At 67.1% G+C, this 57,168-nt stretch carries 49 protein-coding genes (1 of these 49 only partly in view); 23 read left to right on the top strand and 26 right to left on the bottom strand.

The window, feature by feature from the left end; translation table 11 throughout:
* Nucleotides 1–192 precede the first annotated feature (192 nt).
* Both ACSVDM_RS15910 and ACSVDM_RS15915 read right to left on the bottom strand, forming a co-directional pair.
* Nucleotides 193–492, bottom strand: coding sequence for a hypothetical protein (locus ACSVDM_RS15910; RefSeq protein WP_439265804.1), 300 nt, complete (start codon nt 490–492; stop codon nt 193–195).
* A gap of 104 nt (nt 493–596) precedes the next feature.
* Nucleotides 597–2,480 carry an ABC transporter ATP-binding protein gene (locus tag ACSVDM_RS15915; protein ID WP_439265806.1) on the bottom strand — a complete coding sequence of 628 codons (1,884 nt, stop codon included), beginning with the start codon at nt 2,478–2,480 and terminating at the stop codon, nt 597–599.
* 326 nt (nt 2,481–2,806) lie between these two features.
* On the opposite strand from ACSVDM_RS15915, the gene ACSVDM_RS15920 reads away from it, so the two are divergent.
* The 5 genes from ACSVDM_RS15920 (at nt 2,807) to ACSVDM_RS15940 (ending at nt 8,278) form a co-directional block, all read left to right on the top strand.
* The gene (locus ACSVDM_RS15920; RefSeq protein WP_439265808.1) at nt 2,807–5,728 is read left to right on the top strand and encodes an FAD-binding and (Fe-S)-binding domain-containing protein; all 2,922 of its coding nucleotides are present in this window, start codon (nt 2,807–2,809) and stop codon (nt 5,726–5,728) included.
* Between the two features lie 229 nt (nt 5,729–5,957).
* A complete protein-coding gene (locus ACSVDM_RS15925) occupies nt 5,958–6,893 on the top strand; it encodes a DNA-3-methyladenine glycosylase family protein (RefSeq protein WP_439265810.1) in 936 nt (311 codons plus the stop codon).
* Nucleotides 6,894–6,972: 79 nt separating this feature from the next.
* Nucleotides 6,973–7,872, top strand: a complete 900-nt coding sequence (locus ACSVDM_RS15930) for a helix-turn-helix domain-containing protein (RefSeq protein ID WP_356985431.1) — start codon at nt 6,973–6,975, stop codon at nt 7,870–7,872.
* Complete coding sequence (locus ACSVDM_RS15935; protein ID WP_067497279.1) at nt 7,869–8,069, top strand: DUF397 domain-containing protein; 201 nt, start codon at nt 7,869–7,871, stop codon at nt 8,067–8,069. The genes ACSVDM_RS15930 and ACSVDM_RS15935 overlap by 4 nt, the downstream gene beginning before the upstream one ends.
* Complete coding sequence (locus ACSVDM_RS15940) at nt 8,066–8,278, top strand: DUF397 domain-containing protein (RefSeq protein ID WP_067497277.1); 213 nt, start codon at nt 8,066–8,068, stop codon at nt 8,276–8,278. The genes ACSVDM_RS15935 and ACSVDM_RS15940 overlap by 4 nt, the downstream gene beginning before the upstream one ends.
* Nucleotides 8,279–8,527: 249 nt before the next feature.
* On the opposite strand, the gene ACSVDM_RS15945 is transcribed toward ACSVDM_RS15940, so the two are convergent.
* The 3 genes from ACSVDM_RS15945 to ACSVDM_RS15955 are packed head-to-tail and all read right to left on the bottom strand — an operon-like array spanning nt 8,528 to nt 12,101.
* Nucleotides 8,528–9,271 carry a succinate dehydrogenase/fumarate reductase iron-sulfur subunit gene (locus ACSVDM_RS15945; RefSeq protein WP_439265812.1) on the bottom strand — a complete coding sequence of 248 codons (744 nt, stop codon included), beginning with the start codon at nt 9,269–9,271 and terminating at the stop codon, nt 8,528–8,530.
* 2 nt (nt 9,272–9,273) lie between these two features.
* Nucleotides 9,274–11,199 (bottom strand): fumarate reductase/succinate dehydrogenase flavoprotein subunit, encoded by a 1,926-nt coding sequence (locus ACSVDM_RS15950; protein ID WP_439265814.1) that lies wholly within the window; start codon nt 11,197–11,199, stop codon nt 9,274–9,276.
* A 29-nt stretch (nt 11,200–11,228) separates the two neighbouring features.
* Nucleotides 11,229–12,101, bottom strand: coding sequence for a hypothetical protein (locus tag ACSVDM_RS15955; protein WP_439265815.1), 873 nt, complete (start codon nt 12,099–12,101; stop codon nt 11,229–11,231).
* A 167-nt stretch (nt 12,102–12,268) separates the two neighbouring features.
* Here ACSVDM_RS15955 and ACSVDM_RS15960 point away from each other — a divergent pair, with 167 nt between their 5' ends.
* Complete coding sequence (locus ACSVDM_RS15960; RefSeq protein ID WP_439265817.1) at nt 12,269–13,453, top strand: acetyl-CoA acetyltransferase; 1,185 nt, start codon at nt 12,269–12,271, stop codon at nt 13,451–13,453.
* A 108-nt stretch (nt 13,454–13,561) separates the two neighbouring features.
* Here the strand turns inward: ACSVDM_RS15960 and ACSVDM_RS15965 are convergent, their stop codons facing one another.
* From ACSVDM_RS15965 to ACSVDM_RS15975, 3 genes are all read right to left on the bottom strand, one after another.
* On the bottom strand, nt 13,562–13,852 hold the full coding sequence (locus ACSVDM_RS15965; RefSeq protein WP_067497270.1) for a hypothetical protein: 291 nt from the start codon (nt 13,850–13,852) through the stop codon (nt 13,562–13,564).
* A 193-nt stretch (nt 13,853–14,045) separates the two neighbouring features.
* Nucleotides 14,046–14,969 carry an alpha/beta fold hydrolase gene (locus ACSVDM_RS15970; protein WP_439265818.1) on the bottom strand — a complete coding sequence of 308 codons (924 nt, stop codon included), beginning with the start codon at nt 14,967–14,969 and terminating at the stop codon, nt 14,046–14,048.
* A 253-nt stretch (nt 14,970–15,222) separates the two neighbouring features.
* Complete coding sequence (locus ACSVDM_RS15975; protein ID WP_067497266.1) at nt 15,223–16,404, bottom strand: AAA family ATPase; 1,182 nt, start codon at nt 16,402–16,404, stop codon at nt 15,223–15,225.
* Between the two features lie 95 nt (nt 16,405–16,499).
* Between ACSVDM_RS15975 and ACSVDM_RS15980 the strand changes: the two genes are divergently transcribed.
* The 4 genes from ACSVDM_RS15980 to ACSVDM_RS15995 all read left to right on the top strand — a co-directional run bounded on the left by ACSVDM_RS15980 (nt 16,500) and on the right by ACSVDM_RS15995 (nt 19,109).
* A complete protein-coding gene (locus ACSVDM_RS15980) occupies nt 16,500–16,811 on the top strand; it encodes a hypothetical protein (protein WP_245655507.1) in 312 nt (103 codons plus the stop codon).
* A gap of 315 nt (nt 16,812–17,126) precedes the next feature.
* Nucleotides 17,127–17,690, top strand: coding sequence for a C40 family peptidase (locus ACSVDM_RS15985; RefSeq protein ID WP_067497265.1), 564 nt, complete (start codon nt 17,127–17,129; stop codon nt 17,688–17,690).
* Between the two features lie 3 nt (nt 17,691–17,693).
* Nucleotides 17,694–18,086, top strand: a complete 393-nt coding sequence (locus tag ACSVDM_RS15990; protein ID WP_067497264.1) for an RNA-binding S4 domain-containing protein — start codon at nt 17,694–17,696, stop codon at nt 18,084–18,086.
* A gap of 78 nt (nt 18,087–18,164) precedes the next feature.
* On the top strand, nt 18,165–19,109 hold the full coding sequence (locus ACSVDM_RS15995; RefSeq protein WP_439265820.1) for an MBL fold metallo-hydrolase: 945 nt from the start codon (nt 18,165–18,167) through the stop codon (nt 19,107–19,109).
* 13 nt (nt 19,110–19,122) lie between these two features.
* On the opposite strand, the gene ACSVDM_RS16000 is transcribed toward ACSVDM_RS15995, so the two are convergent.
* A complete protein-coding gene (locus ACSVDM_RS16000) occupies nt 19,123–20,052 on the bottom strand; it encodes an NAD-dependent epimerase/dehydratase family protein (RefSeq protein ID WP_439265821.1) in 930 nt (309 codons plus the stop codon).
* A gap of 157 nt (nt 20,053–20,209) precedes the next feature.
* On the opposite strand from ACSVDM_RS16000, the gene ACSVDM_RS16005 reads away from it, so the two are divergent.
* The gene (locus ACSVDM_RS16005) at nt 20,210–22,582 is read left to right on the top strand and encodes a flippase-like domain-containing protein (RefSeq protein WP_439265823.1); all 2,373 of its coding nucleotides are present in this window, start codon (nt 20,210–20,212) and stop codon (nt 22,580–22,582) included.
* Here the strand turns inward: ACSVDM_RS16005 and ACSVDM_RS16010 are convergent.
* Nucleotides 22,579–23,073 carry a hypothetical protein gene (locus tag ACSVDM_RS16010; RefSeq protein ID WP_439265824.1) on the bottom strand — a complete coding sequence of 165 codons (495 nt, stop codon included), beginning with the start codon at nt 23,071–23,073 and terminating at the stop codon, nt 22,579–22,581. The genes ACSVDM_RS16005 and ACSVDM_RS16010 overlap by 4 nt on opposite strands.
* Nucleotides 23,074–23,347: 274 nt before the next feature.
* Here ACSVDM_RS16010 and ACSVDM_RS16015 point away from each other — a divergent pair, with 274 nt between their 5' ends.
* A complete protein-coding gene (locus ACSVDM_RS16015; RefSeq protein WP_439265826.1) occupies nt 23,348–24,115 on the top strand; it encodes a GntR family transcriptional regulator in 768 nt (255 codons plus the stop codon).
* Here ACSVDM_RS16015 and ACSVDM_RS16020 read toward each other — a convergent pair.
* The 5 genes from ACSVDM_RS16020 to ACSVDM_RS16040 form a co-directional block, all read right to left on the bottom strand.
* Nucleotides 24,107–25,552, bottom strand: coding sequence for a threonine/serine ThrE exporter family protein (locus tag ACSVDM_RS16020; RefSeq protein ID WP_357150734.1), 1,446 nt, complete (start codon nt 25,550–25,552; stop codon nt 24,107–24,109). The genes ACSVDM_RS16015 and ACSVDM_RS16020 overlap by 9 nt on opposite strands.
* Nucleotides 25,553–25,666: 114 nt before the next feature.
* The gene (locus ACSVDM_RS16025) at nt 25,667–26,785 is read right to left on the bottom strand and encodes an NAD(P)H-dependent flavin oxidoreductase (protein ID WP_067497251.1); all 1,119 of its coding nucleotides are present in this window, start codon (nt 26,783–26,785) and stop codon (nt 25,667–25,669) included.
* 44 nt (nt 26,786–26,829) lie between these two features.
* A complete protein-coding gene (locus ACSVDM_RS16030; protein WP_439265829.1) occupies nt 26,830–28,179 on the bottom strand; it encodes a WS/DGAT/MGAT family O-acyltransferase in 1,350 nt (449 codons plus the stop codon).
* 258 nt (nt 28,180–28,437) lie between these two features.
* Nucleotides 28,438–29,298: a hypothetical protein gene (locus ACSVDM_RS16035; protein WP_439265832.1), complete on the bottom strand. Its 861-nt coding sequence runs from the start codon at nt 29,296–29,298 to the stop codon at nt 28,438–28,440.
* Between the two features lie 136 nt (nt 29,299–29,434).
* Nucleotides 29,435–31,105 (bottom strand): cutinase family protein, encoded by a 1,671-nt coding sequence (locus ACSVDM_RS16040; RefSeq protein WP_439265834.1) that lies wholly within the window; start codon nt 31,103–31,105, stop codon nt 29,435–29,437.
* 234 nt (nt 31,106–31,339) lie between these two features.
* Here ACSVDM_RS16040 and ACSVDM_RS16045 point away from each other — a divergent pair, with 234 nt between their 5' ends.
* Entirely contained in the window at nt 31,340–32,041 is a 702-nt protein-coding gene (locus tag ACSVDM_RS16045) for a VTT domain-containing protein (protein ID WP_439265837.1), read from the top strand.
* Nucleotides 32,042–32,084: 43 nt separating this feature from the next.
* On the opposite strand, the gene ACSVDM_RS16050 is transcribed toward ACSVDM_RS16045, so the two are convergent.
* On the bottom strand, nt 32,085–32,840 hold the full coding sequence (locus tag ACSVDM_RS16050; RefSeq protein WP_439265839.1) for an alpha/beta fold hydrolase: 756 nt from the start codon (nt 32,838–32,840) through the stop codon (nt 32,085–32,087).
* A 234-nt stretch (nt 32,841–33,074) separates the two neighbouring features.
* On the opposite strand from ACSVDM_RS16050, the gene ACSVDM_RS16055 reads away from it, so the two are divergent.
* A complete protein-coding gene (locus ACSVDM_RS16055; protein WP_439265842.1) occupies nt 33,075–33,551 on the top strand; it encodes a DUF1772 domain-containing protein in 477 nt (158 codons plus the stop codon).
* A 45-nt stretch (nt 33,552–33,596) separates the two neighbouring features.
* Here the strand turns inward: ACSVDM_RS16055 and dnaB are convergent, their stop codons facing one another.
* The 5 genes from dnaB to rpsF all read right to left on the bottom strand — a co-directional run bounded on the left by dnaB (nt 33,597) and on the right by rpsF (nt 38,489).
* Nucleotides 33,597–36,218: a replicative DNA helicase gene (gene dnaB, locus ACSVDM_RS16060; RefSeq protein ID WP_439265844.1), complete on the bottom strand. Its 2,622-nt coding sequence runs from the start codon at nt 36,216–36,218 to the stop codon at nt 33,597–33,599.
* 588 nt (nt 36,219–36,806) lie between these two features.
* A complete protein-coding gene (rplI, locus tag ACSVDM_RS16065) occupies nt 36,807–37,259 on the bottom strand; it encodes a 50S ribosomal protein L9 (protein WP_067497239.1) in 453 nt (150 codons plus the stop codon).
* A 17-nt stretch (nt 37,260–37,276) separates the two neighbouring features.
* Nucleotides 37,277–37,528 carry a 30S ribosomal protein S18 gene (gene rpsR / locus ACSVDM_RS16070; protein WP_067497238.1) on the bottom strand — a complete coding sequence of 84 codons (252 nt, stop codon included), beginning with the start codon at nt 37,526–37,528 and terminating at the stop codon, nt 37,277–37,279.
* A 32-nt stretch (nt 37,529–37,560) separates the two neighbouring features.
* A complete protein-coding gene (locus ACSVDM_RS16075) occupies nt 37,561–38,118 on the bottom strand; it encodes a single-stranded DNA-binding protein (RefSeq protein WP_067497236.1) in 558 nt (185 codons plus the stop codon).
* Between the two features lie 83 nt (nt 38,119–38,201).
* Complete coding sequence (rpsF, locus tag ACSVDM_RS16080; RefSeq protein ID WP_067497234.1) at nt 38,202–38,489, bottom strand: 30S ribosomal protein S6; 288 nt, start codon at nt 38,487–38,489, stop codon at nt 38,202–38,204.
* Nucleotides 38,490–38,660: 171 nt separating this feature from the next.
* On the opposite strand from rpsF, the gene ACSVDM_RS16085 reads away from it, so the two are divergent.
* Complete coding sequence (locus tag ACSVDM_RS16085; protein WP_439265847.1) at nt 38,661–40,028, top strand: glycosyltransferase family 87 protein; 1,368 nt, start codon at nt 38,661–38,663, stop codon at nt 40,026–40,028.
* Between the two features lie 57 nt (nt 40,029–40,085).
* On the opposite strand, the gene ACSVDM_RS16090 is transcribed toward ACSVDM_RS16085, so the two are convergent.
* Together ACSVDM_RS16090 and ACSVDM_RS16095 are read right to left on the bottom strand one after the other, a co-directional pair.
* Nucleotides 40,086–41,198: a DUF475 domain-containing protein gene (locus tag ACSVDM_RS16090; protein WP_067497232.1), complete on the bottom strand. Its 1,113-nt coding sequence runs from the start codon at nt 41,196–41,198 to the stop codon at nt 40,086–40,088.
* 69 nt (nt 41,199–41,267) lie between these two features.
* Entirely contained in the window at nt 41,268–41,843 is a 576-nt protein-coding gene (locus tag ACSVDM_RS16095; protein ID WP_067497229.1) for a TerD family protein, read from the bottom strand.
* Nucleotides 41,844–42,034: 191 nt separating this feature from the next.
* Here ACSVDM_RS16095 and ACSVDM_RS16100 point away from each other — a divergent pair, with 191 nt between their 5' ends.
* Genes ACSVDM_RS16100 through ACSVDM_RS16115 form a run of 4 tightly spaced genes read left to right on the top strand, consistent with a single transcriptional unit; the run spans nt 42,035 to nt 47,968 of the window.
* Nucleotides 42,035–43,252 carry a hypothetical protein gene (locus ACSVDM_RS16100; RefSeq protein ID WP_439265850.1) on the top strand — a complete coding sequence of 406 codons (1,218 nt, stop codon included), beginning with the start codon at nt 42,035–42,037 and terminating at the stop codon, nt 43,250–43,252.
* Nucleotides 43,253–43,296: 44 nt separating this feature from the next.
* The gene (locus ACSVDM_RS16105; RefSeq protein WP_439265852.1) at nt 43,297–44,508 is read left to right on the top strand and encodes an HpcH/HpaI aldolase/citrate lyase family protein; all 1,212 of its coding nucleotides are present in this window, start codon (nt 43,297–43,299) and stop codon (nt 44,506–44,508) included.
* On the top strand, nt 44,505–47,144 hold the full coding sequence (locus tag ACSVDM_RS16110; RefSeq protein ID WP_439265854.1) for a phosphoribosyltransferase: 2,640 nt from the start codon (nt 44,505–44,507) through the stop codon (nt 47,142–47,144). The genes ACSVDM_RS16105 and ACSVDM_RS16110 overlap by 4 nt, the downstream gene beginning before the upstream one ends.
* Nucleotides 47,141–47,968: an HAD family hydrolase gene (locus ACSVDM_RS16115; RefSeq protein WP_439265856.1), complete on the top strand. Its 828-nt coding sequence runs from the start codon at nt 47,141–47,143 to the stop codon at nt 47,966–47,968. Before ACSVDM_RS16110 ends, ACSVDM_RS16115 begins: the two co-directional genes overlap by 4 nt.
* Here the strand turns inward: ACSVDM_RS16115 and ACSVDM_RS16120 are convergent.
* Genes ACSVDM_RS16120 through ACSVDM_RS16130 form a run of 3 tightly spaced genes read right to left on the bottom strand, consistent with a single transcriptional unit; the run spans nt 47,965 to nt 50,063 of the window.
* Nucleotides 47,965–48,726, bottom strand: a complete 762-nt coding sequence (locus ACSVDM_RS16120; protein WP_439265858.1) for an AIM24 family protein — start codon at nt 48,724–48,726, stop codon at nt 47,965–47,967. The two genes, ACSVDM_RS16115 and ACSVDM_RS16120, sit on opposite strands and share 4 nt — an antisense overlap.
* Before the next feature lie 3 nt (nt 48,727–48,729).
* Nucleotides 48,730–49,428: an AIM24 family protein gene (locus ACSVDM_RS16125; protein ID WP_439265860.1), complete on the bottom strand. Its 699-nt coding sequence runs from the start codon at nt 49,426–49,428 to the stop codon at nt 48,730–48,732.
* An 11-nt stretch (nt 49,429–49,439) separates the two neighbouring features.
* A complete protein-coding gene (locus tag ACSVDM_RS16130) occupies nt 49,440–50,063 on the bottom strand; it encodes an AIM24 family protein (protein ID WP_067497217.1) in 624 nt (207 codons plus the stop codon).
* 137 nt (nt 50,064–50,200) lie between these two features.
* Between ACSVDM_RS16130 and ACSVDM_RS16135 the strand changes: the two genes are divergently transcribed.
* From ACSVDM_RS16135 to ACSVDM_RS16150, 4 genes are all read left to right on the top strand, one after another.
* On the top strand, nt 50,201–51,559 hold the full coding sequence (locus ACSVDM_RS16135; protein WP_439265861.1) for a TerD family protein: 1,359 nt from the start codon (nt 50,201–50,203) through the stop codon (nt 51,557–51,559).
* 30 nt (nt 51,560–51,589) lie between these two features.
* Nucleotides 51,590–53,506, top strand: a complete 1,917-nt coding sequence (locus ACSVDM_RS16140) for a TerD family protein (protein WP_439265863.1) — start codon at nt 51,590–51,592, stop codon at nt 53,504–53,506.
* Nucleotides 53,507–54,229: 723 nt separating this feature from the next.
* Nucleotides 54,230–56,593, top strand: a complete 2,364-nt coding sequence (locus ACSVDM_RS16145; protein WP_439265864.1) for a polymorphic toxin type 15 domain-containing protein — start codon at nt 54,230–54,232, stop codon at nt 56,591–56,593.
* Nucleotides 56,575–57,168, top strand: partial view of a GAD-like domain-containing protein gene (locus ACSVDM_RS16150; protein WP_439265866.1) — the 5' portion only. 69 nt of this gene lie beyond the right edge of the window; 594 of the gene's 663 nt are visible here — the first part of the coding sequence; its start codon is at nt 56,575–56,577; its stop codon lies off the right edge, out of view. The genes ACSVDM_RS16145 and ACSVDM_RS16150 overlap by 19 nt, the downstream gene beginning before the upstream one ends.

The following is a 57,168-nucleotide window of genomic DNA, read 5'->3' on the forward strand; positions in this document are numbered from 1 at the left end:
GCCGCTGCGCCGCTTCGCGGCGGACCCTCCTCGAGGTCGGGTCGTGCGGGGTTGGGAGTGCGGTCATGGCGGACTTAAGTGGTGCCGTGTGGCTGGGTGTGCGGTAGGTGGCGGACTCGAGCGGTGCCACGTGGCCTTGGGGTAGGCGGCCAGCTTGTGCGGTGCCACGTGGGCTGGGGGTTCGGCAGGTGGCTAGCTGGTGTGGTGCCAGGTGGGCTGGGTGTGCGGTAGGTGGCGGGACTCGAGCAGTGCCGCGTCGGCTGGGGGTGCGGCAGGTGGCCAGCTCGCGGTGGTGCCACGTGGGCTGGGAGTGCGGCAAGTGGCCAGCTGGTGTGGCCAGGTGGACGGGATGTGCGGTAAGCGGCGGGACTTGAGCAGTGCCGCGTCGGCTGGGGGTGCGGTAGATGGCCAGCTTGCGGTGGTGCCACGTGGGCTGGGGGCGCGGTAGGCGGCCAGGTTGTGCGGTAGGTGGCGGATTTGGGGTGGTGCCATGTGGGCGCGCAGTCGGCGGGTAGTGGGTTTCGCGGTGGTGCCAGGTGGGCGCGGAGTGCGGTCGGTGGTGGACTCGGGTGGTTTCCGGCGGAGTGGTGCCTGGGTCAGGCGATGGCGGGGGTCATCGGGTCGTCGGCGAACTGGGTGCGGTACAGCTCGGCGTAGCGGCCGTCGGCGTTGAGGAGGTCGGCGTGGGTGCCGCGTTCGATGATGCGGCCGTCTTCCAGGACGAGGATCTGGTCGGCGGCGCGGATGGTCGAGAGGCGGTGGGCGATCACCAGGGCGGTGCGGCCGGTGAGGGCCTCGGTGAGGGCTTCCTGGACGGCGGCTTCGGAGGTGGAGTCCAGGGAGGCGGTCGCCTCGTCGAGGATCACCACGCGCGGCTGCTTGAGCAACAGGCGGGCGATGGTGAGGCGTTGGCGTTCGCCGCCGGAGAGGCGGTAGCCGCGTTCGCCGACGACGGTGTCGAGGCCGTCGGTGAGCGAGTCGACCAGGTCGCCGAGGCGGGCGCGGTGCAGGGCGTCCCAGAGTTCGTCTTCGGTGGCCTCGGGGCGGGCGAGCAGCAGGTTGGCGCGGATGGTGTCGTGGAACAGGTGCCCGTCCTGGGTGACCAGGCCGACGGCGCGCTGGATCGATTCGGTGGTGAGCTCACGCACGTCGGTGCCGTTGAGCCGGACCGCGCCGGAGTCGACATCGTAGAGGCGCGAAACCAGTTGGGCGATGGTCGATTTGCCCGCACCGGAGGAACCGACGAGCGCGACCAGCTGGCCTGGCTCGGCGCGCAGCGACACATCGTGGAGCACCTCCACCCCGCCGCGCGTGTCGAGCGTGGCGACGTCTTCTAGCGAGGCGAGCGACACCTTGTCGGCCGACGGGTACCCGAAGTGCACGCCGTCCAGTTCCACCGAGACCGGGCCGTCGGGCACCGCGACGGCGCCGGGCGCGTCCTCGATCAGCGGCTTCAGATCCAGCACCTCGAACACCCGCTCGAAGCTCACCAGCGCCGACATGATCTCGAGCCGGGCACTCGCCAGCGCGGTGAGCGGGGTGTAGAGCCTGGTCAGCAGCAGCGACAGCGCGACGACCGACCCCGCGTCGAGGCTGCCTGCCAGCGCGTACCAACCGCCGAGACCGTAGACCAGGGCCAGCGCCAGCGCCGACACCAGCGTGAGCGAGGTGACGAACGTGGTCTGCAGCATCGCCGTGCGCACCCCGATGTCGCGCACCCGGGTGGCCCGGACCGCGAATTCCGCCGATTCCTGCTGTGGCCTGCCGAACAGCTTCACCAGGGTGGCGCCGGGCGCGGAGAACCGCTCGGTCATCTGGGTGCTCATGGCCGCGTTGAGCTGGGCGGCCTCGCGCTGCATCTCCGCGAGCCGATTACCCGCGCGCCGGGCCGGGATGACGAACACCGGAAGCAGCACGAGTGCCAGCAGCGTGATCTGCCAGGAGATGCTGAGCATCACCGCGAGGGTGAGCAGCAGCGTCACCAGGTTGGTGATCACGCCGGACAAGGTGTCGCTGAACGCGCGCTGCGCTCCGATCACATCGGAGTTCAGCCGGCTCACCAGCGCACCGGTCCTGGTCCGGGTGAAGAACGCCACCGGCATCTTCTGCACATGGTCGAACACGGCGGTCCGCAGATCGAGGATCAGCCCCTCACCGATCCGCGCCGACAACCACCGGATCACCAACCCGAGGCCTGCGTCGACGATCGCCAACCCCGCGATGGCGAGCGCCAGAATCACCACCGTGCGCGGCGCCGACCCATTCACGATGTCGTTGACCACCTTGCCCGCCAGCACCGGCGTCGCGACACCGAGCACGGCGGCAACCACGCTGAGCAGCAGGAACGCCGAAATCCGGCGCCGATGTGCCTGCGCGAACAGCAGGATCCGGCGCGCGGTGGCCATGCTGAACGGCCGCTCCTCCTCCGGCGCGTTCATCCGCCGATACATCTGGCTGTAGGCCACGGACTCGATACTCATGTGTGCTCTCCCTCGGCTCCCCGCCCAGTCAACTCCTGCCCACCGACAGTAGAACCTCAAGTTAGGTTGAGAGCAAGCGGAAATTCGGCACCACGCACCTGGACCGGGAGGTGGCAGTAACCGCATGGTGCCGAGTGCAGGTGCCTGTGCGGGGGTGACCCGCTGCCCCTTCTGCAGGCTGACCGGCCGGTCCTTGCTGAGGCTGGCCTCCCCGGTCGGCTGCGGCGGCACGGCCGGAGGTGGTCGACCCGAGTAGTGCCGAATGGCCCGGCGTGCGTCCGGGTGGGCGCCCGGGCCGAGGCAACTACCGGGAATAGGCTGGACGAGTGACGAATCGCGTGGATGCGGAGCGGGCGGCGGATGCTTTGCGAGCGCGGGTCGGCTGTGTGGTCGATGTGTCTTCGCGCAGACTGGCCGAGTACTCCTCCGACGCCTCCAACTATCGCGTCCGGCCAACCATGGTCGTTTTCCCGCGCGGCGACGACGATGTAGCGGCGACGCTCGAATTCGCGCGCGAGAACGGCCTGTCCGTGACCCCGCGTGGGGCGGGCACCTCCGTCGCCGGAAACGCGATCGGCCCCGGGATCGTCGTCGATTTCAGCCGCCATATGAATGCCGTGCGTGCGGTCGACGTGGAGTCCGCAACCGCTCGGGTCCAACCGGGTCTCGTACTCTCCGACCTCCAAGCCCACCTGCGCCCGCACGGCCTGCGTTTCGGTCCCGATCCCTCCACCCAGGACCGCTGCACCCTCGGCGGCATGATCGGCAACAACGCCTGCGGCCCCCACGCCCTGGCCTGGGGCCGAACCTCCGACACGGTCCGTGAACTGCGCATTCTCGACGGAACGGCCACTGAGCGGCGCTTCGGCACCGGCCCTTCCGCGCCTGCGCGGTCGCACGCCGACGGTAGATTGCTGGACAGCGACCTCCGAACATCCGGGCTTTCCGCGATACCGGGCCTGGCCGAATTCACCCGCGACAACCTCGCGGTGCTGCGGACAGAACTCGGCCGGTTCGACAGGCAGGCATCGGGATACAGCCTGGAACACCTCTTGCCGGAACGAGGTTCGTCGATAGCGAAGGCCTTCGTCGGCTCGGAAGGAACGTGCGGCTTGCTGCTCGAGGCCGAAGTCGGGCTTGCTCCCCTGCCGGACGCGACAGTCCTCACCGTGCTCGGCTACCCCGATATCGCCTCGGCCGCAGACGATATCGCGGCCGTCATGCAGTGCGCACCGATCGCGGTGGAGGGAATCGATGCCGGTCTGGTCGATGTCGTGCGCACCCACCGCGGTACGGTCCCCGACCTTCCACGCGGCCGCGGCTGGCTGTTCGTCGAAACCGCAGGCGCCACACCCGCCGAAGCGCTGGCGGTAGCTCGGCAACTCGTCAGAGGAGCCCACGCCGACGACCACCGCATAGTCACCGATCCCGCTGAGACGAAAGCACTCTGGCGTATCCGGGCCGACGGTGCGGGCCTCGCCGGCCGCTCCCCCGACGGCAAGCCGGCCTGGCCTGGTTGGGAGGACGCCGCAGTCCCGCCGGAAAATCTCGGCACCTACCTACGCGAATTCGCCTCGCTCACCGAAGAATACGACGTATCCGGGCTCCTCTACGGCCACCTCGGCGACGGCTGCATCCACGTTCGCCTCGACTTCCCCATCGCCGACGCCCCACAGCGCTTCCGCTCGTTCCTCTTCGACGCGACGCATCTGGTTGTGCGCCACGGTGGTTCACTGTCCGGCGAACACGGTGACGGCCGCGCCCGCTCCGAACTGCTCGAAGTAATGTACTCACCGGCCGCACGCACCGCCTTCGCCGACTTCAAATCTCTGTTCGACCCGGACGACATCCTGAACCCGGGCGTGCTGGTCGCCCCCCGCCCCGTCGACACCGACCTGCGCGTATCCGGTCTGAGCCCGGTCCGGGCCCATGGCTTCGCCCTCCACAACGACGACGGCGATTTATCCACAGCTGTGCACAGATGTGTAGGAATCGGCAAGTGCCGAGCCGACACCGGTGCATCGGGTGGCTTCATGTGCCCGTCGTACTTGGCGACCGGCGACGAAAAGGACACCACACGTGGCCGCGCTCGTGTCCTCCAAGAAGTGGTCCGTGGGGAACTGGACTGGCGCGCAAAGGAAGTCGAGGAATCCCTCGACCTGTGCCTGTCGTGCAAGGCCTGTTCCTCGGATTGCCCGGCAGGTGTCGACATGGCCACCTACAAATCCGAAACCCTCTACCGCCGCTACCGCCGCCGCCCGCGCCCTGTGGATCATTACGTGCTCGGCCAACTCCCCCGCTGGCTCGTCCTGGCGCAACGTGCCCCACGCCTGGTCAACAGGCTCGCCGGCGCAACCTTCCTGCGTCGAATCGGAATGCGCCTGTCTCGCATAGACACTCGCCGCGAGATGCCCACGCTGGCGCCGAAGTCGTTCCGTCGAATGTGGTCGGCGCTGGGCGGAAACCAGCGCACCGAGCCACTATCGAGTGCGCACCTTCCCTTCGCACAGCTCGCGATCGACCGTGAACATGCCACTCGGCCGGGTGAACGCGGCACCGTCATGCTCTGGATCGACACCTTCACCGACACCTTCGACCCCGAAAACGCCCTCGCCGCAACAGAACTTCTCGAACGACTCGGCTACCGGGTCGCCATCCCCGCCACCCGCGTCTGCTGCGGCCTCACCTGGATCAGCACCGGCCAGCTCGACGGCGCCCGCACCCGCCTGCGCGCCACCGTCGACGCCCTTGCCGACCACGTGGCCCAGGGCGGCAAGGTGGTCGGGCTGGAACCGTCCTGCACCGCCACCCTGCGCGCCGACCTCCCCGAGCTGCTCCCCGACGACCCACGCGCCGCCCGGGTGGCCGCATCGGTCCGCACGCTCGCCGAATTCCTCCTCGAGCACCCAGACTGGCGACCACCGGCCCGCGCGGACACGGTGGTCGTCCAGCCGCACTGCCACCAGCACGCCGTCGGCGGCTTCACCGCCGAACGAACCATCCTCGCGGCGATGGGCGTGACGGTTCGGGAACTGGCCGGTTGCTGCGGGCTCGCCGGAAACTTCGGCATGCAGCAAGGCCACTACGACATCTCCGTAGCGGTCGCGAACAACGCTCTGCTCCCGGCGCTGGAAACGCTGGCACCGGACGCGGTCTTCCTGGCCGACGGCTTCTCCTGCCGCACCCAGGCCGCCCAGCTGGCCCGCAGACCCGGCCTGCATCTGGCCAGGTACCTGCTGGAACGGTGAGCAGGCTCAGCTGCCGAAGGGCAGGGTGCCCGGCGGGATCTGATACCCGGAGCTGCCTGCGAAGATATTGCCCCATGCGGCGAGCAGCCAGTTGAGCGCGTCCGTGATCATCCGTTTGCCTCCTGTGACGAGGGGATGCCGACTGTTTGCCGGCGAGGGTTTCATCGTCGCGAATGTGGTCGGTATTACGAAATGGCGTCGTCGGGGGAGAAGGGCGCACAATGGGTCGGTGCGTGACCAGACCCTGAACCCGGACCTGGCCGGGCTGTCGCGGACGGTCCGGTCGAGCAGGCCCTTCGACGTGGGGCTCACGGTGGCGCCCCTGCGCCGGGGAATGGGCGATCCCTGCCATCGCACCGACCCGGACGGCTCGCACTGGCATGCCTCGCGCCTGCCCAGCGGCCCGGTCACCTACCGGTTGACCCAGGACGGCCGTGACGGCGTGCACGCGCGCGCCTGGGGTCCCGGTGCGGAGGAGTTCCTCAGCGGCCTGGACCGCATGCTGTGCCTCGAGGAGAACGTCGAGGATTTCGCCCCCGAGCATCCCAAGCTGGTCGAGGCGCACCGCCGCGTCCCCGGTCTGCGGATGCTGCGCACCGGCCTGGTGCTCGAATCGCTGATCCCGGCGATTCTCGAACAGAAGGTGCACACCAAGTCCTCGTTCGCGGCGTACCGCACGCTGGTGCGCGAGTTCGGCACCAAGGCCCCCGGTCCGGGCGACCTGATGATCGCGCCGGACGCCGACACCTGGCGGCGGATACCGTCGTGGAAATTCCACCGGGCGAATGTGGGCCCACAGCGCGCGCAGACGATCGTGCGCGCCGCCCGCGTGGCCGACGCCATCGAACGCACCGCCTGCCTCGACCCGCGCGAAGCGGCGACCCGGCTGCGCAGCATCCCCGGCATCGGCGTGTGGACCGTCGCCGAGACCGCACAGCGCGCGTTCGGTGACGCCGACGCCCTCTCCGTCGGCGACTACCACCTGGCCGCCACCGTCGGCTGGAGCCTGCTCGGGCGCCCCATCGACGACCACGCCATGGTCGCCTACCTGGAACCTCTTCGCCCACACCGGTATCGGGCCGTGCGTCTGCTCATGCTCAGCGGCCAGGCCCACAAACCCAAATTCGGCCCGCGCACCCCGATCACCGATCACCGCGACCGCTGATCGATCGGCCCCAATTCACTGCACGGAACCCAAGGGAGAGTGCAGGATTCCCCACAGCGCGAATCGAAGGAGCACGGCTGTGGCCACTGCATCTAACCGAACTCCGGCGGCGTCTACGCTGCCGCGCCGTCAACTCGGCCGCCATCTGCGTGAATGGCGGACCAAGGCGGGCCTGACCATCGCCGAGGCGGCCAAACGCATGGAATGGGGCGCGAGCACCCTGCAACGCCTGGAAAAGGGCCACGCCGACCGCATCCGCACCATCGATATCAACGAACTCTGCCGCATCTACGGCGTTCCGCGCGAGGTGACCGACGGACTGGCGGGCCTGGCTCAGCAGGCCGCCGTCAAGAGTTGGTGGCACGCGTACGGCGATCTCATTCCCGAGAACTTCGACATCTACATCGGATTGGAGGCCTCCGCCCGCACCCTGCGCACTTATCAATCCGAGCTCGTCCCCGGTCTGCTGCAGACCGCGGACTATGTGCGCACACTGAATCAGCTTGCCTGCCCGAAGGATTCACCCGCCGAACTCGAACGGCGCGTGTCGCTGCGCATGCAACGCCAGACCCTGATCGGGCGCGAACACGAACCGGCCGAACTCGATGTGGTTGTGCACGAGTCGGTCTTGCATCGCGTCGTCGGTAATGCCAAGGTGATGGCTGCGCAGTTGCGCCATCTTGCCGATTTCGGTACCCGGGGCAATGTCGCACTGCGTATTCTGCCGTTTGCCGCCGGTGTTCCACTCGGAGTCTCCACCGGACCTTTCACGGTTCTCGAGTTCGGCACCGATGGCAGCGGTAAACCGGTCGAACCACCGGTGGTGTACGCCGAAGGCTTTACCGGCGACCTCTACCTGGAACGACGCACGGATGTCACACGGTACGACCGGGCTCACGAGTGCCTCCGGCGCCATGCGCTGGATTGTCAACCGAGTAGAGACCTGCTCCGGCGGGTCGCGAAGGAGTATGTGGCATGAGTTTCGATCTCGTCGACGCACACTGGTTCAAGAGCACCCGCAGCAGCGCGAACAAAGATTGCGTGGAAGTTGCCTTTCTGTTCGGCGGGCACGTCGGCGTGCGTGACAGCAAGAATCCGGCCGGGCCCGCGCTGGTCTTCGACGGACCGAGCTGGGACGCCTTTACCCGCAGCATCGACACCGGGGTACTGGCGTGAACACCAAACGCGATATCGACCTCACCGGGGCCACCTGGCAGCGCGCAGGCGACGGTGACGACGCGAGCGTCGAGGTGGCGATGCTCGACGAGGGCAACGTAGCCCTGCGTGACGGCAAGAACCCCGACGGCCCGGTGCTCATCTTCACCCCGAGCGAATGGGCGGCGTTCACGGCGGGCGTACACGACGGTGAGTTCGACCGCCCGTAACGTTTGCCGAATGCCCGCGGTGGGTAATCCTTCTCCATGGACCGAGGGTTGAAGAAAACTGCACCCCGGTACCGGAGGCTGGCGCCTGAGGACGGGGTGGAACGCCTGATCGTGATCCTGCTTTTCGCGGTATCGGCGATCGGAATCTACACACTCACCGGATCGTTGCTCGCGGCGCTGTTCATCGGATTACTGGTCGGATCGGTAGCGGTAGGGACCGTGGCTGTCTTGTAGCGGACAGCCACGGTCTCACCGCCGGAACAATTTATTGCCGAGCCAGACAATCGGATCGTATTTGCGGTCGACCACCCGTTCCTTGAGCGGAATCAACGCATTGTCGGTGATCTTGATGTGTTCCGGGCACACCTCGGTGCAACATTTGGTGATATTGCAATAGCCGAGACCCGCTTCCTCCTGGGCGAGTTCGCGTCGGTCGGCGGTATCGAGCGGGTGCATCTCCAGTTCCGCGATGCGCATCAGGTAACGCGGCCCGGCGAATTCCTGCTTGTTCTCCTCGTGGTCGCGCACCACGTGACAGGTGTTCTGGCACAGGAAACACTCGATGCACTTGCGGAACTCCTGCGAGCGCTCCACGTCGACCTGCTTCATCCGGTACTCTCCCGGCGCCAGCTCCGGCGGCGCGAAAGACGGTATCTCCCTGGCCTTCTCGTAGTTGAACGACACGTCGGTGACGAGATCCTTGACCACCGGGAAGGTGCGCATCGGGGTCACCGTGATGACCTCGTCGGGAGCGAACGTCGACATGCGGGTCATGCACAGCAGCCGTGGCCGCCCGTTCACCTCCGCCGAACACGAACCGCACTTGCCCGCCTTGCAATTCCAGCGCACCGCCAGGTCGGGGGTCTGGGTGGCCTGCAGGCGGTGGATGATGTCGAGCACCACCTCGCCCTCGTTCACCGCGACGGTGTAGTCCTGCAGGTCGCCGCCGTCGATGTCACCGCGCCAGACCCGGAAACGAGCGTCGTATCCCATGGTCACGCCTTTCCTTCGGCCGCCGGGTGGGCCGCCAATTCTTGCTCGGTGTAGTACTTTTCGAGCTCGGAGAATTCGAACAGGGCCAGCAGGTCCTCGCGCATGGGAGTCTGTTCCTTGCGGGTGACGGTGACGCCGGGAACCAGTCCGTCCGAGCGCGCCGGGTCGAGGGCGCAGACCAGCAGCGAATTGCGCCAGGTCGGATCCATGCCCGGGTGGTCGTCGCGGGTGTGTCCACCTCGGCTCTCGGTGCGCAACAGCGCCGCCTGGGCAACGCATTCACTCACCAGCAGCATGTTGGCCAGGTCGAGCGCCAGGTGCCAGCCGGGGTTGAAGTGCCGGTTGCCGACCACGGTGACCCGTGCGTACCTGGCGCGCAGGTCGGCCAGTTTGTCGATGGCCTCGCGCACCTCGTGCTCCTTGCGGATGATGCCGACGAGGTCGTTCATCGTCTCCTGCAGCTCGGCGTGCAGGGTGTAGGGGTTTTCGCCTGCGCCGTCCGTCGGCGGATCGAACGGTGCGAGAGCCGTTTTCGCCGCCGACTCGATATCGGCGTCGGTGGGTGCGGGGCGCTCGGTCAGCCCACCGACGTAGGCCGCGGCGCCGAGACCGGCCCTTCTGCCGAACACCAGCAGATCCGACAAGGAATTCCCGCCCAGCCGATTGGAACCGTGCATGCCGCCGGAACACTCACCGGCCGCGAACAATCCGGGCACTACGGCCGCACCGGTGTCGGGATCGACCTCGATACCACCCATCACGTAGTGACAGGTCGGGCCGACCTCCATCGGTTCGGCGGTGATGTCCACATCGGCCAGCTCCTTGAACTGGTGATGCATCGACGGCAACCGCCGCACGATCTCCTCGGCGGGCATCCGGGACGCGATATCCAGGTACACCCCACCGTGTTCGGTGCCGCGGCCCGCCTTCACCTCTTCGTTGATCGCGCGTGCCACTTCGTCGCGGGGGAGCAGGTCGGGGGTGCGGCGCGCGGAGTCGTTGTCGCGCAACCACTGATCGGCCTCGTCCTCGGTCTCGGCGTATTGGCCCTTGAACACCGGCGGGATGTAGTCGAACATGAACCGCTTGCCCTCGGAGTTCTTCAGCACGCCACCGTCACCGCGCACACCCTCCGTGACGAGGATCCCCTTCACACTCGGCGGCCACACCATGCCCGTCGGATGGAATTGCAGGAACTCCATATTGATCAGGGTGGCGCCTGCGCGCAGCGCGAGGGCGTGCCCGTCGCCGGTGTACTCCCACGAGTTCGAGGTGACCTTGTAGGACTTGCCGATACCACCGGTCGCGAGCACCACCGCAGGCGCCCGGAACAGCACGAATTGCCCCGACTCGCGGTAGTAACCGAACGCACCGGCGATCTTTCCGTCCTCGGTGAGCAGCTGGGTGATCGTGCACTCGGCGAAGACCTTGATCCGCGCCTCGTAATCGCCGGTCGCCGCGTAGTCCTCCTGTTGCAGCGACACGATCTTCTGCTGCATGGTCCGGATCAGTTCCAGCCCCGTGCGGTCACCCACGTGCGCCAGACGCGGGTAGGTGTGGCCACCGAAGTTGCGCTGGGAGATGCGTCCGTCGGGTGTCCGATCGAACAGTGCCCCATAGGTTTCCAGCTCCCACACCCGGTCGGCTGCCTCGCGGGCGTGCAGCTCGGCCATCCGCCAGTTGTTGAGGAACTTGCCGCCGCGCATCGTGTCCTTGAAGTGGGTCTGCCAGTTGTCCTTCTCGTTGGCATTGCCCATCGAGGCCGCGCACCCGCCCTCGGCCATCACGGTGTGTGCCTTGCCGAACAGCGACTTACACACCACCGCCACCGAAAAGCCTTGCTCGCGTGCCTCGATCACGGCTCGCAGACCCGCGCCGCCCGCCCCGATCACCACGACGTCGTAGTCGTGCCGTTCCACCTCTGGCATCGAAATGAAGCTCCTCGCGTTGTCGCGGTTCAGTTCACGAACCGCAGATCCGAAATGGTCTGGCTTGCCACCAACATCACGTAGAAGTCGGTGAGGACGAGGGTGCCGAGCGTGGTCCAGGCCAGCGCCATGTGGCGGGTGTTGAGTTTGGATACCTGAGTCCAGAACCAGTACCGCACCGGGTGAGCCGAGAAATGCTTGAGCCTGCCGCCCGCGATATGCCTGCACGAATGGCACGACAGCGTGTACGCCCACAGCAGGACGACGTTCACCAGCAACACCACATTGCCCAGGCCGAAGCCGAAACCGCCGCCGCTGCCGTGGAACGCCGACAGTGCGTCGTAGGTGTTGATCAGTGAAACGACCAGCGCCACATAGAAGAAGTAGCGGTGCGCGTTCTGGATGATGAGCGGCAGACGCGTCTCGCCGCTGTAGCGCGCGTGCGGTTCGGCCACCGCACACGCCGGCGGCGACATCCACATCGACCGGTAGTAGGCCTTGCGGTAGTAGTAGCAGGTGAGCCGGAACCCGAGCAGGAACGGCAGCACCACGAACCCGAGCGGAATCCACATCGGCAGCTCGGGAAACGGCGTACCGAAATGACTCGAACCCGGCACACACGAATCGCTGAGGCAGGGGGAGTAGAACGGCGTCAGATAGTGGTACTCCGGCACCCAATAGGCCGTGCGCACAAATGATCTGACCGTCGCGTAGGCGACGAAGGCGGTCAGGCCGAGGGTGGTGAGCAGCGGCGGCAGCCACCAGCGGTCGGTGCGCAATGTGCGCGCGGCGATACGGGCCCTTGTTCGGCTGAAGACGCCGGTCCCCGCGGCGGGGGTGGTGGTCGGTGCGGCACTCACGGTCGATGCCTCGCTGCTCTGCAGGTGTGCGGCGGCAATCATTCCCCACCGCTGTGGACTGTGATGTGGAGCACCATACGCCTGTGTTCCGGCCGCTCGAGTCGGGTCGCACGCACTCACCTGCCTCGCATGGCGGTGATCTCCATCACAGCGTTGCGCCTGTGAAGGCGCGTCATGCCCGTGCAACAAACGTGTGGTGCCCTATGGCCATGAGAAGAGCCGCGATCGTGGCGCCGGTCCGCACCCCGAGCGGGGTGGAGGGCGGAGCGCTGTCGGGAATGCCCGCCGAGTGGCTGGCGACCACGGTCCTTTCGGCGGTGATCGAACGCTCCGGCATCGACCCGCTGCGCATCGAGGACGTCGCCATGGCCTGCGTCGACGGCGGCCTGGCGAACGTGCCTGCCGTCGGTGCGCTGGCCGCCCGGGGCGCGGGGCTGCCGTTCGCGGTGCCCGGCTTTCTCACCGACCGGCACGGCGGCAGCGGGCTGCAGGCCGTGATCACCGCGGCCATGATGGTGCAGACCGGTGCCGCCGACGTGGTGGTCGCCGGGGGAGTGGAATGCGTGACCACCCCGGCCGGGCTACCCGGTGGCGTCGAGGGTCTGCACAATGCCGAAGGGCTGGCGGGCTACTACGGGATCGACCGCGCCGCGGCCGACGAATTCGCCGTGGCCAGTCATCGCAAAGCCGCGCGGGCCTGGCGCCAGGGCGCGTTCGGCGCGGAAGTGGTTCCGGTGGACGTCGGCCCGGGACACGGTGGTCACCAGATCGGCCGGGACGAAGGCGTGCGCGACGACCTGTCCACACACACCCTGGCCGGTCTGCGGCCCCTGCTGCCCGACGGCGTGGTGACGGTGGGGAACATGAGCAGCCACCGGCTCGGTGCGTCGGCCTGCCTGGTCGTCGCCGAGGACCGGCTGACCTCGCTCGGCCTGACCCCGATGGCCTTCCTCGCGGGCTGGGCCGCCGCGGGCTGTGACACCTCGGGACCCGCGCTCGGTGCCGCACCGGCGGTCGCCAAACTGCTCGGCCGCACCGGTCACACGCTCGACGATGTCGATCTGCTGGAGATCAACGAGGGCTACGCGGTGGAGGTGCTGGCCCTGGCCACCGCCTGGGAACTCGATCCGCTCGACCGCCTCAATGTGAACGGCTCCGACATCGCGCTCGGTCACCCGGTCGGTGCGACCGGCCTGCGGATCATGACCACGATGCTGCACGAACTCGGCCGCACCGGTGGGCGATTCGGGTTGGAAGCCATCGCCCTCGGCCACGACCACGGCATTGCCGCGCTGTTCGAATCGGCCGAATCCGACGAGCCGGTGGAGACCCCACGCGGTGCCCGCTTCCACGGTGTCCGCGGCGGTCGCCGATTGGGTAGACACCGCGCCTGAGCGGTCGGCCGGTACCGCGGGCGAGCCACACGCGGCAGTGTCAGGCCCGTACGCCGCTGACAGGCCTCGGCGCGGCAACCCGGAGGCTGCCGCGCCGAGGTCGTGCTTCTACTTGGTCCTCGGCCGCGAGTGGAAGCCGAGGCCCTCGTCCTGCGCACCCATCCAGGCCGCCTCGTCGGACTTGCTGTCGGGAACATAGATCGGTTCCGCCCGGCGCGGCACGGCCAGTTCCGGCGGGGGCGCCTGCTCGAAGTCCTCGGCGTCGATGACGAGCCGCTCGAGGTCGTTCTCCAACCGGCGCACGGTGGCCGCGTCGCCGTAGTTGGAGCGCAGTGCGCCGATCGATTGCCGGAGTTGGCCGACCGCGTAGCGCAGTTCCGCGATATCGCTGCGTGTCATCGTTACCTCCTGGGTATATGGCGGGCATACCGACTCGCCGGATCACGGGCACGCCCGAAAAGCTCCCGGGCCGCGCTGCACCGAGCTGTGTGACTCACCACACAACGTGATCTCCACCACAGTAACTGATCTTTTCGGTTTACGCCCGAAGTTGCTGGGGATTCGGCGGTTGCCGTCGGATAACTGTTGGATGTCAGCCCGCGATGGCGTAGCGGTTGTGAACGCTCACACCGGCCCGCTCCACCAGCGCCGCGATGGCGTGGGCCACTTCCTCGGCGTGTTCGAGAATCACGCTGTGACCGGCGCCCTCGATCCGCACCAGTTCGGCACCGGCCAGCTCCGAGGCCAGCGCGATCGAATGGGTGAACGGCACCATCAGGTCGGCCGACCCGGCGAGCACCAGTGCGGGCAGGTCGCCGAAGCGGCGCAGGGTGTGCGCCTCGTCGAAAGTCAGCAGCGAGTTCAGGAAGCCCGCCATGGTGAGCAGTGCGGTCTCGTTGAGGATCGCCGTGGCGATCGCCGTCGTCCTGGTGCGCTCGCGGCCCTCGCGGATCAGGGGCCCGAACACCCAGCGTGACAGGCGCTTCGAGGCCTGCATCACCCGTGGTGCGTGGACCACCGCGCGCTGCAGGGAGGCGACGGCGTGCCGGTTGAGCAGTCTGCCGAGACCCAGCTCGGTGAGCCCACCCGCCGCGCCCGCGATGAGGCCGACGCCGGTGACCCGCGTGCCGATGGTCTCCGGGTACAGCCGGGCGTAGGCGAGCAGCACCATGGCGCCCATCGAGTGCCCGACCAGCACCACCGGACCGGCCGGCGCGATCGTGCGCAGCACCGCGTCGAGGTCGGTGGCGAGCTGGTCGATGGTGTAGGTGTCGTGGTGGGCGTGGCCGGATTCGCCGTGGCCGCGGTGGTCGTAGAAGACCATCTTGGTGTCCGAACTCCACCGGGTACGCAGCTGTTCGCGCAGGTGTGCCCACGATTCGGTGTGCAGGCAGTGGCCGTGCACGAAGACGACGGTCATCGGGGCGTCGGGGGAGCCGTAGGTGCGGGTGGCGATCGGCGTGCCGTCGTCGGCGACGACGGTGCAGCGGCGGGCCTCGGCCGTTGTGGTGTCCATGGGCTGGGCCTCCTGGTCGACTGCGTGCGCGGGCTGTGGTGGTGTTTCGACCTAGGTAGCCCTGGCGTTAACCGGGCATGCCTCGCGTTATTCAGCCGATGCGCAAAAGACTCCGGCGCGGCGGTTCCCGTGATCGCAGGAATCTCTAACGGAATCTAGGGTCTCATCTAGATGCCCGAAGAGGAGTATCGAGAGCGTGTTCGTCAGCCCTCTATATTGATGTCTAGCGAAGAAGCTATAGAGCTGAATATTTCTATACGCTGCGCAGATAGCGCCCGAAATGCGGGACCGTGAAGCCGATCGTCCCGCGCTCGGCGGAGTAGATCAGGCCCTTCTTGATGAGCCCGTCGCGGGCAGGTGAGACCGATGCGGGCTTACGGCCCAGTTCGGCGGCGACCGCGGCTGTGGCGACCGGGCCGTCGTCGCCGGCCAGGTCGGCCATCGCCCGCATGTACTCGCGCTCGGCGGGGGTCGCGCGTTCGTAGCGCGAACCGAAGAAGCCGACGGCGAGTTCCTCCTCGGCCGCGGGGGAGGCCACGGCCACGTCCTCGGCCGTGATCGGGCTCTCCGGCGCCTGATCCCAGGCCGCCTTCCCGTACGCCTGCACGAAATACGGGTAACCGTCGGCCCTTTGGTACAGCGAATCGAGCGCCTCGGAGGTGAACTTCACCTCCTCACGCTCGGCGGGCGCGATCAGCGCCTGATCCGCCGACTCCCGATCGAGCCGGTCGATGCGGTGATAGCTGAACAGACGCTCGGAATAGCTCTTCGATGCCGACAGCACCGCGGGCAGGTGCGGCAGACCCGCGCCGACCACGATCAGCGGCGCGGCATCCTGACTCAATTCGTGGCAGGCGCCGCAGATCGCCGACACATCGGCGGGCCCGAGATCTTGCATCTCGTCGATGAATATGCCGATGCCCACCCCGATCGCGGCGGCCAGCGCCGCGGCCTCCTTGAACAACTCGATCAGGTCGATCTCGATATCGCCGGAATCGGCCCGGCCGGTCACCGCGGGCACATCGATACCCGGCTGCCAGCGTTCGCGCATGCCCTTGTCGGCGGTGGCGCGCAACGCGAAAGCCTTGAGGATGCCGAGGAAGTCGTCGACCTGTTCCGGATTGCGATGCGCCATCGCGACCGCGCGCACCGCCATGTGCAGCGCCGAGGACAGCGGTCTGCGCAGATCCTGATCGGGTCGGGCCTCGATCTTGCCGGTACCCCAGCCGCGCGACACCGCGGCCGACCGAAGCTGATTGAGCAGCACGGTCTTTCCCACTCCGCGCAACCCGGTGAGCATCACGCTGCGCTCCGGCCGCCCGCGCGCCACCCGTTCCAGGACGATGTCGAAGGCGGCGAGTTGCTTGTCGCGCCCGGCCAATTCGGGCGGACGCTGACCGGCGCCGGGAGCATAGGGATTGCGCACGGGGTCCATGCCTGGCAACCGTAGCGCGTGTGCACGGCAGAATCTCGGTAACTCTGTGCCGTGTCCTAGATACTGCTAGCGAACCCGAGAAAGAACGGAGCCCGATGTTCGAGGAGCCAAGCTCGGAGCAACCATCGCGAGACGAGGACGCCACGTCACCGATCTACCTGACGCCCGCCCAGGTCGTCGCCGGCTGGCGGGTGCCGCCCGGCGCGCACCGGGCCGACACCATCAAGCGCGGCGTGCTGGCCGCCCTCGCGGCGGGAACCGGCGACATGAACCCCGTGGAGGCCGTCGCCCACATCGCCATCGGTCCGGTCGTCGCGGCGCTGGGCCGGCTGGAGGCCGACCTCGCCGATGCCCGCAGCCGCATCGCCGAACTCGAACAGGCGCTGCGCGACCGCGACGGACAGTGACATCGGTAGACCGGACCGTTATCCCTCTCGACACGCCGTGGCAGCGCGCTGAACAGGGCTTTGGCGGCAACGGGAAAACAACTTGCGGGCACCGCTGGACACCGTGGATCACAGGCCGTAATCTTCTCGTGACTTAGTGGAGTCTGTCGCTTCGTCAGAGAAGCGGCGCCACGGGTCACCGCCGAATAATCGTGTTTCCCAAGCGAACACGACAGCGCGGCGGGTGAGCAGCAAGATCGGAGACTCGTCTCGGTGGGTAAACACAGCTTGCAGCGGGATTCTCGTCTGCCGAATTCCGTCAAGGGTGCACTCGTCATGGGTGCGGTGGCCGCCACAACCGGTGCGATGCCAGCGATTTCGCAGGCCGCCACGATCAACATTCCGGGCCTCGGCAATTTCGATCTGCCGCCCGAACTCGAGCAGCCCGCCCAGCAGGTGGAAAAGCAGCTGCAGTCCATGGTCGCCCCGCAGGGCCAGGCCGCGCCGCAGCTGCCGAGCGTGCAGTTCGACAACCCCTTCGAGCAGCAGCAGCAGTCGGCGGGCAACATCGCCCTCGACGCCGCGCGCAGCAAGCTCGGTGCCTCCTACAACTGGGGCGCCGCGGGCCCGTCGAGCTTCGACTGCTCCGGTCTCGTGCAGTGGGCCTACCGCCAGGCCGGTGTCGAGCTGCCCCGCACCAGCTTCGAGCAGTCCCACGTGGGTGCGCCCGTGTCCTTCGACAACCTGCAGGCCGGTGACATCGTCATCACCAACGGTGGCGGCCACGTCGGCATCTACGCCGGCAACGGTCAGCTGCTGAACGCCGTGCAGTCGGGCACCCCGGTGTCCTACACCCAGCTCTCCGCCGACGACGTCGTAACGGCACGCCGTATCGTCTAAGGGGTGTCCCCAGCGGAACAACGATCACCCGACCAGGCCCGCGTCGATGCGTGGACCTGGTCGGTTCGTCTGTTCAAGACCCGGTCGGCGGCGGCCGATGCCTGCCGCGCCGGGCACGTGCGCGTCAACGGGGTGACGGTGAAACCCGCCCAGCCGGTGCGTCGCGGTGACGAGATCAGGATCCGCCACGCCGGGACGGAACGCATCGTCGTGGTCGAGCAGATCATCCACAAGCGCGTCGGCCCGCCCGTGGCCGCCCAGTGTCTGATCGACCGCAGTCCACCGCCGCCACCGAAGGAAGTCCTTGCGACCTTGCCGCGCCGCGATCGTGGTGCGGGCAGGCCGACGAAACGCGAACGCCGCGAGACGGACCGGCTGATGGGACGCACCGACTGATAGCCCGGTATTCGCTGGATGTGGATGCGGAATCATTGCGGTGGTCGGTCGTCGCCGCCATCGCCTACGGTGGCACTCATGGGTGAGCACAGAGCTATGTTGACGACGCTTCTCACCTGTGGTGTCGCCGCGATCTCCTCGGGCCCACGGCTGCTGTGGCCGCGCGGCGCCGACACCCGCTTCCTCGCCGCCCTCGAGCAGGCACCACTGCCACCGGCGCGCCACACCGTCTCGCTCGCCGCGCTCACCCAGGCCGAGTTGTCGGCACCGACCGCGGCGGTCGTCGAGGGCACGCGGACGTTGCGCTGCACGCCGCTCACCATGTCGGCCTTCCTGATCCGCCACCCCGAGGCCACCTTCCTGGTCGACCCCGCCCTCTGTGCGGGCGTGCACCAGCGAGTGCTGCCCGAGCTCCCCTTCCCCATCGCGCGCGTGGTCGCCCTCGACGACCCCGTGCGCGGGCTGAGCGAGGCACTCGCCGACCACGAACTCACCGGCGCCGACATCGACTTCGTGCTGCCCACCCACCTGCACTGGGATCACGTCTCCGGGCTCTACGAGTTGCCCGGCTGGGTGCCGATCCGCGTGCCAGGAGCCGAATACCGCTGGGCCATGGGCGATTCCGGTGCTCCGTTCGCCGTGGCGCGTGGGCCGCTGCGCGGACGGGTGTTCGACCTGTACGACCTCGACGGCCCACCGGTACTCACCTTCCGTCGCAGCCACGACCTGTTCGGCGACGGCTCGGTCCTCATCGTCGACCTGGTGGGCCACACGCCCGGCAGCATCGGCGTACTTCTGGCGGTGGACGACGGCAGCCGCGTGCTGCTGGCAGGCGACGCGGTGTGGAGCAGGCGGCAGATCGAACTGATCCGCGAAAAGGCGCCGATCCCCGGCGATTTCGTCGACCACGACCGCACCGCCGCGTTCGAGACCATCCACCGCCTGCACGCCCTGCCACCGGAGATCGAAGTGATCCCCGCCCACGACCGCGCCGCCGTCAACGCCCGCGTCACCGCATCCTGACCCGGCGAGCAGGTCAACCGGCCGCGAGTCCGTCGGCGACGCTGGAATACCTGGGCTGCCAACCCAATTCCGCGTGCGCGAGTTCGCTGGAGATCCGCATCGACGTATCACCCATCAGCGCGGCGATATAGGGCACACCGAGCCGAACCAGCCACAGCGGCAACCGGATCGGCCGCGGCGCCTGCTTGCTGTGCCGCACCAGACGGAAGAACTCACCCCAGGTGATCGGGGTGTCGTCGGCGAGGTTGTAGGCGCGACCGGCGACCCCGCGTTCCAGCGCCGCCACCGTCGCGGCGGCGGCGTCTTCCACATGCAGCCAGCTGTTCACCCCGCCCTCGCCGAGGGGCCCCACCGGCTGACGCTTGCGCATCATGTCGCCGAAGAGATCGCTGAACGCGCCCGGACCGTAGAACAGCCCGTAGCGCAACGCGATCGCCTCGAGGCCGGGCGCCGCTAACGCCTGCTCCTCCGCCGACACGCACGCCCGCACGACTTCGTCGGCCACACCGCCGTCGTACACGCCGAACGTGTCGCGCTCGGTGAGCGGAACCGTGCCGTGGTCGCGGTAGCCGTAGCCGAGGATCAACGACTGGGTGAGAAAGCGCCGGGCGCCGACCAGGTCTGCCGCCTCGAGCAGATGGGCTGAGCCGACCGTGCGCAACAGGCCGGTCGGATCGTCGGCGGGGATGCGGCGCTGGGGCTTGGCATCGCGCAGCGCGGTGGCCTGATGGATCACCGCGTCGGCGCGCACGCCGTCCAGGGCGCGCAGCAGTCCTTCGCGGTCGAGGACGTCGGCGGTGACGGGTTCGGCACCGAGTTCGCGAACCAGCCCGTGGTTGGCCGGGTTGCGCACGATGGCGGTGACGGCGTGCCCGTGGGCGGTGAGTGCGCGGATCAGAGGGCGCCCGATGGCACCGGTCGCCCCGGCGAGCAGAACCTGCATGATCGTTCCTTCCGGTGAGGTACTTCTTTGCTTCTCGGACGGGACGCGGCGTCGTGATGTGACGGTCTGTGACCCGGTTCACGCTGGTCAAAGGCGACTACGAGATTGGGTGATGTCACGGCGGTTCCACGGCGTGTCGGTGTGTATCGTGCGGCTCATGCGAGTCGACGGGCGGGAGATCCCGGTCACGGGGAGTCTCCTGCAGCCGAGGATCAGGCGGACGAGTGACATCGTCCGGGTGGTCGCGGCGTCGTTGGGCGTCGGCGTCGTGGTGGCGGGTTCGCTCATCACGCGGCCCGAATGGCTGGCGCTGGAACGGTCCGTCGCCAAGATCGTCGACTTCCTCAGTCCCGAGCAGTCGACGCTGGTCTACCTGATCTACGGGATGCTCATCCTGGCGTTGCCGTTCGCCATCTTCATCGAACTCGTGGTGCGCCGACAGTGGAAACTGCTCTTCGGCTACGGCGCGGCGGGACTGCTCGCGGTGCTGGCCCTGTCGATCACCGGGGCGGGCATCTCCACGCCCAAATGGCATCTGCCGGTGCCCGACCGGTTCGACACGTTCCTTTCCCAGTTCCTCGACGATCCGCGCTGGATCGCCATGCTCGCCGCCATGCTCACCGTGTCGAGCCCGTGGTTGCCGGTGCGGCCGAGGCGCTGGATGTGGTTTCTGCTGCTGATGTTCGCGCCGATCCACCTGGTGGTGAGCTCGGTGGTGCCCGCGCGGGCGATGCTCGGCCTGGTCGTCGGCTGGCTGGTGGGCGCCGTGATCGTCTGGCTGGTCGGCACACCCGCACTCGAGGTGCCCCTCGACGCTGCCGTGCGCGTGCTGGCCGAACGCGGGTACACGGTGAACTCGTTCCGGGTGGTCCGCCCCGCCGGCCGCGGGCCGCTGCTGCTGGCCACGGCCGTCGACGGGCCCGAATCCGAACTCATCGTCGAGCTGTACGGCAAGAACCAGCGCAGTTTCGGTGCCATCCGCCAGCTGTGGCGCTGGCTCACCTTCCGCTCCAGCGAGACCGCGCCACTGCACGGCTCGCTGCACCGGGCGGTGGAACATCGCGCGCTGCTCGGTATCGCCATCGGTGATCTCGGTATGGCCTCGGCGCATCAGGTCGCGGTGGCGAGCCTGAACCGTGGCTGGATGCTGTACGCGCACACCGTCCCTCGCGGCACACCCTTGCGCAAGCTCTCCGCGCAGGTGCTGCCCGGGGTGTGGCGCTCGCTGGTCCGCCTGCACGACAACCAGATCAGCCACGGCGACCTGCGCCCCGATCATGTGCGAATGTGCCAGGGCGACACTCTGTTCAACGGTTTCGCCGCCGCCGAATTCGGTGCGTCGGACTCCCAGCGCCAAACCGACATCGCGCAACTGCTCGTGTCGACCACCGCGCTGTTCGGCAAGCACGAGGCCGTGTCGGCGGCCGTCGGCGTACTCGGCGAGAGCGCCGTCGTCACCGCCGCGGGCAGGCTCACCAAATCGGCCATGCCGGCGGGCATCCGCAAGACGGTGCCGCAGTGGGCCAAGGTGATGGCCACCGCGCGGGAAGAGGTGCGGGAGCAGACCGGTCACGACCGCATCGGCTCCGAACAGCTCACCCGGTTCACCCGCAACCAGGTGATCCAGCTGGTGCTGCTCGTCGCGCTCGTCTACGTGGCCTACCCGTTCTTCAGCCAGGTGCCGACATTCTTCAGCCAACTGCGCACCCTGAATTGGTGGTGGGCGCTGCTCGGCCTGGTCATCACCGCATTCACCTATGTCGGTGCGGCGGCCGCGCTCGGTGCCTGTGCCGACGGGCTGGTCCGGGTCCGCGACCTGTTCCTCGAACAGTTCGCCAACACCTTCGTCGCCACCACCACCCCGGCCGGTGTCGGCGGACTCGCCCTGAGCGTGCGGTTCCTCGTGCAGGCGGGCATGTCGACCGCGCGCGCCACCGGAGCCGTCGCCTTGCAGCAGTCCATGCAGGTGCTCACCCACCTGGTGCTGCTCGTGGTGTTCAGCGTGGTCGCGGGCACCTCGACCAATCTCGCCCACATCGTGCCCGACGCCACCGTGCTGTACCTGGCAGCCGGGGTGGGCGTCGGGTTGATCGGCGCGTTCATGTTCGTGCCGAAACTGCGCCGCTGGGTGAACCATTCGGTGTGGCCGCAGATCCGGGAGGTGGTGGGCGAGGTCGTCGCGCTCGCCCGCAATCCGGTGCGGTTCTCCGTGATCGTCGGTGGGTCCGCGGTGATCACGCTCGGCAAGGCGTTCGTGCTGTGGGTGAGCGTCGAGGCCTTCGGCGGCGGAACCGATTTCGTCGCCGTCACGATCGTCACCATGATCGGCGGAACCCTCGCCTCGGCCGCGCCGACCCCCGGCGGTGTCGGTGCGGTGGAAGCGGCCCTGATCGGTGGTCTGGCCGCCTTCGGGGTGCCCGCCGAGATCGCGGTGCCCGCCGTGCTGCTCTATCGCGTGCTCACCTGCTGGATCCCGGTGGCGCTCGGCTGGCCGATCATGCGCTGGATGGGCGAGAAGAACATGATCTAGTTCGCCCGCAGCGCGATGGTGAGCCCGTCCTTCTCGCAGATCGACGGGACGGCCGGGTCGGGCTGGGCGTGGCAGTCCCAGCCGTCGACGTCGAGTTCGTCGGACGGCTGGATCGTCGTCACGTAGGTGGCGGCGACATTGATCGCCTCGGTGCAGCCGGGTCGGCCCTCCGGCGAGCCGACGGCGATCACCGTGCGGGTGCCGCCGACGGCGTCGGTGACCGGCCCGCAGTCCACGTCCTCGACGGGCTCGTCGGGGGCCGCGCTCGTGGTCCTCGACGCGGTGGAAGTCGCCCTGGTGGTGCTCGATGCCGCCGCGCGGGTCGACTCGACGATCTCACTCGTCGGGGCGACCACCTGGGCCGATGTGGTCGGTGCGACGGTGCTGCTCGGATGTGCGGACTGGTTGCCGGAGTCCTCACCACAGCCGGAGGCTCCGGCGATCACGGTGAGCGCGGCGACCGCACATACGACGAAATGAACCTGCTTCAACGCATCCTCCAGAGTCTGGGGTCCCGCCGATACGTGCGCATTCAATCACGATGCGGCGCAACGCTGTCTGATCCGCGCGCAGCAGAATCGGGAATTCTCGCTGCCCGAATCGCCGGTTGCCTGCCGGTCGCTGAACATGCCGGTCGGTCGGATCGGTTTGCTGATCGGCCGAGGTGGGGAATCACCGCGAGGATTGCCGACCGTGCCAAGCGTCGTGTCCAGCGCCTAAGCTGTCTGGGACGTAGCCGGATCATGACCGAGAGGTGTTTCTTCGATGGGATCCCGGACGGTGGTCGCCGACGTCGCCGACGAGCTGGCCCGCCGTGTCGCCACCGGCGAGTACCGGCCGGGCGAGCTGATGCCCTCGGTGCGCCAGGTCGCGGACGAATTCGGGATGAACCGGGCCACCGCCCAGCTCACCCTCGGCAGGCTCGAGTCCTACGGCTTCGTCGAGGCGCGCCGTGGCAAGGGCTTCACCATTCGCGATGTGCGCTCCGAAGGCGGGATGGACGCCTACCGGCACCTGTTCCGCTTCTCCCTGTCGGCGCCCGAGATCGCGGCGGAGATGTTCGCCGACATCGTCGAGGTGGAACGCGGCATCGTCCTCGAGGCGCTGCTCACCTACACCGGCGCGGCGAAAACGCTCGACCACCGCGAACTCGCCGCAACCGTCGACGAGCTCGAGGCGCTCGCCCGCCACGCCGTGCCCGACTATCCGCGCATCATCGCCACCGAGATCGCCCTGATCCGGCGGGTGCTCGGTGCGCTCGGGATGAGCATGCAACGCGCGGTGCTCAATACGATCGGTGACATGGTCGCCGAGGTGCCCGAGGCGGTCACCGCCTACTTCGCCGTCGCCGCCGACCTGCACGTGCTCGTCTGGCGGGCGCTGCTCGCGGTGTGGGAGTCGGGCTCCGAGCCCACCGAGGCGCAATCGGCCCTGTTCGTCGACCTTTTCGCGCTGTACCACGAGAAGGTGATCGCCCGGTTCGACGATCTGCTCGGTATCACCGGCCCCGCGGCCGAGGCCGAATCAGCCTGAGCTGTCTGGGTCGCCGTGGCGGCGGGCCTCGGCGGCGTGCCGCGCGTCGGCCGTGTGATGCCACGGCAGGTGCGCTCTGGGCACGATCGAATCGAGGATCGGTCCGACGTGCGGCGGGTAGGACGCCCGCAGGCCCGAACCGACCATCACGCCCAGCGCGATCGACATCACCGACAGCAATGCCGAGGCAATCACTTCCAGCCCGCCGCTCGCGGCTCCACCGTGGGTGCGCATCACCAGCTCCGAGATGCCGGTGAGGCTGATGCCGCCGGGCACGAGCATCCAGAACGCGGGCAGGAACGCCACCTGCGTCGGCGGTGCGTTCTTGCGGTTCCGGATCAGGTAGGCCGCGGGCACGGCGACGAGCCCACCGAGAAACGTGCCGGTCAGCGGTCCCGACAGCGCCTTACCGGCGAACTGCGCGAGATAGGTGATGTAGAGGACGAGCAGCAGCCAGCCCACCGAATTCTGCGGCGCGCTCGACCGCCACGAATGCCCGTACCCGATCAGCAGCACCCCGAGCAGCGGTGCCCACCAACCCAATTGGGCCGAACTCACCGGAACCGTCTGCAACTGCCCGAGCAGACTGATGCCCACGAACAGCCCGAAAGCCAGCAGGAACAGCATGTTGATGCCGTAGACCAGCCGGCTGGCCCCCGCAACCATCGACCCCGTCGACAGTTCGATCGTGCCGTTGGTGAGCATCGCCCCGGGCAGCAGCGTCGCCACGGCGGGAATCAGCAACTGCTGCGGCTGACCACCGGCCAGCGCCCCGGGGAACCCGAACGACAGCATCGCGACCACGGCCGCCGCGACCACCGGCAGCGACGACTTCAGCAGCCGGAACCGGTCGGCCAGCTGGGTGAGCAACCCGACGATCAGCCCGAGCACCACGTACCCGACCAGTGCCCGCGCCCCGGGATTGAGCATCATGCCGATCCCGACCGTCAGCACCACATGACCGAGCAGGATCACCAACGGCGGACTGCCCGGTTTCGCCGACAGGATCTTGTCGAGGTCGGCCGATGCCTCGGCCGGCGGCGGCGCGTCCTGCTCGATCTTGTCGATGAGCTTGTAGAGCCCGGCGATCTGGTCGAGCGGCAGGGTGCCGACCCGCGCGTCGAGCATGTCGACCGCGGATCCCTCGTGCGTGCGAACGCGCACGAACACCGCCGTGGGCAGCACCATGAAATGGATGTTGTCGGTGGCGTATCGCTTGGACAGCCGGTCCAGGATCTGCTGCACGCCCTGGGAGGTCTCGCCCGAACCGACCAGCGCCACGCCGAGGCGGCACAGCAGGTTCAGCAGATCGGCCGGTACCGGTGGGTCGTCCACCGGTGCCGGCCGGCCGGGGTACTGCGCGCGGGTGGTCGCCACGGCCTCGGCGACCCGCTTGCGCGCCGCCGCCCACGTGCTGATCCTGTGTTCGGAAGCCATGTCACCGCCGTCCGCAACCGTTGGGCACTGTGCACCTGGGTGAGATACCGCGAGTCTAGGCGAGCAGTGCCGTCGCGACGGTGTGGCGCCGGCAACCTACCGGCATCCGGACGGTCAGGAGTTCAGGGTGCTGAGCCGATCGCACGCGGTGACGTATTCGTTCACCAGTCGCTCGATCACGTCGGCGCTGCGCTCCACCTTGTTCATCATGCCGACCACCTGGCCAACCGGATTGAAGTTCACGTCCTTGGCGGCCTCGGGGTAGCGGTGTCCGCGCTTGACGCCGTCGAGGGCCACCATCATCTGCAGCGGCATCGGCAGCGGGTCGGGAGTGTCGGTCGACTCCCAGGCGTCGGTCCAGTCGTTGCGCAGCATGCGGCACGGCTTGCCCGTCCACGACCGCGAGCGGATGGTGGAGTGGCTGTCGGCCTCGAGGTAGGTCTCCATCTGCGCGGGCGGCACATTGGCCTCCTCGACGGTGAGCCACAGCGAGCCTGTCCACGCGCCCGCCGCGCCCATCGCCAGCGCCGCCGCGACCTGCGCGCCGTTGCCGATACCACCGGCGGCCAGCACCGGCGTGTCGCCGATCGCCTCGATCACCTGCGGCCACAGCACCAGCGAGGACACCTCGCCGCAGTGCCCGCCGCCCTCGGTGCCCTGGCACACCACGAAGTCCAGGCCCGCGGCCTTGTGGTTCATCGCGTGCTTCACCGAACCGCACAGCGCGCCGATCACCCGGCCGGAGTCCTGGATGCGCTTGATGACGTCGTCGGGCGGGGTGCCGAGTGCGTTGGCGACGAGCTTGGCCTTGGGATGGTTCAGGATGACGTCGACCTGCGGGCCCGCGGTGGTCGCGGTCCAGCCGAGCAGCTCGTTGTGGTGTTCGCCGTCGGGCAGCGGCGGCACGTTGTGGTCGGAGAGGATCTGCTGGGCGAAGTCGCGATGGCCCTGCGGAACCATCTGCGCCAGTTGCTTCTCCAGCTGTTCGGGGGTCAGGCCGTCGACACCCTTGCCCTCGTACTTCGAGGGGATCACCAGGTCGACGCCGTAGATGCCGTTGACGTGTTCATCGAGCCAAGCCAGCTCCACCTCGAGCTGTTCGGCGGTGAAGCCGACCGCGCCGAGCACCCCGAGTCCGCCCGCATTGCTCACCGCCGCCACGACGTCGCGGCAGTGGGTGAAGGCGAAGATCGGGAATTCGATGCCGAGCTGTTCGCAGAATTCGGTACGCATACCGAACTGTAACACGTTCTAGTTTGGTGGAGAATGCCCAATTTCTAGAGTGCCGCGTCCTCCAGCGCCGACAGCGAATCCTCCAGGTGGTCGAGCAATCGATGCAGGTCGGGCAGGGTGCGGCGGCAACCGACCAGGCCGAAATCGAGGTTGTCGGCATTGGAGGTGAGGGTGATGTTCACGGCCTGGCTGTCCAGTGGGATGGAGAGCGGGAAGACCGCGTCCAGGCGCGCGCCGTTCCAGTACATCGATTCGCGCGGACCGGGCACATTGGAGATGACGATGTTGAACGGCGGCGCCGTCATCGACGCGAACCCCGGGAGCAGCATCGCCGCCATCGGGCTCACCACCGCACCCGACACGGCGAGCGTCTGCAGCGGACCGAGCCCGTGATACACCTGCTTGTTGCGCCGCATCGAATCACTCACCACCCGAAGGCGTTCCGCCGGGTCCTCGATATCGGTACCGAGATTGCACAGCAGCGCAGCCACTTTCACGCCCTGTGTGTCGAGGTCGTCCTCGTCGCGCAACGACACCGGAACCATCGCGATCAGCGGCTTGTCCGGTAAGGCATTGTGCTCCAGCAGGTATGCGCGCAGCGCGCCCGCCGACATCGTGAGCACCACATCGTTGAGGGTGGTGCCGGTCGCCTTCTTCACCTGCTTGAGCCGGTCCATCGACCAGCTGCGCACCGCGCACTTGCGGGCGCCACCGATCGGCACGTTGAGCATGGTGCGCGGCGCCTCGAACGGGAGGGTGAGCTGCTGCTCCAGCAGCCCGGTCCTGGTGGCTTTCAGCAGCGCGGCCGCCGATGAACTCGCCGACGACAGCGCGCCGAGCAGTCCCGTCTTCGGCTGCGCGGTCCGCGGCGTGCGCTCCTTGCGCGGCAGGTTCCACGGAACCGTCATCTCGGTGGCGAACGGATCGGTGGTGAGGGTGCGCTGCATGATCCGCTGGGCGGAGACGCCGTCGATCAGCGCGTGGTGCATCTTCGCGTACAAGGCGAAGCGGCCGTCGGCCAGACCCTCGATGAAATGCATCTCCCACATCGGGCGGTGCCGGTCGAGCAGCGCGCTGTGCAGGGTCGAGACGTGGTCGAGCAGCTGGTCCATCCCGCCGGGCGCGGGCAGTGCGCTGTGCTGCAGGTGGTAGTCCAGGTCGACCTCGTCGTCGTGGGTCCACGCCAGTTGCGGAGCACCGAGCCAGGTGGCGGGCCGCCTACTGAAGGTTGGCCGAACGGTGTTGTCGGCCAGTAAGGTTTCGCGGAGTTCGCGAAGATAGTCGGGCCCGGCATCCTCGGGCGGTTCGAACAGTTGCAGTGACCCGACGTGCATCGGGTGTTCCCGAGATTCCGCGAGCAAGAACAGCGCATCCAACGGCGCTATGAGATCCATGCGAGATCGCCCCCTGACGACAGGTGATGGCAAAGATTTCAGATGATCGACCACGCTGTCGGGTACGGCACCCCTGCGTGCCGTATGTATCCACGCTACCCGGTGGTGCGGGTGACGTCAGCCGAACGTCGCGACCCTGCCGAACTCCACAGCGCACCACCGCTTCACCTCGTACCGGGAACAACGGTCCGGACGAGCAGGCGTGGTTCCACCGAGCCGCGGATCAGTGCGTCCGTCGGTCTCGCATGCGAGGGCGGATCAGGCCCTGACCGTTTCCGCTTCGCGTGGGTCGGCCGCGTCGCGCGGACTATTGTCCACTGCTTCGGTCGGGTGCTCTGATTCCGCGATCGGCTGAGTCACGGTGACCTGTTCGGGCTCGTCCTGGATATCAGCGGATTGCTGTGGCACGGACTGCGGTTGCTCCGACTCGGGCTCGTCGGAATGTTCTGTCGGCGGCGGGTTTTCGACAACCGGCCGGACCGGTACCGGAGCCGGTTCCGCGCCTACGGTTTTCGAGGCGATCTCGATCCCGAGTTCGATCCGGGTGGTCTCCACCAGCGCCCGCTCCTGCTCGGCCGCATGACGCATCGCCTTCTGCCACAGCGACGCCATCTCCTCGAGCTCCTCCACCGTCGCCTCCACATCGATGTGGAGCTTCAGGCGCTGCATGGTGATGTGCTGGGCGGCGGTGAGCGTGCGCAGCAGATCTTCACACTTGTTCGGGATGCGGCGATGGGCCACCACCCGCAACCGGGTGAGCATGCCGCTCGGGCGATCCCAGATCACCTTGTGGATCTGCGCGCCCACATTGTCGATCTCGTCGACGGTGAGTAGTTCCCAATCGCCACAGCTGGCCAGATCGGCCCGCACCGACGCCGAGGTCTCCAGGATCGAAGCGACCGCGGCGAGCACGGCCTCGCGCCGCCACGCCTCGTGATCACGTTGGTCGCCGACCATGTTCGACAGCTCGACATGGCGTTGCGCGGCGTCGAGCGCCTGCCTGCCACGCTCGTCGGCCGCCGCGAGTGCATCGCGGTGGGTTCGGTTGTTGGCGATCACGCCGACCAGAACTGCGCCGGCGACGGGGAGCGAGCCGAGGAGTGGGAGCCACTGAGTCACCCGCCGATCATTGCACCGAGGCCCGTCACAGTCACCATGATCGGCGCGTCGGACCGCGATGTCGGTGCGTTCCGGGCGGGCGCGGACACGAAAAACCCGGTGCGACACGAGGTCACACCGGGTTCTTCGGCGTCGATCAGTTCGTCGCGGTGGTGGACGGCTCGACAGTGGTGCTCGGCGCGACCGTTGTGGTCGGAGCCACCGTTGTGCTCGGCGCGGGCGCCTGGGTGGTGGTTTCCGGGGCGGCGGCCTGGTTGGTCGCCGGCTCTTCGGTCGTGGTCGGCGGGACCGTCGTGGTGGACGGCGCGACGGTCGACGATTCGACGGTGGTCGTGGGCTTCGAGGTGCTGGTCGCCGCCTTCGACGTGCTCGACGTGGGCGCCGCCACCTTCGACGTGCTCGGCGCCGCCGAGGTGGTCGTGGTCGCAGGCTTGGTCGGCGCGGCGAGCGCGGCCGTCACATCGGCGTCCTCCGGAGCCGACTTCGCGTCGACCGTCTCGCCCGCCTGCGCCTGCTTGGCCAGGTGTGTCAGCCAGGCGGCGGCGTACTCCGCCGAGGTCAGCGGCTTACCGTTGGCCGCATCGGAATCGCGCCAGTAGTCGAAGTGATGACCGGTGCCGTTGGGGCCGAGGGTGAGCTGGTACGGATCGCTGAGCGCGACCGGGATGGTGTTCTGGTTCGTGACGATCAGCCCGACGATCTCGTTGAACACCTTCTGCGGCAGGTACGCCAGCGGCGAGATCTTCTCGGCCGCAATCGTGTCCGCCTTCGCGGGCGCCTTGGTCTCACCCGGCTTGTAGTCCGGGTCCGAAACCTTCAGCAGCACGTCGAGGAAGGTTTCGTCGCTGGCCATCCAATTGGGGTTGGCGGCGATATCGGAGAAGGCGGCCATCGCGATCCGGCCGAGGGTGAACGCCATGTCCTGGCCCGTCGCCGGGGTGAGACCGTCGCGCTGCAGATCGTCGACATTGATCTGCCTGCCCACGTTGGCGGCCAGTTGCAGCAGCGAAATGTTCTCCGGCGCGGCACAAGTCAGGTCGCCCTCGGAGCAGAACGAGGCGATCTTGCCGTTGAGGGCGCCGAAGTCGCCGCCCGTGGTCACGCCCTTGCCCGAGATCGGCTTCGTGCCGTCCTGGTACTTCTGGTCGAAACCGTCCGGGTTGGCGAACGGGTCCTCGGCGCCGATGAACGGGCCCTCACCCGCCCCGCGGCCGGCATCGGCGAACATCACCACACCGAGCACGTCGTCGGGGTCGACCACTCCGTAGCCGTCCGCCGGGTCGTCGTTGCCGATGCCCTCGGCGACGCGGCGGACCACGTCGGCGCCCTCGCTGTAGCCGACGATGGAGAACTTGGTGTCCGGGCACGCCGCGGAGATCTCCCGCATCACCCGCTCGGTGTTGGCGACACCCGCGTTCACCGCGTCCTCGTAGGTCGACATGTCCGCCGGATAGGCGATGTACACCGCCGCGTACTCACCTTCGGCCAGATCGTCACGTGGCGCGTTCACCACCGGGTCGACCCACACACTGCTGTGGTCGCCCGACAGCGCGGCGGGCAGCGGGTTGCCGTTGGCGTCGAGCAGCATGGCGGTGGTGCCCTCGACCGGGGTGTCGTTGCGTCCGGCCACCGAGATGGTCACCATCTCGCGGCACTCGGTCACCGATGTGGTGAGGGTGTATTCGGGGGAGGCGGGCTTCGATGTCACCGCGAACGATGCGGCGACGATGGCCGCGACCCCCAACGCCGCAGGCGCGGCAACAGCAGAAGCGATGCGATGTTTCGCGAGAAACGCACGCAGATTCATATGTTGATCCCGTTCGAACGACCTACAGGTGGGCAGGCCCCCCGACGGGCCGCATGTCACGAACCATGTCGCCCCGACCTGCAAGATCGTTACTGCGGCGTACGGGACCGTATGCCCCCATTTCCGTGGTCATGTGGGCTCGCTATCGCCGTGAGGGTGATGGCGCGGGCCGGGTGATAGCGTCCGAATGGAACAATGACGACGTGAACCGACCCGTCATCCCCAGGTAGGACTATGACCTCGCACCTCCCGGCCGACACCGTGCACCTCGCGCTGCTGCCCGGCTTCCTCGACCCGGTGAACCTGCTCAACTCCTTCGGCACCTGGATGCTCGCCGGGCTGCTGCTTGTGGTGTTCATCGAGTCCGGGTTGCTGTTCCCGCTGCTGCCCGGCGATTCCCTGCTGTTCACCGCCGGGTTGATCGCGGCGTCGAAGTCGACCGAGATCGAACCGTTCGCGCCGATCGGGGTGCTGCTCGTGCTGATCCCCGTCGCCGCGATCCTCGGCGATCAGGTCGGGTACTTGATCGGTGCGCGCGGTGGGACCGCGTTGTTCAAGAGCAACGACGCCCGGTTCTTCAAGAAGCGCTACATCGACGAATCCCACGAATTCTTCGAAAAGCACGGACCGATCACCATCGTGCTCGCCCGCTTCGTCCCGATCGTGCGCACCTTCGCGCCCGTGGTGGCGGGCGCGTCCGGCATGCGGTACCGGACGTTCCTCGTCTACAACGTGGTCGGCGGTATCGCCTGGGGTTCCGGTGTCACCTATCTCGGCTTCCTGCTCGGTCAGATTGCCATCGTCCGCGACAATGTCGACCTGATCTTCCTGCTCATCGTCGCCGTCTCCGTGCTGCCGATCGTCGTCGAGGTCGTCAAGCGGATGCGTCGCAAGGGTTCTCCCGACGAAGACCCCACCGAGCGCGTCAACTCCTGACCGGCCCGGCCGGGAAGTATGTCGCTTCCCGGCCCCGTCGGCCTCATCCGGCGATTTCGCGCACCGCATCCGCGATCGCCCGGAAATCCTTCCGCAGGATCGCACCGTGATTGCTCGGCACCTTCGCCGCGAGCTCGATGTTCTCGTTGCGGGCGATCGCCGAATCCAGCCCCTTGCGGATCTTCTCCTGCTCGTCCTTCTTGCTGCCGAACGACGTCCCCGAAGCGATCACATACCGCACCGGAACTGTGATCGCGTCCAGCACCGGACCCAGCGCACTCTCCCGCGAGAGTTTCCCGAGCTCGATATTGCTCTCGGCCTGCTCGGCCGCTGACAACCGCGGCGTCAACCCCGTCGGCCGCAGCAACGGCATCACCCAGTTCAACCGCTTGAACAGTTTCCGGATCCGCTGCTCCATCGCGTCGTCGAGCCAGTCGTACGGAAACGCGCCGTCCACGAGCACCGCCCCGATGGTCCGCTCCGGATTCCGTTGCGCCCAATGCGCTCCCACGACCGCGCCATAGGACCACGCCACGACGATGGCCCGCTCCACACCCCTGGCCGCGAGCACGGCATCCACATCCCGCACCGCCGCCTCGAACGAGTAATCCTTGGAAGTCTTGGACTTCCGCCCACGCCCCCGCTCGTCGAAGGTGATGTGCCGGAAGCCCTCACCCAGTTCGGCAATGGTCTTCTTCCAGTAGCCCTGGGTAGCGAACTGCCCGTTCAGGTAGATCACCGGAATCCCGTCTCCACCAGTGTCGGTGACGGCCAACGCGGTGTCGTCCACCTCGACCATGCCGCTCCACGCATTACCCCGAGTAGTTCCCTGAGCAGTCATCGCTCTTGCCTTTCAGTCGTTCTCGCCGTTACGAGAACCACTGTCACGCCGTCCCCTGATACCGCCCTGACATCCCACCTACACGCCCGCTGACACGGCGCCGGCCGTCGTTTCCAAGTCCGCTCCTAGTGCCCTCCAAACCCGGGCGCGCATTCTCGGAAATACGAAAAGGCCCAGGAAGGGAAGCCGAAAATGCTTGTTGTCAGCGGTCAGATCATTGCCACCGTCGCCGTACTCGCCAATGCCGTCGTCTATGGCACCGATGTCTGCGGGGCGGTGATCATGCGCTCGGTCTACCGGAAGCTCGACGACGCGACCGTCACGGTGAGTGCGGGGTGGGGGCATTACTACGGCGACAAAAGGATGCCGGTCGTCGGTGCGGGCGGCATCGTCACCGCCGTGCTCACCCTGCTGATCGCGCTGCTCGCCGGCCAACTCGGCGCCGCCGCGGCGGCAGGTCTCGCGGTAGCCGCGCTACTCACCTGGCTCGCCCTCTACGTGCGCATCGCCAAGCCGATCAATTCCCGGCAGACCGCCGCCGCCCTGAGCGGCATCATCCCCGCCGATGCCCGTGCACTACAGGACAAGTGGGACAGCATCCTGAAATACCGCGTCACCCTGCAGTTCACCGCCATCGCAGGCTTGTGCGCCGCACTGATCCTGTTCTGATCCGTCAGCGAGGCGAAGGCCGCAAATGTATCGCTCCGAAACCGATCAGCCGCGCGCCATATCCACGAACCGGCTCAAATGCAGTTGGTGCGCAACGGTGATCGTGGCGGTCGGACCATTACGGTGCTTGCCGACGATGAGGTCGGCTTCGCCGCCGCGCGGGTCGTCGCGCTCGAACGCGTCCGGGCGGTGCAGCAGGATGACCATGTCGGCGTCCTGCTCGAGCGAGCCGGACTCGCGGAGGTCGGACACCATGGGGCGCTTGTCGGTTCGCTGTTCCGGACCACGGTTCAGCTGGGAAATCGCGATCACGGGAACTTCGAGTTCCTTGGCCAGCAGCTTGAGGTGACGCGAGAATTCCGAGACTTCCTGCTGCCGCGACTCGACCTTCTTACCCGAGCTCATCAGCTGCAGGTAGTCCACCACAACGAGTTTCAGATCATGACGCTGCTTGAGCCGTCGCGCCTTGGCTCGAATCTCCATCATGGTCAGGTTCGGCGAATCATCCACGAACAGCGGCGCCTCACTGATCTCACTCATCCGCCGCGCGAGCTTCGTCCAGTCGTCATCACTCATCCGCCCGGACCGCATATCACCCAGCTTGATCTTCGCCTCGGCCGAGAGCAGACGCATCACAATCTCGGTCCGGCTCATTTCGAGCGAGAAAATAACACTGGCCATGCCGTGCTTGATCGAGCAGCTCCGCATGAAATCCATGCCGAGCGTCGAGTTGTGTGTCGGAACCATGGAGCGACCGGCCAGGTAGAGGTGGTCGGCATTGTCGACTTCAACGCATCGGACCGGAACAGAATCGATGCGCCGCACATCGACGATATAGCGGGAATTCGAGCGGGCGGTGTTGCGAGCCACACGACGTTCCTTGTGGAGCAATGCTTTCCGATGCAGTCCGAAGACCTCGTCGTCGGTCGCGAACGTGAGGATGAAGCACGTCGACGACTCTTCTGACCGTCCGCGAACACGCCTGGTCGCCACACCACAGCGGTAGCCCAGGCCGACGACGAGTTCCTGCACATCGCGGAACAGTCGCTCACTGGTGACCGCGAATTGCACCGAACCACCATGCGTGACGGTGCCGTCGGTATCGAGCAGACCGGCCAGCAGAGCTCGGCGCTGGCTTTCCGACGCACGCAGATAGGACATCGGAATGTGCTTGTCGCCCAGGACGCCGAGGGTTCGCAGGCGCGCTTGCACACTACCGACGGTATTGCGGCACGACTGGCACAAACGCAGACCGATGGAGGGGCCACCGCAGTTCGCACAGGCGGGCGCCGGAACGGGCGCGGAGATGAAGCGTGCCTTGCCACCGCAGGAGCGTCCGCAGGTGCGAACTTCACTGGTGAACGGGACGAATTCGGTGCCACACACCACGCACTCGCGCGGCGCGACGGGCTCGTCCGCGGGCAACGTCAACTGGAAGCGCCAGCGCGCCGACTGGGACGGGACCGCGACGATGCCCTCGGCTTCGATGCGCGCGACGATTTCGGGGTCGACGCTGGTGATCTGTGCGGCAGCTGCGGTTCCGTCGCCCAACCATGCCCCGAGGGTGTACGGCGGGACGAGCAGGTCTCTTGCGGGGAGTTGCAACGGTGCCGCGTTGGTGACCGAGTGGTTGATCCGCCGGTCCGCGGTGTCGCAGCGCAGTGTTCGCGCGATCTCGGCCGTGGTACGGACCGCGGCGAAGGTCCGCTGGGTGCCGCCTCGGGCCGCCTCCTGTGCGGAACGCCGTGAAGCACGGGTCTCGGTAAGCCACTGATGCTGTTCATCCGCGACGAGGACGGTGCCGTCGGAGAACTCGACCTCGTAGCAGGGACGGTCGGTCATGACTTCGGTCGCCGCGACGACGCGTGTCGGATGCCCCTGCGCGTCGAGCAATTCGTCGCCCACGCGGACCTCACCCATCGTGGTCCACCCGCTGGGAGTCGGCAGCGGCGTATCGAGCGCCAGCGCCTTGCCCACGCCTGGCCTCGCGGCGACGATGATCATCTGACCCGGGTGCAGACCGTTGGTGAGCTCGTCCAGTTCGGTGAAGCCCGTGGGGACGCCGAGGGAGATTCCGCCTCGGGAGGCGATGGAGTCGATTTCGTCCATCGTCGGCTGGAGAAGTTCTTCGAGGGGGGTGAAGTCCTCGGTGGTGCGGCGTTCGGTGACCTCGTAGATCTCGGCTTGGGCGCGATCGACGACCTCGGCGACGTCCTGGCCGTCGGCGCCCGCGTAGCCGAACTGGACGATGCGGGTGCCCGCTTCGACGAGGCGGCGCAGGATGGCCTTCTCGGCGACGATCTCGGCGTAGAAGCCGGCGTTCGCGGCGGTGGGGACGGTCTGGGTGAGCGTCACCAGGTAGGCGGGGCCGCCGATGCGCTTCAGCTCGCCACGGCGGTCGAGGCCGGCGGCGACGGTGACGGGGTCGGCGGGTTCGCCGCGGCCGTACAGGTCGAGAATGGTGTCGTAGACGGCCTGGTGGGCGGGGCGGTAGAAGTCGCCGGGACGCAGCACCTCCACCACGTCGGCGATGGCGTCTTTGCTCAGCAGCATGCCGCCGAGGACGGACTGTTCGGCAGCCATGTCGTGCGGGGGCTGACGGCCGAAGTCCTCGCCGGGGGGCTCGGGTGGAAACTCGGTATGCGCGCGGTCACCGGTGGTAGTCACCAGAATCGACCGTCCTCTCTGCCCGCAGAACCGGGGGTTTCACATCGATGTACTCGTTGTACTCCCGGGCACCGACACGAGTGCCAGCAATCGGTTCCCTGCACGATTCCCGGGGTCACGTGCGAGGCGATGCGATGAACCTAGGCGACGTTTTCGAGCCACGCCAAACCGACATGTGCACACAACTGTGGATAACTTGGGGGTAGTTCACCTGTTGTTGTGCAGCCCCTGTGGAAAACGTGGGGAAAACCCAGGTCAGTGCGGTAGAACGCCCTGATAGATAGCCCTTTACCAGACTTCGACCCTGTGGATTAAAGAAGTTGCGGCGTGTCGCCGAACGTGAACAACCGGGCGTGTTGGGTAAACAGCGGGCGTTCACGTTATGACCGGAGTCACAATTCTGCCGGTCGGTTTCCTCGGTAATCCACAGGCTGAATAACAGGAGGTCAGGCAGTTGCCGACTGTGGGCTGGGTTACCCACCCACAACGAACCCGAATCTCGGCTACTCACCAGCTATCGGAGAAGATTCCTCGACAAAGGCAGCAGAAACCACCCCCGTGACAACACGGGGGTGGTTTCCGGCGAAACTAGTTCGCAGTGACCTCGAGGTCGAACTTGGCAACCACATCGGGGTGCAGGTGCACCACGATGCCGTGCTTGCCGGTCGCCTTGATGTGCGACTTCGGCAGCTCGATGCTGCGCTTGTCGACCACGGGGCCACCGGCTGCCTTGATGGCCGAGGCCACGTCGGCGGTGGTGACCGAACCGAACAGCTTGCCGCTGTCGGCGGTCTTCACGGCCAGCGAGACACCGGTCAGGCCCTCGATGGCCTGCTTCAGCTCGTTGGCGTGATCCAGGTCGCGCACCTTGCGGGCGTCCTGGGCGCGGCGGATGCCGTCGACCTGCTTCTGGGCGCCACGGGTGGCCTGGATGGCCAGACCGCGGGGCAGCAGGAAGTTGCGGCCGTAGCCGTCCTTGACCTCGACAAGGTCGCCGGGGGCGCCGAGATTGTCGACATCAGCAGTGAGGATGAGCTTCATCTGTCCGACTCCCTTTCTCAGCGAGCAGTCGACACGTAAGGCAGCAGAGCCACCTCACGCGAGTTCTTGACGGCAACGGCGATGTCACGCTGGTGCTGCACGCAGTTGCCGGTGACGCGGCGGGCGCGGATCTTGCCGCGATCGCTGACGTACTTACGCAGCAGCGTGGTGTCCTTGTAATCGATATTGACGATTCCGGACTTGCTTTCCTTGCAGAAAGCGCAGGCCTTCTTCTTCAGTACCTTTTCGCGCGCGGGCGCTTTAGGCATGGTTTTCTCTCCGTACTATGAGTGCCGTTCGATCAGAACGGCGGTTCGTCATCCATGCGGCCGCCGCCCCCGAAGGAGCCGGCCGCGGGCGCGCTACCCCACGGGTCGTCGTCGCCGGCATTACCTGCCGGGCGTCCGCCACCACTGTTGGCGTTGTAGCCGCCTGCGCTTGCACCACCACCGGCATTACCGGAACCACCACCGAAGCCACCGCCTCCGCCACCACGACCGGCCTTGGAGACCTTCGCGGTCGCGTACCGCAGCGACGGGCCGACCTCGTCGACCTCGAGCTCGACGACCGTGCGCTTCTCACCCTCGCGGGTTTCGTAGGAGCGCTGCTTGAGCCGTCCGCTCACGATCACGCGAGCGCCTCGGGTCAGGCTTTCGGCGACGTTCTCCGCTGCTTCGCGCCAGATGTTGCAGCGCAGAAACAGTGCCTCGCCGTCTTTCCATTCGTTCGAATTGCGATCGAACACACGGGGAGTCGAAGCGACGGTGAAATTCGCCACCGCTGCGCCCGCGGGCGTGAAACGAAGCTCGGGGTCTGCCGTCAAGTTTCCGATGACGGTGATGACCGTGTCGCCTGCCATGGGGTTCCTCCTGCTCGGGGGTGCAGTCCACATCCTGGATTTGCGCTGAGCCTAAAGCCAGGCTCCGACACAAAGGAGGTGAACTACTTGTCGTTGCGCAGAACCTTGGTGCGCAGCACCGTCTCGTTCAGGCCCAGCTGGCGGTCGAGCTCGCTCACGGTGGCCGGGGTCGCGGTCAGGTTGACGATCGCGTAGATGCCTTCGGCCTGCTTGGCGATTTCGTAGGCGAGCCGGCGGCGGCCCCAGATGTCGACCTTGTCGAGCTTGCCGCCCTCGGTCTTCACGACCGAGAACAGATTATCCAGGGACTGCCCGACGATGCGCTCGTCCAGGCTGGGGTCGAGGATGACCATCACTTCATATTGACGCACGGACCAATCACCTCCTGTGGACTGGTAAACGGCCACGGACTTTCCGTGGCAGGAGGGTTCGTTGCGTCAGCAACCCGCCAAGGCTACATGAGCAGGTAGTTGCCGACGAAATCGATCTTCGCGGCGGGTATGCGCCGGGCGCCGGGGCGACAGCCGCTTAATGTGGTCGACATGACCACGGCCGTACCGCAGCAGCATTCGGCACGCCGTGCGGCGACAGCCACGGCGTTGACCTTCCTCATCGTGCTGTTGTGCGGGCTCACCCTCGCCCTGGCGTATGCGAACAAGGCGCGGTGCGCGGGCGGCGCGATCGACGAATCGGGCCGCAGCCTGGTCTTCGAGGAGCGCAAGGACACCGCTGTCTGTTATTCGGATATCCAGTTCCTCTGGCTTGGCCGCGATATCGACAATCACGTTTTCCCGTACGTCGACGGCGCGATCACCGACGACGGCGCGCTCACCGGCGGCGCCGTCGAATACCCCGTGCTGAGCGGCCTGCTGATGTGGGCGGGCGCGATCGGCGCGACCAACGACGCCGACTTCCTCTGGCATTCGGCGCTGCTGCTCACCCCGTTCGCCCTGCTCACCGCGTGGATGCTGGCGCGAATGGCTGGTCCGGCCGCCCTGCTGTGGGCGATCGGCCCGCCGCTGGTGCTCTACGCCTTCCACAATTGGGAACTACCGGTGGTGTGCACGGCGGTGGCGGCGGTCTATGTGATGACGATGCTGACCGGTCTGTCCGTGCGGACCAGGGGGATCATCGCCGGGGTACTGCTCGCGCTCGGTTTCTGCCTCAAGATCTATCCCGGAATCTTCGTGCTGCCCTTGGCCTTCTACGTCCTCACCGAGGGTGCGCCGCGCGACGGGCGCCGCCTGCGCGAACTCGATGTGGCAGGCGCGTCGCAGACGTTGCTCGCGGCGATGGCGACGGTGGTCGCGGTGAATCTGCCGTTCGTCCTGGCGGGGGTCGAGGGCTGGCGGGCCTCGATCACCTTCCAGCAGATGCGCCAGGCCGACATCACCACCAATTCGATCTGGTACTGGGGTCATCAGGCGATGTTCGGCCGGACCGCCGACACTTCGCAGAGCTGGCACACCATGGTCTCGGTGGTCTCGCCGATGCTGATCTTCGCGTCGTTCGCGCTGGCTCTGTGGCTCGGTTACCGCCGCTGGACGCCTGCGTCGGCCTTCCCCTGGGTGGGTGTGAGCGGCGCGATGCTCGCCGGTTTCCTGCTTTTCCACAAGGTGCACTCCCCTCAATACACCCTGTGGATAATTCCGTTCCTCGTGCTGCTCGAGGTGCCGTGGACGCTCGTCGCGGGATATCTGCTCGCGGATATCGCGGTCGGCGTCGGCGTCTTCCGGTACTTCGCGGCACTGGGCGCCGGGGAGAACGTGCATCTCATGGAGGGCATCGTGCAGTTCGGCGTGTGGCTGCGCAGCGCCCTGTTGCTGGTGCTGTTCTTCCTGTTCGTGTGGACGCGGTCACGCACGCTCGGGCGCACACAGCACGAGATTCGCGCACTGCAACCGGCCTAGCAAACGACAACGGCGGCGAATCCCACAGGGGAAACGCCGCCGTCGAGGCAGAACCGATCAGCCGACCGGGGCCGCATCCTTGGTGAGATCCACGTTGTCGGGATCGCCGCCCTTGCGGTTGCGGATGATCGAGCTGATCAGCGCCGCGCCGATGAACGCCACACCGATCAGGCCGGTGATCAGCTCGTCGACGTGCACGCCGATCGAGACCAGCAGGATCGTGGCCAGCGCACCGATCGCCCAGTGGGCGCCGTGCTCGAGGTACACGTAGTCCGCCAGCGTGCCCTGGCGGACCAGGTACACCGTGATGGACCGGACGAACATCGCGCCGATCAGGCCGAGGCCGAGCGCGATGATGATCGGGTCGGAGGTGATGGCGAACGCGCCGATCACACCGTCGAAGGAGAACGAGGCATCGAGCACCTCGAGGTAGAGGAACAGGAAGAACGCGGCCTTACCGGTGGCCTTGACCAGCGTGGACGGGCCGCCCTGCGGACCTTCCTCGAGCTCCTCGGTGTGGAACATCGAGCCGAGGCCGTCGACGAGGATGTAGGTGATCATGCCGAGCAGGCCGGCGATGAGCACGGTCGAACGCTTGTCGTCGGCGGCGAGGAACTCCGCGACCAGCACCAGGCCGGTGCCCGCGACGACGACGGAGAGCATGTCGAGCTTGCCCGCCTTCGCCAGCGGCTTCTCCAGCCAGCTCAGCCAGGTGATCTCGCGCTCTTCGAAGATGAAGTTCAGGAACAGCAGTGCGAGGAACATGCCGCCGAAGGCCGCGATCTGCGGATGCGCGTCGGTGAGCAGCTTCTCGTAGCTGGGGCTGCCGTCGGGGAAGGTGAGGGCATCGTTGGCCGGCGGGTTCAGTGCCAGGTCGAAGGCTTCGACCGGGTTCAGTCCTGCGGTCGCCCACACGATGGCGAGCGGGAACACCAGACGCATACCGAACACGGCGATGAGGATGCCGACGGTCAGGAAGATCCGCTGCCAGAATTCGCTCATCCGTTCCAGCACGGTGGCGTTGATGACGGCGTTGTCGAACGACAGCGACACCTCGAGGATGCCGAGGATCGCACACAGTGCGAGGGCGGTCAGACCACCGTAGAGGTAGGCCACGACCAGCGAGAGCACCGTGATGACGATGGACAGGCCGAAGATGCGCGTTATCACGCGGAGGGACCTTTCTGTGTCACACGAGCAGGGGGCCCGAAACCTGGAGCCCCCTGCTCATGATGATGACTAGACGTTGACGCCGTAGTCGCGGGCGATACCGGCCAGACCGGAGGCGTAGCCCTGACCGATGGCGCGGAACTTCCATTCGGCACCGTTACGGTACAGCTCACCGAAGACCATAGCCGTCTCGGTGGAAGCGTCCTCGGACAGGTCGTAGCGGGCCAGCTCGGTGCCGTTGGCGCGGTCGACAACGCGGATGTAGGCGTTGCGCACCTGGCCGAACGACTGCTGACGGGTCTCCGCGTCGTAGATCGAGACCGGGAAGAAGATGCTCTCGATGGTCGGCGGGGTGTTGGCCAGGTCGACGTTGATGACCTCGTCGTCGCCCTCGCCCTCACCGGTGGTGTTGTCGCCGGCGTGCTCGATCGCGCCCTCGGGGGACTTCAGGTTGTTGAAGAACACGAAGTGCTTGTCGGACACGACCTTCTTGTCGGCGCCGGTCGCGATGGCGCTGGCGTCGAGGTCGAAGTCGGTGCCGGTGGTGGTGCGCACGTCCCAGCCGAGGCCGACCGCGACCGCGGTCAGGTTCGGGGCCTCTTTGGTCAGCGAGACATTGCCGCCCTTGGACAGACTGACACCCATGCGGGAATCCCTTCGGTTAGTCCGGTGTGTCGTTTCCCAGCATGTCCGAATCGCCGGGTACCGCTACGACAGTAATAGGTTTCGGCGAACTTGCGTAGGAACAACCGAGAGCCCTGGTAGCGAGGGGGAATCTCCTACGATCGGGTCAGCGGGCGGGTGACCGCTGCGTGGTTCGGAAAGGGGATACGCCGGTGACACCTCGCAGACGCGGATGGTTCAGGTCGGGGCCGGACAATGCCTGGATCAGTGGGGCGCGGGCCGCGACGGCCGCCGCCTTTCTCGATATGGATCGCAGGCAGACGGCAGCGGAGGCGGGTGTGGCGGCGAGCGAGCAGGTGTTCCCCGAGCGCCACATCGGCGCCGTCTGGGAACCGGTGCGCGCGCGGTGCTATGCCGCGTCGGGCGCCTATCTGAGTTTCACCGACGAACTCGACAGCGCCGAGGCCGCGGGGACCGCGATCGCCGACGGCCCGGCCAGGGCCGACGCGCTGGTTCGCGAGCTCGCCGACGCCGCGCGCGGGGTCGACGAGTTCTATCACGCGCACCGGGCCGGCCTCGAGCACGCGGTGAGTGTGCGGGCCTCGGTGCCGCAGTTGCTCGCGCAGGTGCGGGCCGAGGCGGAGCGGGAACTCGCCGCGGCCGAGTCGTCGGAGTACGTCTCCTACCCTTCGGTGGCCGCGGGCGTGCGGAAATTGAGTGAGGCACTGGTCACAGCCTCCGGGGTCGATCCGGGTACCGCCGTCGCGGCCGCGCGGGAGGCCGCGACCGAGGTTCGCCAGGCGTGTGTGGAATTGCGGGAAGTGTTGGCGCAGGCACCATCTCGTGCCAACGCCGCGTCCAACGCGATCGCCTCGGTGACCACCCGGCTGGCGGCCGTGCGCAACCGGGCCGACGCGCTCGGCCCCGCGTACTCGGCGTTGTTGCGCGAGTTCAACGCTGCGAGTTCGGCGGATCTGACGAACAATGAACGCGAAAGCCGGCGCGGTATCGAGGCCGCGGACGCGGCGCTGGTACGCGCGCGTGTCGCGGCTGCCGATCGCGACCCGGAGACCGCCCTTGACCTGACAGCGACCGCGCGCGAACACCTCGCCGAGTCCGAACAACTCGTCGACGCCGTCACCCGGCGGCTCGAACTGTTGCGCGAGGTACGTGCGGACCCCGAAGCGCAGCTGCGCACCGTACGATTCCGGCTGCGGGACGCGCAGATGCTCGCCGTCGATCGAGGGCTGGTCGGCGAGTGGGGTTCGGTGCTCGACGCGCAAGCCGAACGCCTCGATCGCATGACGGCCGGACTGACCGGTCGTCATCCAGACTATTGGGCGTATGTTTCTGAACTGCGAACCGTCGCGGAGTTCATCGCCGGAGTGGTCGATCGCATGCGAAAAACCGTAGGAACCGACAGCACTTAGGACCGCACACGACATGACACGGGTCGACGAATGAGGTGGGGGGAATGACCGCAGGCTACGCCATCGCACCGGAGGTGAACCTGCGAAAGCAGGTGCCGCTGCGCCACTTCCACAATTTGCAGGGCCCGCGCAGCCGTGAGTTGTTCCTGGTGGAGCCGGAACCGATTCCGGGAACCGCCGACCGCGAACTGCTCGCCACCGCCCTCGGCGCCACCCTGTACGTGCCCGCGACCCGCCCCGATCTGGCCGCGACCATTTTGCGTCGCGCCGCGCGCGGAGTGTGCTCGATGGTGATCGACCTCGAGGACGCCGTGGCCGACCATCAGGTCGACGCCGCGAAGGAACACGCGGTCGCCACCCTCGACCTGCTCGCCGGAGTCGCCGACCCGGTGCCGATGCTGTTCGTCCGGGTGCGCGACGTGCAGACCGTCACCGAATTGGCCGACCGGCTCGGGCCGGGTGCCGACATGCTCACCGGTTTCGTCTTCCCCAAGTTCGACGCCGTCACCGGGCCCGCCTACCTGGCCGCGCTCGACGCGGCCGGTGACCGCCTCGGCCGCCCCGTCTACGGCATGCCGGTGCTGGAATCGGCGAACCTCGTGCATCGCCAGACCCGCGACGAACAGCTCTCGCGCATCGCCGAGCTGCTCGCCGAGCATCGGGACCGGTTGCTCGCGGTGCGCATCGGCGCCACCGACATGTGCTCGACCTTCGGCATCCGCCGCGACCGCGACCTCACCATCTACGACGTGCGGGTGATCGCCGACGTGATCGCCGACATCGTCAACTACCTCGGCCGCGCCGACGGCAGCGGTTTCATCATCACCGGCCCGGTGTGGGAGTACTTCGCCGACCACGAACGCATGTTCCGCCCGCTGCTGCGCACCGCCCCGTTCGAGGAATCCGACGCGGTGCCGTTCCGGCAGTACCTGGTGAGCCGCGACCTCGACGGGCTGCTGCGCGAGATCACCCTCGACCGCGCCAACGGCATCCAGGGCAAAACGGTGATCCACCCGTCGCACGTGGCCGCCGTGCACGCGCTGTCGGTGGTGACGCACGAGGAATACGCCGACGCGCTGCACATCATGGAGGCCGATGTCGGCGGGGTCGCGGCCTCCGAGTACCGCAACAAGATGAACGAGATGCGCCCTCACCGCAGTTGGGCCCGCCAGACGCTGGTCCGGGCTCGCGCGTTCGGGGTGGCGAACAAGGGAGTGTCCTTCGTGGATCTGCTGACAGCGATGATCGCGGAATGAATGCCGTGAGCACGATCGATATGCCGTGGGCCACCGTGCATCTGGGGATTCGCCTGCACCACGGGCAGGCCTTCACCGCCTGCGGCGTCTCGGACGGTTCGTCGGCGGTGACCGCGATCGACCCCGCGCCGCAGAGCCGAGCAGTCTCGGCCGAGTCCTGGGGCGCGGGGCTCGCGCCTGTCGAGCCGGGCGCCGCATTGCCCGATGCGCTGTCGATCGGTGAACTGGTGCGTCCGGGCTTGCGCCGTAATCCGCGTCGCGCTCATCTGCTGGTTTCCACGGTGCTCGGCAAGCATCTGCCCACGGACCCGCGTGTGGTGATCGGCGCCGGTAACCGCCTGGCCGACCTGGTGCGCGGCAAGCTCGGCGACCGAGAGGCGGTTGTTCTCGGATTCGCCGAGACCGCAACCGGTTTGGGGCACTGTGTGGCGGCGCGGCTCGAGGCCGGCTGCTACCTGCATTCCACCCGCAGGAGCGAGCCGAGGGCCACCACGCTCACCGGTTTCGAGGAGGGGCACTCGCACGCCACCTCCCACCAGTTGCAGCCCGCGCCCGCCGAGATCTTCGCCAACGACCTGCCGCTGGTGCTTGTCGACGACGAGATCTCCACCGGTGATACGGCCATCGACGCTGTGCGCGCCTTGCACGAATTCGCGCCGCGTTCGCAGTACGTGCTGGCCTCGCTGGTCGACTTGCGGACCGCCGCCGACCGGGACAAGTTCGAGAAGTTCGCGGCCGAACTCGGGGCACGCATCGACACTGTTTGTCTGGCAACAGGTCTGGTCGACCTACCCGCCGGACTCGTCGACGCGGTGGCGGCTCTGCCCGAGCCGCGACTCAATCCCCGATCGGTTCGGCCGGGTTCGTACAGCCACATCGAATTGCCTTGGCCGGGCGCTGTTCCCGAGGGTGGTCGGCACGGTGTTCTACGCACCGACGCTGCGGCTTTCGACGACGCCCTGGACGTTGTCGTCGACGAAGTGCGCGCACGTTTGGCCGCCGAGTTCGCCGGTCGGCCGGTCATCGTGCTCGGCCACGAGGAACTCATGTACCTGCCGGTGCGCCTGGCCGCCGGGCTGGCCGACGTGGGTATCCCTACCCGCTTCCAAACCACCACCCGCTCACCGGCTTACGTCCTCGACGAGCCGGGCTATCCGCTGCGCCGAGGTTTCCGCTTCACCGCCCCCGAACCCGACCCGACCGCCCAGCGCTACCTCTACAACGCTCAGTGGGAGGGTGAGAACCCGGTCCTGCTGGTCGTCATCGACCCGCCCGCCGACACGCCTGAACTCGTCGCCCCCGGCGGTCTGGTCGATGTGCTCACCGCGTCGGGTGCCGATGTTCTGGTCGCCGTCGTCCCGGGCGCCGATCCCCGCGAGCTGCACGCCTCTCGCCTTGCGCGAGCGTCGGACGAGGGGGCGCCGCGCAATGCCCGGGGTCGGGAAGAGCTGGTGACTGATCACTGGGTCGGAGAGTCGCGTGGTACCGGTGAGCTCGCTGTCGGGCCGAACGACTTCCCTGCTCCGCTGCACGGCCCGGAATTCGGTTCGTACGCGCGCGAGGATGTCTCGTGGCTGCTCAAGGACCTGTCCGATGTCGACCTGGAAGCCGATGTGGTCGAACGGGAACGGCGCATTCAGGCAGGTAAAGCCCATTACGCCGAATCGCTGCCGGTGGAGTACCAGCCCGACGCCGCCTACCGCGAACTGTTCGACCGCGTGCTCGCCGAGAGTGCCGAGCGGCTCGCCCTGGCCGTGGCGACGGTTGCCGAACTGGTCGTCGCCGAACGCGGCGAGAACATCGTGCTCGTGTCGTTGGCCCGCGCCGGTACACCGATCGGTGTGCTGATGCGACGCTGGTTGGCCAGCGGTATCGGGCGCCCGGCTTTGGACGCGCCGCACTACGCCGTATCCATCGTCCGCGACCGCGGCATCGACTCGGTCGCCCTGGATTACCTTGCCCACCATCACGATCCGTCCACCATCGTGTTCGTCGACGGCTGGACCGGCAAGGGCGCCATCACCCACGAACTCACCGCCGCCCTGGACGCCTATCACGCGGCGGGCGGCGCCAGGTTCGACGACGAACTCGTCGTGTTGGCCGACCCGGCCAATTGTGTGCGAACCTTCGGCACCCGTGACGACTTCCTCATCGCCTCGGCCTGCCTGAATTCGACTGTCTCCGGTCTGGTTTCACGCACGGTCTTGAACGAGGAGCTGATCGGTCCGCGTGACTTCCACGGCGCCAAGTTCTATCGCGACCTGGCCGCCGACGACGTGTCGAACAAACTGATCGACACCGTCACCGCCGCCTTCGAATCCATTCGCGACAAGGTGCCCGCCGCCGTCGCCGCGATCCAGGATTCCGACCGAACACCCGACTGGTCGGGCTGGGCGTCGGTGGAGAAGGTGCGTGCCGAATACGGCATCAGCACAGTGAATTACGTGAAGCCCGGCGTCGGCGAGACCACCCGGGTGCTGCTGCGTCGCGTACCGTGGCGGGTGCTGGTGCGGGAAGCCGACGCACCCGAGCACGCCCACATCCGCCTGCTCGCCGCCGCACGCAAAGTCCCGGTGGAGGTGGTGCCGGATCTGGCCTACTCCTGCATGGGCCTGATCAAGGAGCTATCGCAGTGACCGCCCTGTTCGCCACCGACCTGGATCGCACGATGATCTTCTCGCGCAACGCCTTCCACGGCGCCGAAAGCGTCGAGAAGGAATGCGTCGAGTACTACGAGGGCGAACCCCTGTCCTACATGACCACCACCGCGATCGCCCGTTTACGTGAGCTGGCCGCGAACGCGCCGGTGATCCCGACCACCACCCGCACCATCGAACAGTTCCAGCGCATCGAATTACCCGGTGCGCCGTGGCGTTTCGCCATCACGAGCAACGGCGGCAATATCCTCGTCGACGGCATTCCCGACCCGGCGTGGCGGTTGTCCATCGACGATCAGGTCAACGCGACCGGCGCGACCTTGGCTTCGGTCGGCGCCGAGTTGCGTTCGCGGATCAGCGATTCCTGGGTCACCAAGTATCGCGAGGCCGACGACTTGTTCTGCTACCTGGTCGTCCGCCCCGAGGCGGTCCCGGCGGGCTTCCTCGCCGAATGGGACACCTGGTGCCGCGCCAACGGCTGGTCGGCCTCCCAGCAGGGCCGCAAGATCTACACCATGCCCGACGCGGTCTGCAAAAGCCTCGCCGTCGCCGAAGTCCGCCGCCGCCTCACCGAATCCGGTGAATTACCCGACGGCGCGCGACTGTTCGCCGCGGGCGACGGCGCCCTCGACGCGAAAATGCTCGAATCCGCCGACGCCGCCATCCGCCCCCGCCACGGCGAACTCGAAGAACTCGCCTACACCGCCCCCAACCTCACCGTCACCACCACCGCAGGCATCCTGGCCGGCGCGGAAATTCTCGACTGGTTCCACGCCGCCCTCCCCGTCGCGGATCCGGTCTAGTACTGCTGCTGACCCGCGAGTTTCTGGGTGACGACGGCCTGGATGCGTTGCAGGCCGCCCACGCTCACCCCGCTCTGCAACTGACCTTCGATGGTGCGGACCAGGGCGTTGTCGCTCATCACCTTCTCGGAGGACTGGATGAGGACGGTGCCCGTGCCGGTGAAGTCGAACTGGCGTTCCTCGCCGGAGGTGGCGCCCATCGCGGCCGCGCCCGCCGACAGGAAACCGGTGATCCAGCCCTGGTCGTAGTGGTGGCTCGGGGACGGGCAGTCGGCCCAGCCGACGAGCGCCTCGGGGTCCACCCGCAGCGGTGGTTCGGCGAACATCACCGGTCCGTTGGACGAGGCGAGGAACTTGCCGGTGCCGATGAGGGTGAGGAAGCCGGGCACGATCGACTGTTTCAGCGCGAGGCCCGGCTCGAACGCGAGCAGGTTGGCGCCGCGGATCGTGAGGTTGCCGTCCTCGAGATCGTAGGAATTGATGTCGTAGCCGCGGTCGCCGATGATGAGCTTGCCGTGGCCCTCGGCCACCACGTACTCACCGGCGAACAGCGGTGCCGAGAACTGGCTGCTCACCATTTGGGTGAGATGGCCCTGCAGACCGTGCGTGAGCAGCTGGAAATTGATCTGCCCGTAGTAGGCGATCATGGCGCCCTTGCGCATGAACCACGGCCCGGTCAGATCGATGCAATAGGCGTAGCTGTTACCCGGAATATTGTCGCTGGCACCGAGATTCATGGGGGACAGGATTTCGCTCATGACTCACAACTTCTCTTCGGAGGCCTGCACATACACGACACCCTGACCGTGGCAATGCAATTGCATCGCCTCGCCCGATCCGCGACCCACCGCGTCGCGCCAGCTCATCGCCGCCTTCAATTCGGTCTGCACGTTTCCGTACGCCGCGACGAATGCCTGCGGGTCGACGACCACCGGATTCGGCCCGCCCACTGGCAATTCCAGGAACCCGCCGTGCGCCAGCAGCACCGCCGAACCCTGACCGCTCAGTTGCGTGGTGAACATGCCCTGCCCGGTCGCCACACCCGCGGCGGCTCCGCGCAGCGCACCCATCAGGCCGCCACCGCCACCACCGCCTGAACTGGCCACCGAGACCACCGAGGCCTGCAACCCGGCGGTGTTCGCCAGCAGCCGCGAGGCCTCCACCCGCAGCACCGCACCGGGCTGCATCTGCACCACGTGCACCTCGAGCCCGGCGAATCCGTAATGGACGGAACCGTTTCCGCGCGCGAGCATGGTCCGCTCGTGTTCGCCCGCCATCATGGCGCCCGCCATGCGCATCAGCCCACCACCGCCGCCCATGCCGCCACCCGCGCCGGGAATCTGATGTGGGGAGAACTGCACCTGGCCGGTGTAGAACAGCATCGCGCCGGTGCGCCCGACCACCCCGCCCGCCTGTGCGACGTCGACCTTGACGACCTTGCTGTTGACCTTCTCGAACATCGTCGCTTCCCTTACCGTTCCGCGGGCTGGATCAGCACAACGCCCTGGCCGTCCCACCGCAGCGAGAACGCCTCGCCCGCGTCCTGGCCGACCATCGTGCGCCAGGAGACGTCGGTGACGAACGACTGGTTGAGATTGCCGCGCGCCGCGACGAACGCGTCGGGGTCCACGATCAGCGGGTACTGCGGCGACACCTCGAGGTGGATCAGCGGCCCACCGGCCGACAGCAGCGCGACCTGGCCCTGACCGCTCACCGTTGTGGTGAAAAGGCCACTGCCCGAAGACATTCCACCCACACCGGCGAACCGCACGTCGGTGCGCAGATTGCCCGCGAAGGCCAGCAACTGCTGCGACTCGACCTGCAACGTGTCGTTGTTCAGGTTCACCACGGTGACGTTCTGACCGTTGACCGCGAAGAACACCCGGCCGTTGCCGGTGCACTCCATCAGCGACAGCTTCTCGCCGGTGGCGCGGCGCTTGAGACCGTTGAGCACGCCCTCGCCGCCGCCGAAGCCGGCCGATTTGAACTGCACATTGCCCTCGTAGGCAACCATCGAGCCCGCGATCGCGCGGATACTGGTCCCCGCGAGATGCGCCTCGATCACTTTTTTAGATTGTTCGAACAACTGCGCCATTCCTGGCCCCTTTGTAAGGCGGGTGCGACGCCCCGATCCGAGTGCGACGTCACCCTAACCGATCGGGAGGCTGAACGCCCGGGCCCGGTTTCTCGTACAGTGACAACAAGACCGCACCGACAAGCGAAGGGTCTAACTTGTCTGCAACACTCGCCAAAGGCCAGAACGGTCCACTGGCCGTCAGTGACGTGGTGATCTCACTCCAGCTCACGGCACCGGCCGATCTGTCCGCGCTGCTCGTCACCGAGCAGGGCAAGGTCCGCACCGACGCCGATTTCGTGTTCTACAACCAGCCGAGCGGTCCGGGTGTGGACCTGCGACCCGGTCCGGCCGGGCAGCCCGCCTCGCTCGCGGTGTCGCTGCCCGCCGTGCCCGCCGAGATCGACCAGATCCGCGCGGTCATCACCCTCGACGACGCGACCAGCAATTTCGGTCGTTTCGCCCCGCCGACCGCGATCATCTCCGACGCCGCGGGCAATCAGCTGTACTCGTACCGCATCGAGGGCCTCGACGCCGAGTCGATCGTGATCGCGTTGGAGCTGTACCGCCGTCAAGGTGGCTGGAAGGTGCGCGCCGTCGGCCAGGGGTACGCCGGTGGGTTCGCCGCGCTGGTCACCGATCACGGTGTGCAGGTGGATGATTCGCCCGCCCAGCCCGCCGCCGCACCGCAGCAGGCCGCACCGCCGCAGGCCGCACCGCCGCCCCCGGCGCCGAGTTACCAGCAGCCCGCGCCCGCCTACGCGCCGCCCGGTGGGGGTTACCCGCCGCCCGCACCGCCGCAGCAGCCCCCCGTGGGTGGTGGCTATCCGCCGCCGCAGCAGGGTGGTTACCCGCCGCCGCCCGGTGGGGGCTACCCGCCCGCCGCCTCGCCTGCCGCGCCGCCGCAGCCGACCGGGGAGATCAGCCTGAGCAAGGACCGGCCGGTCAGCCTGCAGAAGGGGCAGCGGGTCACCCTGCGCAAGGAAGGCGCCGCGCTCACCTTCGTGAAGATGGGTCTGGGCTGGGACCCGGTGCGCACCCGTGGCATGTTCGGCAACCGCACCGTCGATATCGACCTCGACGCCTCGGTGTGCCTGTTCGCCGACCAGAACCTGGTCGACGTGGCCTACTACGGTCAGCTCTCGTCCAAGGACGGCTCGGTCCGCCACCAGGGCGACAACCTCACCGGTGAGGGCGAAGGCGACGACGAGATGATCCTCGTCGACCTCACCCGCATCCCCGCCCACATCTCCACGCTGCTGTTCATCGTCACCTCCTACAAGGGGCACACCTTCGAGCAGGTGCAGAACGCCTTCTGCCGTCTGATCGACGGCACGACCAACGGCGAACTCGCCCGCTACACCCTCGCCGGCGGCATGCCGTTCACCGCGATGGCGATGGCGAAGGTGTACCGCGCCGGAGGTGACTGGAAGATGCAGGCGCTCGGCGAGGGTTTCCAGGCCAAGCATCCCGGCGAGGCCGTCCCGCAGCTCGGCCGTTTCCTCGGCCGCGACTGACCTTCCGCACCACACAGCAAGGCAGACACCGTGATTCACCTGAAGGCAGGGCAGAACACCGCACTGACCGCCGACTCCGTGCGTTTCACCGCGCAGACCACGGGCACCGTCGAACTCGGCGCGCTCGTGGTCGGCGAGGATCTGCGGGTGCGCGACGAACACGATCATGTGTGTGCGTCGCGACCCGCGGCTCCCGGTGTTCGGTTCGGCGGCAGTTCGGTGGAACTGACCCTGTCCCAGGTGCGTTCGGACGCGCACGCCGTGCTGCTGTTCGTCGCCGCCGGGCACGTGCTCGGACCGGTGACTGCGTCGTTTGCCGAAAACGGGGTTCCCGCAGCGGAATTCGTCATCTCGCCGACGGCGGGTGAGAGTTCGCTGATCTGTCTGGAGGTGTACCGCCGAGGTTCGGGTTGGAAGTTGCGTGCGCTGGGTCAGGGGTACGCCGGGGGTGCCGCTCAGCTGTTGAGCACGCATGGTGTGGCGAGTCAAAGTAACGGTGGCGCTGCACAATTCGGGGACACCGCATTCGGCGGTACGCAGTCGACGTCCGACGGATTCGCGCCGGGTGCATCTTTCGGAGGCACCGGCCAGGGCGGTAACCCCGGCGGTGCCGCGCATAGCGGTGGCAGCCAGGGTGGTGTTCCCGGCGCTGCTGCGCATGGTGGTGGTTTCCAGGCCGACATGCCCGGCGGCGGTGCCCAGGGCGGCGCTGCGCACGGCGGTGGCTTGCCGGGCGGCGCTTCGCATGGTGGCGGTGTGCCGGGCGGTGCCGCGTATGGCGGTGCTCAGGGCGGCGTATCCGGCGGCGTTGGGCATGGTGGCGGCGCACATGGCGGATCGGCCCCCGTTGCACCCGGCTATGGGGCAGCTGCGTCGGCGGGCCCGGGTTCGGGGCCCGCGGTTGCGCCGACCGAATCGCACACCCAACCCGCACCCGCACCCGGCATCCCGCTCGAGGTCGACCACGGCCTGCAGCGCATGTGGATGATTTTCGAAGACGCCGCGCGTTCGGCAGCTGCCCTCGTCTCGGCGCGCGACTACGCCGCCAAACGCTTGGATCAGGAACTGTCGGAAGCGGTGTCGAATCCCGCCACCCGCAACACCCCCGCCGCCGACGCCGCCCGTCAGGCCGCGCAACGCCGTCACGACGAGCTGGTCGGCCGCGCCGATGCCGACCACCGCCGCGACAGCGACATGCTCGCCCGCGAGATCGCCGAAGCCGACGCTGTGATGCCCGCGGCGCTGGCCTCCTGGCTGGCGCCCGCCTGGACCACCCGCGCCGCCGCCAGCGATGGCATCCGCCTCGGCGAGCTCTACGCACCCGACCGCGGCGACCTGCGCGTCCCGTATTGCGTTCCGGTGCCGCTGAATCGGCCGCTGTGGGTCGACACGGAGTCCAGCGCGGCCGCCTCCCGCGTGGTCGGCGCCCTGCTGGCCCGCCTCGTCGCCGCCATCCCCGACCGGCCGACCCGCATCGACCTGATCGACCTCACCGGTGGCCTACGCGGCCTCGCCACACCCCTGTCCCCGCTGCTCGCGGGCCCGGTGATCGCCGACCACCTCGACATCTCCCCGCGCCTGGCCGAATTGGCCAACGCCGCCGAACTGGCCGAAATCGCCTATCACGCAGGCGAAGTGGCGCCCCCGAAAGAACACCGCATCCTGGTAGCGGCCGACTTCCCCCACGGCTACCAAGCCACCGACGTAGTCCGCCTCGGCCAGCTCATGGTCCGCGGCGACCTCATCGGCCTCTCCCTCGTCATCGTCGGCACCGCCACCCCCGACGCGGCCGACGCCCCCGCCACCCTCCTCTCCCAATCCTGCCGCCACCTCCCCACCCTCCCCGGCACCCCCCTCTTCGACCCCTGGACCGGCAACGCCTGGGAACTAGACCTCGACATGCTCCCCCTCGAACCCGAACTCCAGGCCCGCTACCTGCGGATGTAGCGCCGCATAATCCGCTCGAATCGAGGGTCGATCGGCGTGAGCGCCAGCTGCTTACGCCGCAATAGCCTCTACTCGCCGCATGTCCGCACGGCGTAAGCAAAGCGCCTTTGACCTGCGCGAACTCATGGGGTATTGACGTATCTCGCTCGCTGAATGAAACTTGACCGAGCGGGTCGTTGTGTGCCTAATCGCGGAAATGCCAACACTTCTCGCGATTGCACGCATTCATCTGTCGTTGGCACAGGCTCTAATCCCTGAACCCGCAGTGACCGCCTGACCAGGCAATTTCCTTCCGACGCTGGGCGCTGCCCAATTCCGTTGCTGCCTCGCGGAGTTCGGTGCGCGTCAACCACCAAACCAACCTTGTGAACGAGGCCAATCGGTCTCTCGAATCGCCAAATCACGTATGAAGCCCCGGCTTGGTCAGCCGGGGCTTTTTCGTGCTCGCATCCAGGAGGAACTCGTGCCCGAAACGGAGCACTTCGCCACCACTTCTACCTGTCAGCCACCGCGGCAACGATATCGACGTCGCCGTGCCGAGCAGGAGCCACGATGAGGACGCCTGACTGGGCAAATCGCGGCATCGCTTGGCGGGACTCGTTGACCCCTGCATCGGATAACAAACCAAGCGTAAAGCCCTCTGGGCCAAGAATTATCGACGTCTCAGTCGCATCTCCACACGAAGCGGCGAGAAGTCTAGAGCGGCTGTGGAACAGCCGCCGGATGGTCGATGACGCGCGACAATCGCCTGCGCTCGCGGATCCTGTCAACGCCCCCTTCGATCTTCCCGTGCAGTTGGAAGCCGACGGCAAGATGGACCCGAATGCGAAGGAGAAGCTCTCCGAAAAGCGGGAGGAGCGGACACCAGGAACTGGTAACCCGTCGCCCGATGCGCAGCCGGGACAATCTGCGGCGCCGCCCGCACCTACTGCAGCGCCGCCGAAGCCATCCGAACCTGCTACTTCGACGCAACCGCCCACGACGCTGCCGCTCCAGGAGCTCGGGATCCTTCCCGGTGCCCAGACCCCTCCAGCCGTACTGAGCTTTCCTGCCGTCGATCCGGACTCGGAGATGCCCCTGGTCGTGGGCCTGATGCTAGGCGACGGGGCCTCCCTGACACAGGAGTCGGCCACGTCCAATGGCGTTACCGTCACCGAGACGACCGTCAGCGTCCCTGGGGTAACGCCGATAACCAAAACGACGATCACCGATGCACCGACCACCGAGGTAACTGTCGAATGCACCGTGCCTGTTCGACTGGCCGAGCCTGGTGTTGTCCCACCATCGATCACGAATCCGCAAACGATATTCCGAACCAACAGCAGCTATTCGAGCCAGCAGCTCGAAGAGGATCTTCGGGTATTCGGCGCCGGTCCTGTCGTATGGGCGGGCCCAGGCCAACCACCTGACTACGCAGCTGCGCAGGCGCGGCTGACGGCGGCGATGTACACCCCCGGGGAGCAATTCAATGACCTGGTTTGGGCGCAACACACTCCCCGCGACCAGGCGGAGATCGAGGAACGCTTCGCCGCCATACAGCGACTCAACCATGCTGGGATCCCATGGTTCGACCCGGTGATCGCTACGTGGGTCGATGAGCGGCAGAAGATTCCGATCGCCGAGAGTCCGTACAGCACAGCAGACAATAGACGTCCAGCGATGTACAGCCCGGCCGAGCTGCGTCAACAGGCCCTGGAAGCGAGCCGCACCGCCCTCACTGCCAATGATCTGAAGCAAGGAATCAGTAGCTTCCTCGTTGCGTCCACCGTCGGCCCGGCCGTCGTCCTCTGGGAGGCGGCGCACGACCGAGGTGACCACAGTGGAGCCGAAATAGCTTGGGCAGCCGCTGAACTCGGCATAAACACGGCATCCATGGTGCCGGGTCTCGGAACGCTCACCGGCGCTGCAGCCAAGGCCGGTCTGCGCAGGGTCGCGCCCGCGATGTGGGAGGCCATGGCCGCGGCCGACAATGCCGTGGACGCGGCGCGAATCGGGCGAGCTACGCAGGAGCGTCAACTCGCGGATGCCGTCGACAACTATCGCCAGCGACCTGCCGCTGCGGAGCCGCCGAGAAAAACCGGCCCTGCACCGGCGCCTCGCGTGGATGATCCGCTAGCCGCGACAGCTCCACGGGCGTCGGGCGGTCCTACAGTGCTGTCGGACCGCCCGGTACCGGCAGAACAACAGTCGACACGGCTTCCGGTTCGCGAGGGCAGTGATTCTGCACCTGCGCCCATAGGGGCTACCCCGGCGGCCCCTGCATATTCGCCCTTCTCGCCTTTTCTCAACCCTGGCCGATTCGATGAGCTAAGAGCGGAGGCCATCCGATTTTCTGACCGGATCTGGGCTTTCGGGCACCGCCTGAACCAACTCGACTTCAGCCCAGCACGAGTCGCCGCTACCAACGGCGAAGCTACGTTCGCCATGTCGGCGTCCTCGGTTTCGTCCCGAGTGCCCTCGTCACCGCTACGCCCAGGCTTGGTGGCCCGGCAGAGCCGGCCGCCTGCACCGCTTTATGACAGTGCAGGCCAACTTCGCCCTCGAGCGTCCGGACCACCGCTGCTACTAGACTTCCACTACGGTATTAGCCCGACCGTTCGTGCTAAGCCGTTGGAGATGGTTGATCAGTTGACGGGGCAGATAGCGGGGTTGAATAGCCTTACGGCTGCTGAAGTGCTGCAGAACCTAAATACTGTACATCGCGCGGGTAATGCGCAGAAGAATGCGCGAAAACTTTACAAACAACTCGCCCTGGATATGGAAACCAAGAACGCTCAGAGGCTTGAGATTCTAAATCCTGAAGCTTTGAACGGATTGAGTCCCGAAGAGTACGCAAAGAAGATTGTGGATGATCGAATGAAAGGAATGGCGGCGCTGCATGAACCCGATATTGTTGCGGGGGGTGCCGATGTTATTCGCGTGGACTCCAATGGTCTACCCAAGCTCGGTGACCTCGGGGTAAACTCGTCAATCGGAGCTCAGTGGCCGGGGGTGAAGCGTGATGCGATACGGGCGTATGCGGAAGATTTGGTTGCACGTGGAAAGGGGCACGAATTGATGAACGTAGAATGGAGGTTGAATCCGTGATCGAGGTAGGCGTAGACCGTGTGGTTTCGAAACTGGGGATTCAGTTCTCTTCGGTCCCTGCTCCGGCATCGACGATTGACAAATATGTGGGCGCTGTTCCTTCATTGCTAATCGACGTGTGGCGTAGTGTCGGGTTCTCCGGTTACGCGGATGGTCTGTTGTGGCTGTGTAACCCGGACGAATGGCTGCCCGTGGTCGATGAATGGCTGTTCGGTCTGGATTTGCCATTCTACGATGAGTGGGTTCCCTTTACGCGAACGGCCTTCGGGAGAATGACAATGTGGGGGAAGCGGACCGGCCGTAGTCTGACTATCGAACCAAGGAATGGATTCATCGTGCCAGTTGACCAAAGCCACGACATGGTGGATGAACTAGATATCCAGCTGCAAATATTGGTCGCCCTCAACACGAATGCGGTGATCGTGGACCGACTGGATGAAAGTGGGGACGACGGCAAGCCGATGTTCCGTCGCGTACGTACTCGGCTGGGCGATCTCGATGCCTCAACTATGTACGGATGTGTTCCTGCTGTCGGGCTGGGCGGTTCGTTCACCCCTCGCGGAGTGCAGATTGTG

Origin of the sequence: Nocardia sp. JW2 (assembly GCF_051843015.1) — a bacterium.
GTDB classification, from domain to species: Bacteria; Actinomycetota; Actinomycetes; order Mycobacteriales; family Mycobacteriaceae; genus Nocardia; species Nocardia coubleae.

What these genes read in the sequence shown, in the direction of transcription:
- ACSVDM_RS15910 (WP_439265804.1), bottom strand. Translation starts at nt 492, where the DNA reads ATGGCACCACCCCAAATCCGCCACCTACCGCACAACCTGGCCGCCTAC.
- ACSVDM_RS15915 (WP_439265806.1), bottom strand. Translation starts at nt 2,480, where the DNA reads ATGAGTATCGAGTCCGTGGCCTACAGCCAGATGTATCGGCGGATGAAC.
- ACSVDM_RS15935 (WP_067497279.1), top strand. Translation starts at nt 7,869, where the DNA reads ATGAGTTTCGATCTCGTCGACGCACACTGGTTCAAGAGCACCCGCAGC.
- ACSVDM_RS15945 (WP_439265812.1), bottom strand. Translation starts at nt 9,271, where the DNA reads ATGGGATACGACGCTCGTTTCCGGGTCTGGCGCGGTGACATCGACGGC.
- ACSVDM_RS15950 (WP_439265814.1), bottom strand. Translation starts at nt 11,199, where the DNA reads ATGCCAGAGGTGGAACGGCACGACTACGACGTCGTGGTGATCGGGGCG.
- ACSVDM_RS15955 (WP_439265815.1), bottom strand. Translation starts at nt 12,101, where the DNA reads ATGATTGCCGCCGCACACCTGCAGAGCAGCGAGGCATCGACCGTGAGT.
- ACSVDM_RS15960 (WP_439265817.1), top strand. Translation starts at nt 12,269, where the DNA reads ATGAGAAGAGCCGCGATCGTGGCGCCGGTCCGCACCCCGAGCGGGGTG.
- ACSVDM_RS15965 (WP_067497270.1), bottom strand. Translation starts at nt 13,852, where the DNA reads ATGACACGCAGCGATATCGCGGAACTGCGCTACGCGGTCGGCCAACTC.
- ACSVDM_RS15970 (WP_439265818.1), bottom strand. Translation starts at nt 14,969, where the DNA reads ATGGACACCACAACGGCCGAGGCCCGCCGCTGCACCGTCGTCGCCGAC.
- ACSVDM_RS15975 (WP_067497266.1), bottom strand. Translation starts at nt 16,404, where the DNA reads ATGGACCCCGTGCGCAATCCCTATGCTCCCGGCGCCGGTCAGCGTCCG.
- ACSVDM_RS15980 (WP_245655507.1), top strand. Translation starts at nt 16,500, where the DNA reads ATGTTCGAGGAGCCAAGCTCGGAGCAACCATCGCGAGACGAGGACGCC.
- ACSVDM_RS15985 (WP_067497265.1), top strand. Translation starts at nt 17,127, where the DNA reads ATGGGTGCGGTGGCCGCCACAACCGGTGCGATGCCAGCGATTTCGCAG.
- ACSVDM_RS15995 (WP_439265820.1), top strand. Translation starts at nt 18,165, where the DNA reads ATGGGTGAGCACAGAGCTATGTTGACGACGCTTCTCACCTGTGGTGTC.
- ACSVDM_RS16000 (WP_439265821.1), bottom strand. Translation starts at nt 20,052, where the DNA reads ATGCAGGTTCTGCTCGCCGGGGCGACCGGTGCCATCGGGCGCCCTCTG.
- ACSVDM_RS16005 (WP_439265823.1), top strand. Translation starts at nt 20,210, where the DNA reads ATGCGAGTCGACGGGCGGGAGATCCCGGTCACGGGGAGTCTCCTGCAG.
- ACSVDM_RS16015 (WP_439265826.1), top strand. Translation starts at nt 23,348, where the DNA reads ATGGGATCCCGGACGGTGGTCGCCGACGTCGCCGACGAGCTGGCCCGC.
- ACSVDM_RS16020 (WP_357150734.1), bottom strand. Translation starts at nt 25,552, where the DNA reads ATGGCTTCCGAACACAGGATCAGCACGTGGGCGGCGGCGCGCAAGCGG.
- ACSVDM_RS16025 (WP_067497251.1), bottom strand. Translation starts at nt 26,785, where the DNA reads ATGCGTACCGAATTCTGCGAACAGCTCGGCATCGAATTCCCGATCTTC.
- ACSVDM_RS16030 (WP_439265829.1), bottom strand. Translation starts at nt 28,179, where the DNA reads ATGGATCTCATAGCGCCGTTGGATGCGCTGTTCTTGCTCGCGGAATCT.
- ACSVDM_RS16040 (WP_439265834.1), bottom strand. Translation starts at nt 31,105, where the DNA reads ATGAATCTGCGTGCGTTTCTCGCGAAACATCGCATCGCTTCTGCTGTT.
- ACSVDM_RS16045 (WP_439265837.1), top strand. Translation starts at nt 31,340, where the DNA reads ATGACCTCGCACCTCCCGGCCGACACCGTGCACCTCGCGCTGCTGCCC.
- ACSVDM_RS16050 (WP_439265839.1), bottom strand. Translation starts at nt 32,840, where the DNA reads ATGGTCGAGGTGGACGACACCGCGTTGGCCGTCACCGACACTGGTGGA.
- ACSVDM_RS16055 (WP_439265842.1), top strand. Translation starts at nt 33,075, where the DNA reads ATGCTTGTTGTCAGCGGTCAGATCATTGCCACCGTCGCCGTACTCGCC.
- rplI (WP_067497239.1), bottom strand. Translation starts at nt 37,259, where the DNA reads ATGAAGCTCATCCTCACTGCTGATGTCGACAATCTCGGCGCCCCCGGC.
- rpsR (WP_067497238.1), bottom strand. Translation starts at nt 37,528, where the DNA reads ATGCCTAAAGCGCCCGCGCGCGAAAAGGTACTGAAGAAGAAGGCCTGC.
- ACSVDM_RS16075 (WP_067497236.1), bottom strand. Translation starts at nt 38,118, where the DNA reads ATGGCAGGCGACACGGTCATCACCGTCATCGGAAACTTGACGGCAGAC.
- ACSVDM_RS16085 (WP_439265847.1), top strand. Translation starts at nt 38,661, where the DNA reads ATGACCACGGCCGTACCGCAGCAGCATTCGGCACGCCGTGCGGCGACA.
- ACSVDM_RS16095 (WP_067497229.1), bottom strand. Translation starts at nt 41,843, where the DNA reads ATGGGTGTCAGTCTGTCCAAGGGCGGCAATGTCTCGCTGACCAAAGAG.
- ACSVDM_RS16105 (WP_439265852.1), top strand. Translation starts at nt 43,297, where the DNA reads ATGACCGCAGGCTACGCCATCGCACCGGAGGTGAACCTGCGAAAGCAG.
- ACSVDM_RS16110 (WP_439265854.1), top strand. Translation starts at nt 44,505, where the DNA reads ATGAATGCCGTGAGCACGATCGATATGCCGTGGGCCACCGTGCATCTG.
- ACSVDM_RS16120 (WP_439265858.1), bottom strand. Translation starts at nt 48,726, where the DNA reads ATGAGCGAAATCCTGTCCCCCATGAATCTCGGTGCCAGCGACAATATT.
- ACSVDM_RS16125 (WP_439265860.1), bottom strand. Translation starts at nt 49,428, where the DNA reads ATGTTCGAGAAGGTCAACAGCAAGGTCGTCAAGGTCGACGTCGCACAG.
- ACSVDM_RS16130 (WP_067497217.1), bottom strand. Translation starts at nt 50,063, where the DNA reads ATGGCGCAGTTGTTCGAACAATCTAAAAAAGTGATCGAGGCGCATCTC.
- ACSVDM_RS16145 (WP_439265864.1), top strand. Translation starts at nt 54,230, where the DNA reads ATGGTCGATGACGCGCGACAATCGCCTGCGCTCGCGGATCCTGTCAAC.